Source organism: Pseudoalteromonas luteoviolacea NCIMB 1942 (genome assembly GCF_001625595.1).
In the GTDB taxonomy this organism is placed as follows: Bacteria; Pseudomonadota; Gammaproteobacteria; order Enterobacterales; family Alteromonadaceae; genus Pseudoalteromonas; species Pseudoalteromonas luteoviolacea_A.
This window is the reverse complement of sequence record NZ_AUXT01000001.1, coordinates 57672-106044: the sequence shown is the minus strand read 5'-3', so window position 1 is coordinate 106044 and position 48373 is coordinate 57672. Positions and strand designations below refer to the sequence as shown.

Annotated in this window: 36 protein-coding genes and 1 pseudogene (1 of these 37 running past the window's edge); 23 read left to right on the top strand and 14 right to left on the bottom strand. The window is 42.6% G+C overall.

The window, feature by feature from the left end; translation table 11 throughout:
• Positions 1-182: 182 nt before the first annotated feature.
• A complete protein-coding gene (locus N482_RS00410; RefSeq protein ID WP_063375216.1) occupies positions 183-3023 on the bottom strand; it encodes a TonB-dependent receptor domain-containing protein in 2841 nt (946 codons plus the stop codon).
• Between the two features lie 796 nt (positions 3024-3819).
• On the bottom strand, positions 3820-6627 hold the full coding sequence (locus N482_RS00405) for a TonB-dependent receptor (protein ID WP_063375215.1): 2808 nt from the start codon (positions 6625-6627) through the stop codon (positions 3820-3822).
• Positions 6628-7303: 676 nt separating this feature from the next.
• Here N482_RS00405 and N482_RS24635 point away from each other — a divergent pair.
• Positions 7304-7607 (top strand): annotated as a pseudogene (locus N482_RS24635) (IS4 family transposase); the annotation flags it as partial.
• A 47-nt stretch (positions 7608-7654) separates the two neighbouring features.
• Here N482_RS24635 and N482_RS00395 read toward each other — a convergent pair.
• Both N482_RS00395 and N482_RS00390 read right to left on the bottom strand, forming a co-directional pair.
• The gene (locus N482_RS00395; RefSeq protein ID WP_063375213.1) at positions 7655-10324 is read right to left on the bottom strand and encodes a TonB-dependent receptor plug domain-containing protein; all 2670 of its coding nucleotides are present in this window, start codon (positions 10322-10324) and stop codon (positions 7655-7657) included.
• 492 nt (positions 10325-10816) lie between these two features.
• Positions 10817-13189 (bottom strand): DNA polymerase II, encoded by a 2373-nt coding sequence (locus N482_RS00390; RefSeq protein WP_231100753.1) that lies wholly within the window; start codon positions 13187-13189, stop codon positions 10817-10819.
• A gap of 23 nt (positions 13190-13212) precedes the next feature.
• Here N482_RS00390 and dinG point away from each other — a divergent pair, with 23 nt between their 5' ends.
• The 7 genes from dinG to N482_RS00360 all read left to right on the top strand — a co-directional run bounded on the left by dinG (position 13213) and on the right by N482_RS00360 (position 19043).
• Positions 13213-15282, top strand: coding sequence for an ATP-dependent DNA helicase DinG (dinG, locus tag N482_RS00385; RefSeq protein WP_063375212.1), 2070 nt, complete (start codon positions 13213-13215; stop codon positions 15280-15282).
• A gap of 3 nt (positions 15283-15285) precedes the next feature.
• On the top strand, positions 15286-16065 hold the full coding sequence (locus tag N482_RS00380; RefSeq protein ID WP_063375211.1) for a sulfite exporter TauE/SafE family protein: 780 nt from the start codon (positions 15286-15288) through the stop codon (positions 16063-16065).
• Complete coding sequence (locus N482_RS00375; RefSeq protein WP_063375210.1) at positions 16062-16661, top strand: primosomal replication protein; 600 nt, start codon at positions 16062-16064, stop codon at positions 16659-16661. The genes N482_RS00380 and N482_RS00375 overlap by 4 nt, the downstream gene beginning before the upstream one ends.
• Before the next feature lies 1 nt (position 16662).
• A complete protein-coding gene (locus N482_RS00370) occupies positions 16663-17565 on the top strand; it encodes a histone deacetylase (RefSeq protein ID WP_063375209.1) in 903 nt (300 codons plus the stop codon).
• Positions 17566-17680: 115 nt separating this feature from the next.
• Positions 17681-17956 (top strand): late competence development ComFB family protein, encoded by a 276-nt coding sequence (locus N482_RS00365; RefSeq protein WP_063375208.1) that lies wholly within the window; start codon positions 17681-17683, stop codon positions 17954-17956.
• Positions 17949-18119 carry a pleiotropic regulatory protein RsmS gene (gene rsmS, locus N482_RS23940; protein WP_081227595.1) on the top strand — a complete coding sequence of 57 codons (171 nt, stop codon included), beginning with the start codon at positions 17949-17951 and terminating at the stop codon, positions 18117-18119. The genes N482_RS00365 and rsmS overlap by 8 nt, the downstream gene beginning before the upstream one ends.
• A 129-nt stretch (positions 18120-18248) precedes the next feature.
• On the top strand, positions 18249-19043 hold the full coding sequence (locus N482_RS00360; RefSeq protein WP_063375207.1) for an NPP1 family protein: 795 nt from the start codon (positions 18249-18251) through the stop codon (positions 19041-19043).
• A 36-nt stretch (positions 19044-19079) separates the two neighbouring features.
• On the opposite strand, the gene N482_RS00355 is transcribed toward N482_RS00360, so the two are convergent.
• Positions 19080-19538, bottom strand: a complete 459-nt coding sequence (locus tag N482_RS00355) for a hypothetical protein (RefSeq protein ID WP_063375206.1) — start codon at positions 19536-19538, stop codon at positions 19080-19082.
• Positions 19539-20130: 592 nt separating this feature from the next.
• Between N482_RS00355 and N482_RS00350 the strand changes: the two genes are divergently transcribed.
• The 3 genes from N482_RS00350 to N482_RS00340 all read left to right on the top strand — a co-directional run bounded on the left by N482_RS00350 (position 20131) and on the right by N482_RS00340 (position 25472).
• Complete coding sequence (locus tag N482_RS00350) at positions 20131-23250, top strand: efflux RND transporter permease subunit (protein ID WP_063375205.1); 3120 nt, start codon at positions 20131-20133, stop codon at positions 23248-23250.
• A 10-nt stretch (positions 23251-23260) separates the two neighbouring features.
• Positions 23261-24346, top strand: coding sequence for an efflux RND transporter periplasmic adaptor subunit (locus N482_RS00345; RefSeq protein WP_063375204.1), 1086 nt, complete (start codon positions 23261-23263; stop codon positions 24344-24346).
• 190 nt (positions 24347-24536) lie between these two features.
• Positions 24537-25472, top strand: coding sequence for a glycoside hydrolase family 16 protein (locus tag N482_RS00340; RefSeq protein ID WP_196763614.1), 936 nt, complete (start codon positions 24537-24539; stop codon positions 25470-25472).
• Here the strand turns inward: N482_RS00340 and N482_RS00335 are convergent.
• A complete protein-coding gene (locus N482_RS00335) occupies positions 25469-27103 on the bottom strand; it encodes a winged helix-turn-helix domain-containing protein (RefSeq protein WP_063375203.1) in 1635 nt (544 codons plus the stop codon). The genes N482_RS00340 and N482_RS00335 overlap by 4 nt on opposite strands.
• A 380-nt stretch (positions 27104-27483) precedes the next feature.
• Between N482_RS00335 and N482_RS00330 the strand changes: the two genes are divergently transcribed.
• The 6 genes from N482_RS00330 to N482_RS00305 all read left to right on the top strand — a co-directional run bounded on the left by N482_RS00330 (position 27484) and on the right by N482_RS00305 (position 35156).
• Positions 27484-29445 carry an FAD-dependent L-amino acid oxidase gene (locus N482_RS00330; protein ID WP_063375202.1) on the top strand — a complete coding sequence of 654 codons (1962 nt, stop codon included), beginning with the start codon at positions 27484-27486 and terminating at the stop codon, positions 29443-29445.
• 73 nt (positions 29446-29518) lie between these two features.
• Entirely contained in the window at positions 29519-31309 is a 1791-nt protein-coding gene (locus N482_RS00325; protein WP_063375201.1) for an alpha-keto acid decarboxylase family protein, read from the top strand.
• 146 nt (positions 31310-31455) lie between these two features.
• Positions 31456-32157, top strand: a complete 702-nt coding sequence (locus N482_RS00320; protein WP_063375200.1) for a spondin domain-containing protein — start codon at positions 31456-31458, stop codon at positions 32155-32157.
• A gap of 9 nt (positions 32158-32166) precedes the next feature.
• Positions 32167-32865 (top strand): spondin domain-containing protein, encoded by a 699-nt coding sequence (locus N482_RS00315; protein ID WP_063375199.1) that lies wholly within the window; start codon positions 32167-32169, stop codon positions 32863-32865.
• A gap of 84 nt (positions 32866-32949) precedes the next feature.
• Positions 32950-33681 (top strand): response regulator transcription factor, encoded by a 732-nt coding sequence (locus N482_RS00310; protein WP_063375198.1) that lies wholly within the window; start codon positions 32950-32952, stop codon positions 33679-33681.
• A complete protein-coding gene (locus N482_RS00305; RefSeq protein WP_063375197.1) occupies positions 33678-35156 on the top strand; it encodes a sensor histidine kinase in 1479 nt (492 codons plus the stop codon). Before N482_RS00310 ends, N482_RS00305 begins: the two co-directional genes overlap by 4 nt.
• Positions 35157-35193: 37 nt before the next feature.
• Here the strand turns inward: N482_RS00305 and N482_RS00300 are convergent, their stop codons facing one another.
• The gene (locus N482_RS00300; protein ID WP_081227593.1) at positions 35194-36570 is read right to left on the bottom strand and encodes an MATE family efflux transporter; all 1377 of its coding nucleotides are present in this window, start codon (positions 36568-36570) and stop codon (positions 35194-35196) included.
• Positions 36571-36881: 311 nt separating this feature from the next.
• On the opposite strand from N482_RS00300, the gene adhP reads away from it, so the two are divergent.
• The 5 genes from adhP (at position 36882) to N482_RS00270 (ending at position 43476) form a co-directional block, all read left to right on the top strand.
• Positions 36882-37895 carry an alcohol dehydrogenase AdhP gene (gene adhP, locus N482_RS00290; protein WP_063375195.1) on the top strand — a complete coding sequence of 338 codons (1014 nt, stop codon included), beginning with the start codon at positions 36882-36884 and terminating at the stop codon, positions 37893-37895.
• Between the two features lie 260 nt (positions 37896-38155).
• Entirely contained in the window at positions 38156-38935 is a 780-nt protein-coding gene (locus N482_RS00285; protein WP_063375194.1) for a TetR/AcrR family transcriptional regulator, read from the top strand.
• A gap of 155 nt (positions 38936-39090) precedes the next feature.
• A complete protein-coding gene (locus tag N482_RS00280) occupies positions 39091-41442 on the top strand; it encodes an efflux RND transporter permease subunit (protein ID WP_063375193.1) in 2352 nt (783 codons plus the stop codon).
• A 70-nt stretch (positions 41443-41512) separates the two neighbouring features.
• Positions 41513-42307 carry an outer membrane lipoprotein-sorting protein gene (locus N482_RS00275; RefSeq protein WP_063375192.1) on the top strand — a complete coding sequence of 265 codons (795 nt, stop codon included), beginning with the start codon at positions 41513-41515 and terminating at the stop codon, positions 42305-42307.
• A 2-nt stretch (positions 42308-42309) separates the two neighbouring features.
• Positions 42310-43476: a hypothetical protein gene (locus N482_RS00270; RefSeq protein ID WP_063375191.1), complete on the top strand. Its 1167-nt coding sequence runs from the start codon at positions 42310-42312 to the stop codon at positions 43474-43476.
• Positions 43477-43534: 58 nt separating this feature from the next.
• Here N482_RS00270 and N482_RS00265 read toward each other — a convergent pair whose 3' ends face one another.
• Together N482_RS00265 and N482_RS25835 are read right to left on the bottom strand one after the other, a co-directional pair.
• Positions 43535-43951 carry an ACT domain-containing protein gene (locus tag N482_RS00265; RefSeq protein ID WP_063375220.1) on the bottom strand — a complete coding sequence of 139 codons (417 nt, stop codon included), beginning with the start codon at positions 43949-43951 and terminating at the stop codon, positions 43535-43537.
• A gap of 58 nt (positions 43952-44009) precedes the next feature.
• Positions 44010-44144 (bottom strand): hypothetical protein, encoded by a 135-nt coding sequence (locus N482_RS25835; RefSeq protein WP_269202093.1) that lies wholly within the window; start codon positions 44142-44144, stop codon positions 44010-44012.
• 251 nt (positions 44145-44395) lie between these two features.
• Here N482_RS25835 and N482_RS00255 point away from each other — a divergent pair, with 251 nt between their 5' ends.
• Entirely contained in the window at positions 44396-45103 is a 708-nt protein-coding gene (locus tag N482_RS00255) for a hypothetical protein (protein WP_063375189.1), read from the top strand.
• Here the strand turns inward: N482_RS00255 and N482_RS00250 are convergent.
• The 5 genes from N482_RS00250 to N482_RS00230 all read right to left on the bottom strand — a co-directional run.
• Positions 45084-45713, bottom strand: a complete 630-nt coding sequence (locus tag N482_RS00250) for a GNAT family N-acetyltransferase (protein WP_063375188.1) — start codon at positions 45711-45713, stop codon at positions 45084-45086. The two genes, N482_RS00255 and N482_RS00250, sit on opposite strands and share 20 nt — an antisense overlap.
• Positions 45703-46422, bottom strand: coding sequence for an SIR2 family NAD-dependent protein deacylase (locus tag N482_RS00245; RefSeq protein WP_063375187.1), 720 nt, complete (start codon positions 46420-46422; stop codon positions 45703-45705). The genes N482_RS00250 and N482_RS00245 overlap by 11 nt, the downstream gene beginning before the upstream one ends.
• Positions 46423-46532: 110 nt before the next feature.
• Complete coding sequence (locus N482_RS00240; RefSeq protein WP_063375186.1) at positions 46533-46988, bottom strand: hypothetical protein; 456 nt, start codon at positions 46986-46988, stop codon at positions 46533-46535.
• A gap of 270 nt (positions 46989-47258) precedes the next feature.
• A complete protein-coding gene (locus N482_RS00235; RefSeq protein WP_063375185.1) occupies positions 47259-47759 on the bottom strand; it encodes a winged helix-turn-helix domain-containing protein in 501 nt (166 codons plus the stop codon).
• A 255-nt stretch (positions 47760-48014) separates the two neighbouring features.
• Positions 48015-48373: the 3' portion of a DMT family transporter gene (locus tag N482_RS00230; RefSeq protein WP_063375184.1), read on the bottom strand. It continues 529 nt past the right edge of the window; the window shows 359 of its 888 coding nt (coding positions 530-888); the start codon falls outside the window, past its right edge; its stop codon occupies positions 48015-48017.

Here is a 48373-nt window from a genome sequence, read left to right as displayed (position 1 = left end):
TTTAATGGCTGGATTAATTGCCTATACCTTTCAGGCTAAAAAGCCGAGTATAAAAGTAACTCGGCTTTAATTCTTAGGTTAATTAACCAAAAAAACTATTTGTAAAGCCATCTATGTTGTTTTTAAAGCATAAAAAAACCGGTCATAGACCGGTTTAAAATTTTCTAAAGACTTATTTGCTATTAGAACTTAGTTTCAAAGTTCAAGAAGTATGCACGGCCTTGTACGTCATACGCACGAGTATTCGTGTTAATGCCAGTTGAACCATACTTCGAACCTTGAGATAAAATTGCTGGCTGCTTGTCAAACGCATTGTTGATACCAAAGATTAACTTCGTATCGTTGGTTAAGTTGTAACCTGCTGAAATATCGTGATAAGTTACAGAACCAATCTCATTACCCCATGGAATAGCGCTTTCTGTGTTTAAGTTATCAACCACTGAATCCCAGTGACGCAGCTTCCAACGTACATTTAAATCATCAAGTGCATACGTTAGGTTGATGTTTGCCTTAATTTTTGGCGTTTCAACTTCACCTAATGTAATGTTTTCTTGACCAGTAACTTGGCTAGTAGAAACAAACTCATCTGTGTAAGTTGCGATTAGCTGAGCACCAAATGTACCGTAGTCAGTGTCTACGCGGTAATCGATATCGATATCATAACCTGAAGTGTTGATACGGTCTTCGTTAGAAGAACCAGTGTTAACGTCTGTTAAAGCACCTCTTACACTACGGATATATGCACCGTTACAACCAACTGCCATATTTGGATCATCGTAACAACGCTCGATAACTGTACGACGTAGGATTGTAGTAATTGCATCTTCGATTTCAATATCAAAGTAATCTAATGTTATTGATAGTTCATCAGAAACCTGCCATACAGCACCCAAGCTGAATGTCTCTGCAGTTTCTTCTTTAACGTCTGGGTTACCACCTTGGAAACCACCAGTACTTTGTCTCTCAACCTGAGTAAGAGTGAACTCACCAGTCTGCTCTAGTCTTGCTACAACAGCGGCATCTTTTAAACAGTTTGCACGGACAGTAGCCGACTTGCTATCACTCTGGTCTAGTTTTAAGCCGTCACAAGGATCACCTGTTTGACGGAAAGTTTCACTACGGCCACCATATAAGTTCGCGATGTTCGGAGTACGTACCGCTGTTGCATATGAAGCACGAAGCATTAGCGTTTCAGTAGGACGGAACTCTGCACCAAGGTTATATGTGAATGAAGAACCAGTCACTGAGTGGTCACTTTGACGCGCAGCTACGTCAATACGTAAACTATCTAAAACAGGGAAGCTCGCTTCAGCAAATACGTCTGTTGTTGAGAAGCTGCCTTCTGTTGCTTCAGCTTTGTTTGTAGAAGATGCACCAGTTTGAGCCAAGTCACCTGGTTGAGCAACACCACTTTCGTAACGGTATTCTGCACCACCTGCAATTCCAACGTTACCACCAGATAGTTCTAGAGGTAATTCACCAGAAAGTACAGCAGAGAATACAGATTGTTCTACTTTACCATACACTTTTGCAGGAGAACGAACATAGTCAACCGCAGCCTGAGAGATTGGAGTTTGACCAAGGCCATCACTGAATAGGTTCAGTGGAACACAACCTTGCATACGTGCCAATTCATTCTTACAACGAAGTCCACCTTCAAACTCTTCAACATCTAGAGCAAATGCAGCACGCTCTACGTTAACTTGACCACCGTTTTGTTGAGTTTGCGTTGTTTGACCGTATGTAGCATACGTGCTAAGCATCCAGTTGCCATCGATATCCCAGTCAAAACCTACAGCAGCACGTACAGTATCGCGCTCTAAGCTTGTGTCACGTGGACCGAATTCGATCATACGACGTACAAAGTCAGTAGTTTGGTTTAAATCTGTAACACCTAAATTTTTCAGGTTCGTGCGCAGTAATTCAGGAATTAGTGGAGAATCAATGCTCATACCACCTTGGCCACCTTTATCGTTGAGCCAGATAGCATCGTTTACTTTTACTGCTGTAGGTTCAATCGTAGAACCGTTAGTAGCAGCATTATTCCACTGGAATTCTGTAAACATAGTTACGTCGTCTGACACTTCTAGGTTTAAGCTACCAGATACATATTTACGCTCAATTGGTGTGATAAGCTGACGGAACTGGGCACGGTTAAAGCGGTTGTTTGTACGGTCGTTAAGTGCACCTTCGAAAGCAGTACCGTCACCATTAAATGAATGCGCTTTACCTTCTGCATCATTGAATGTGATACGACCTTGTGGAGGGTAACTTGAACCCAAGTAGATGATACCGTCATTAGTTGCAAATGCGTCGAAGCTTGAGAAGTCACGATCTACCGATTTAATACCTTTATCAGTATCATAACCCATTGAAATCCATGCGTTACCTGTATCCCAAGTATTACCAGCAGTGATGTTCACGCTGTGCTTTTCACGGTCACCTTCTGAGCTAATACCTGTTTGGCCTGATAATTCAACGCCTTCAATATCGTCACGTAGAATGATGTTTACAACACCTGCTACAGCATCAGAACCATATACAGCTGATGATGCACTCTTAAGAATATCGATTCGCTCGATCAATTTTGCAGGGATCGCGTTTAAGTCAACACCATAACCCGCAGAAGGAATAGTACCAGATACGAAACGACGACCGTTTACAAGTACTAGGGTACGTGCTTCACCCAAGCCACGAAGCTCAGTCGTATTCAAACCTACAGTAGTAGTTGTGAATGCAGAAGTAGATTGGTCAGAACCTGTTAGTGCAACAGGAGACTTTGAAAGAATGTCTTGAATGTTCAAAGTACCAGTTTCGCCAATTTCTGCTTTACCAATTGTTGTAATTGGCACTGACGTTTCAAGGTCTGTTCTTTTGATACGTGAACCAGTTACTTCGATGCGCTCAACTTTATCTGCGCCTTCTTCGCCTGCTGCCATAACTTGACCAGCAAAAGTCGCTGACGATGCAGCACCAAATGCGATCGCAAGGCGAACCGCTTTTGAAACTCTATTGTTTAACATTATTTGTTTTCTCCCTGGAGCTTTTTGCAAAGCTTTTATTTTATTTTTTACTTCAATATAAGGTTAAGCACGTTGCTTTTATGTGTACCCTATATGAAACAACGCGGGTATAGTAACCACAAAGTAAATACCCATGCAAGCTTGTGAAATACAGTTGAAACAAACGAAAATTGCATTTTTCGCAATTAAATGCTGAACAAAATTAATACAGAAAAACAAACGCTTATGTTAATTCGCGGCATTATATAATCGAGCAACATAGTTATTATTAGACCAGTATTGGACTAGCCGAACTCTAATTCCCACTTGTAATGCATAGCGGCATAGGCCGTTCCAGAAACAAAGACAAATCCTTTACAAAACAACAATTAATAACTTTAACTTTTTATATAGCCCAAGCCTTAAAATTCGCTTACTACTCAATGAAGAAGGCTATATTTGAAAAGCAGCGTGATGAGGAATGAGTAGATAAGCTGCGTTAATTACAATAGAAAAGGCGACTTAGAAAACAAGCCAACCAATCACACAAACAAAACACTATATACAAATTGGAAACAAAAGAATCAAATAAAGAGAAATAAAACAAAGAAAAAAAAACCCCGCTATCGCGGGGTTTTTGAGCAGTCTTTAATTAATAAAGTATGCTGTGTAACAGTGACTAACGTTAACGTACAAATGTTAGGGGCTGTACTTACATACTCATAAAGAATTTCGAATTTTTATTACCTACAACTCAAAATCTGACTCATAAAACCAAGCTTTGAGTACTTTTTCAAAGCTTGGCCCTTAAGCTAGATTAGAATGTGTAATCAGCTTGTAAGTAGAATGAGCGACCGTATGCATCTGCGTAACGTGGGTCATAACCAACTTGGTGGCCTGCCGCAGCATTAAGAGTGAACGGAGGCTCTTTATCAAATAAGTTCTTGATACCGAAACCGATGTTCGCGTTATCACCCCAAGCGTATGCTAGACGATAATCAAAAGTCATGTAAACAGGAACATGCTTCTGGATTACGCTACCATCAACCGCGCTGTTCCAGTCATCAGCTTGAGCAACATAGAAGCTTGTGCTTGCTGGTGCGTCAGTATAACCACTACGTGCTTTGATATTGAAGCTGTGAGTGAAGTCGCCGTGTGTGAAAGTGTTGTTGAAGTTTACGATGTTACGGAAAGTAACTTCTTCATCAGTACCAACTTGACCTAGACTTGTATCCCAGATGTTGTCGCTACCTACACGCAGGCTTTCGCTTTCAATCATGTAAGTACCCATTAACTGAGACTTAAGCGTACCGAAAGAGAATTCAGTTGTGAAATCAAAGTGCCAATCGATACCAGAGTTTCTTGATTCACCAACGTTATCAGCAGCCTGAATGATTGCTACAACAGTATCGCCTGTACCTGGATCAACCTTTGTAGTGAACCACTCAGCATAAGTTACTGGGTCGCCGAAAATCTGGTTTTGCGTCAAGCGAGTAACCTGGTTTTCCATTTTCACGTTCCAGTAATCCATACCGAAACTAGTACCTTGGTCACCAGACCATACGAAACCGTAAGTATATTGCTTAGAAGTTTCAGGCTGAAGATCCGCGTTACCTTCACGGTATACATCATATTGAAGCTTGTCTGTATAACAGAATTGTGCGATCTCTTGTCTCAAGCCTTCAGGACACTCGTAAGCTGATGCAGTTACACCAAACTCTAAACGAGGCGCAGCGATTTGACGCATTGTTGCAGCCTTAAAACCAGTACCGTATGAAGCACGTAGTAATAGCTCATCAGTTGGACGGTATGAAACACTTAGCTTATAAGTTGTGTCGTCTACGCTTTGGTTTACTGTTTGGTTATCAGTACGCTTCGAATCAGTGATTTCACCAATTTCGTCGTAACGTAGTGAACCTGTTACTTCTAAATTCTCAAGTACTGGGACCACTACTTCAACGAATGCACCGTAGCTGTCACGCTCTAAGTCAAACTCAGTACCAGCTGATTCAAAAAGAACAACTTCGTCGTTTTGACCTTTACCGTTCGTTAGTGAGTAGCTTGATTTACGGTAATCCCAACCAGCAGCCATGTACACAGTACCAGCATCAAGCTCAGCGATTGGACCAGATACTTTACCATCCACAGCGAATAAGTCTGTATCTATTGTTTCCCAGTTACCGTTAAACATCGTCGCTCTAACAGCGTCGTTCTGCTCAGGCGTCAAACTTGCTGGATCAGCGAAGATATCAACTTCACCAGAAGTTACAAGCGCCATAAATTCTTCTTCAAGTGGGTAACCCGTGATACGGTTTTGCTCACGCTCAGCACCTGAACTTGTGATTGCGAAGTCATAGTTCCACTCGCCAAAGTCGCCACGTACACCTGCTACGATATGATTAGTTGTTGTGCTCCACTCATCAGTACGGTTACCGCCTGGAAGTACACGCCAACGAGCTGCTACTTTAGTCATATCAGCTTTAACATTGTCAGGCAAATACTTAGTAACATTGTCTTGTACTAGTGCTGAATCAGCATCAAGTGAGAAAGTACCTGTTGGGTAAGGTGCAATGCGAGTTGTCATTTCAAACTTTGAAGCAGACGCTGTTACATAAGCTTCTGTTTCGTCGTTGATCGCGAATGTACCTTGTAAGAAGCCGTTTACACGCTCACTTTCTGGTTGGATTTCAAGTGTACTAGTGTAATCGAATTGACACGCATTACCAGAAGGTGCACTTGTTGCGTGACAGTCGCCGTTTGCTTCTCTGTAAGGGTTTAGAGAATAAGTAGCAGTAACGTTTTTGCCAGCGTCGTTGAGAACAAGGTTACCATCTTCATCACGTGTGTTGTAAGTAACATAAGCGTTACCTGGAATTGCGTTTGAAGAACCCGCGATAGCAATTAGGTTTTGACCTGCGTGTTCAAACTCAACGAAACCAGTTTTTGCAAAGTCACGATCAATAGAACGAAGGTTGTCTTGTTGATCGTAGCTTACGCTTGCCATGATGTTGAAACCATCAGAGCTCAAATCACCGAAACCACCTGTGAATGAGAAGTTTGAGCTAGAAGTATCTTTTGGCTTGTCGTGACGTGCTGCGATTGTGAAATCGGTAACGTCATCTTTAAGAATAAAGTTAACAACCCCCGCGATTGCGTCAGAACCGTATAGTGCTGATGCACCATCTTTTAGGATTTCAACGCGCTTGATAGCTGCAAGCGGGATTGAGTTAATGTCGATACTTGAACCCGAGTCTGAAGAAGCCATACGGCGACCGTTGATAAGCACTAGTGTGTACTCAGCGCCCAAGTCACGAAGTGAAGCAGTTTGGATACCACCACCGCCACCACCTACAGATTCACCTGCAGCAGTGAAACCCTGCATTGATGGGATGTTTGCGATAAGATCTGGTACAGATGTTACACCTGACTTTGCAATATCAGCAGCATTAATAACATCTACCGGTAAAGCACCTTCAAGGTCTGTACGTTTGATTGCAGAACCTGTGATTTCAATACGCTCTACTTCTTGCGTATCTGCTTCTTCTGCAACAGTAACAGCTGAAGCTGATACCGCACCTAAAGCCAGTGCTAGACGCACAGCCTTGGTTACTTGATTGTTTAACATTTGAATCTCCCAGGACCACATTTGTGTGGTTATAATTATTTAATTGGTGTAAACCAAATCTTTATTGTTGCGCTTGCAACAACGTGGTGCAGGAATACTAAACAATCCAAACCCGAAGCGTCAACAATTTTATTTCATATATCATTGCAAAAATAAACATAAACTAACAACAATGATTACATTGGGTACATATATAAAACATTAACCCCCTGTTTTTAATTGAGATATTTCAGATTAGCTCAAATTCTCAGAATATCCAGAATAATTACAAAACAACCCAGCCTAAAAACCAGATCAAAAAACACAACAATACGCAAAAAAACAACACACTTTATTAACAATGAGCACGCAAGAAAGAAAAGCACTTTAAAAACAATAACTTAAACACTTAACCCAGAAAGGCAAGAAGGTTGTGGTTTTGTTAATAGAGTGATTTAGATAAAATAAAGTAAACATATACACGTATAGCACGATTAAGTTTACATAATAAATACAGCGTAAACTTTTAATTGATCTTTTACCCACTTTAGAAACAAAAGCACATTTAATCGTTAAGTTAAATTTATGCAACAGTTGCATCTGGTTTATGATGAATTAATACACTTAGCGTATGAGCAGAATTAATGTGTAAGATAAAATTATTAGAGCGAAGGTGGGAGTTAGCAAATGGCATAAAAAAGAGTTGTGCGGATTGATGTTGGGGTACAACTTAGTCAGGAGGGAGGCGAGCTTAGCAGCAATATCACACAAAAAGGCACCGAACGAGATAAGCTTCAAATATGCATGTCAATTTATTGGAAGTCAGCTTAAAGTGATGGCGAATGATTTCTTCTGGCAATACACCCAAGCGTTTAGCTGCACTTAGATGGGACTTAACAGTACTCTTTAAATAAAAACGCCCTAGGTCAAGTAGACCTAGGGTCGTTAAGATGAATAAAAGTCGTTACCCTGTTAATCGCAAAGCTGCTCCTCTAAAGTGAACAGCATTGCCGTATAAATACGGGGCTTTTTTAGTTAAACTTCTTAATTAGAAACTAATGCTGTAACCTGCGAAGATCTCTCTTCCGATATGACCTGTGTTATACATAGCGTCATCTACCCACTTACCGTTCTCATCAAACAATACATCTTTGTCAAATAAATTACGTGCACCCAAAGTGAATGTACCGTAAGACTCAGTGTAGAACTTCATGTTCAGATTGTGAGTTACATATGTTGGTAAGTTACCCGTGTACACGATGTAAGGGTTATCATTTGCATCAACCTGTACAACATCATTTTCATAAGTATTTGAAATAACGTCAGTCGTCCAGTTCAATGAGAAGTTATCTAAAGAATAATTTACCGTGAATTGTGAACGCCACTCTGGTTGTTGTGGACCACCTTTCTGGTCACTCGTAGGGCCAGAGAAGTAAACATCTTCACCAACTTCTGTCAGAAGAGTCGTCACACTCTTGAACTTAAACTCACCAAAGTGTGTGTCTAGCTTGTAAGACAAATCAACATCAAAGCCTTTGCGCGACATAAATGACCCATTCGCAGACTGTGTATAAGATTTACCAGCAATAGAACCATTTGCACCACGGCTTAAGCTCACATCAGGGAACTTAGCGTAAATTTCATTTAGACGGTTACCATTTTCCAAGTGAACTAAATCTTGGATAGTAATAAGTGAAATTACATTGTCTACTTCTAGCTCAAAGTAATCAACTTTGATAGAAACGTCTTCAAAGCCAGAGTAAACAACACCTAAGTTGATATATGTAGACTCTTCTGGGCCTAGATCTGGGTTACTCTGTCTAACTTCTTTGAATGAACTCGTTGGACATTTAGCATACGCTTGAGCCACTTCCGATTGCGTTGCATTTGCACCAAGCTGATTACGACATGCAACATAGTCCGTTGTCGTTGGGCTACCTTCAGAGTCAGCACCGTATAGCTCTTTAAGCGTCGGTGCACGGAAACCTTCAGAGTATGAACCACGTACCAGTAAGTCATCCATTGGACGGTATTCGACCTTAATACTTGGATTACCAACGCTACCAAAGTCACTGTAGTCATCGTAACGATATGCTGCGCTTACAATTAGGTTATCTAGGACTGGGAGTGCTACTTCGTAAAACAACGCAGACACATCACGCTCACCGTGGCCAGAACCACCAGCATTACCGCCGATCAAGCCTGCGTCATTTTGTGCATCATACTTTGAAGATAAGATCTCTTCAAAATACTCACCACCCACATAGTGGCTGATCATACCGCCTGGCAATTCACCAAACTCAAAACCTAGGCCTGCAAAGAAGTGATCCAGTTCACTTTGGTTCTCAGCATACGTTGTTGCACGCATGTTGTTGATACCTTCCTCTGAACCCATATCAATTTCGTTTAGCTCATTGTATGCAAGACCTGCATAACTTAGGTAATAACGACCAGCAGTGCGGTAATCTAATCTTGCTTTATGGTAAGACACTTCCCACTCAGCCGTGTCACCAGCCATACCCTTAAGACCAATTAGTAGGTCTTGTTGATAATCTGTCACTTCACCGTCACGATTACCCAGTTGGTACCAACGGAATTGACCATTTACTACGTCATTAGTTGGGTTGTGCTCGTTGTCAGCAGCCATGTTTTCCCACTCGGCTGCTGGAGGTGCGTAACGGCCAAAAGAATCGTTACGGCTAAACATACCGCGTGCATACAATTCGATGTCATCGGTTAATTCGTACGTAAGGCTCGTCATGATTGAATCACGTTTTGTAGAAGCCATGTTTGCCGATACATCAGCAAATGCATAACCACATACTTCACCTTTACCAATACCGCCTAAAGCACTACCTTGATCTAGCTTGCCAACAAACCCAGGTACATTTTTAGATAGCTCATCACACTTAGGTGAAGCTAAATAGTTACCATCTTTACCTTGAACCGTTGCACCAAAATAACTAATGCCCGTTGTTTCGTTGTAAATTGAGATTACACCGTCATTGTTTGAGTCTTCCATCGTCGCAGATGTGTATGAACGATCACGGTCGAAGATTGCACGACGCTCCTGGTGGTCATAAACAAACGTAATATTACCTTTGTCCGAGCTCACACCAAATGACATAGACATTTGTTTCGTCTCGCCACCATCAGCTTCTGGACGACCAACTTGGATATCGAATGCTGCACCTTCAAAATCTTTTTTCAGGATTACATTGATAACACCAGCAATTGCATCAGAACCATAAATTGCAGATGCACCATCTTTTAAAATCTCGATACGCTCTACTGCCGCCATTGGGATAGAGCTAAGGTTTGCACCACCTGTATTAAGTGATGGAGAACCACCCAAACGTTTACCGTCAACTAGTACAAGCGTACGGCCAGCACCGGCGCCTAGCAGGCTCACAGTGCTTTGTGACTGCCCACTACTACCTGAAGTTGGTGCAACCGAACCGAAGCTATTAGAAGTAACACTCTGTAGCGCCTCTGCTACAGATACGCGACCTTGGCTTTCAAATTCAGCTGTAGAGATAACCTCTACAGGGCTTGCGCCTTCCATATCAACACGCTTGATGCGTGAACCGGTAATTTCGATACGTTCTACTTTTTCAGCGCCTTCTTCAGCCATCGCTACATTCGCGACAGCAGCAGAAGAGACTGCACCAAATGCCAATGCAATACGCACAGCTTTAGTAACTTTAGTGTTCAACATGTGATTCTCCCTGGGCTTACTACAGTTGGTAAGCTTGAGTTTTATAAGTCTTTATATCTGGCTCTAATGGCCTGATTTGAAAATTCGCGGATGATACTAATCGGGAGGCATGTTAAGCGTCAAACCTGACATAGTTAACACTTACTAACACAAGATGAACACACAAACCCCATTATTTAATGTGTTTTATAAGTAAATAAACACTTACTTCAAAATAATGAAATAAATTAATTAATTTCACAGGCGCAAAGTTCATTATTTAGACATAAAAAACTAAAACTGAAGAAATCAACAGCTAGAAAGGTTAAAAAAAATATTTTTCCTTTTTGTCTAAGTGCCTAAAATTTATTCACTCACACTAAATTAATACATTTCCTTTGCAAAGCTGGGAGGAAGATTTACATGATGATAAACGGCATTTTGAACAATGGCTAAGTGCTGAGCAGTTAATTCGTGAATATTACAAAGCGATAAACAATCTCTTTCAGAGGTTTACAAATCCAGTGAGCGCTGTCCAGCCAAATTGATGGCATTTTCATCTATTTCGGGCAGCATTTTATATATAGGAAGTATTTGCTTCTCTATATAATGTGTGTAATCGAGATATGTCATGTTATTAAAAAACAACTTAGGACCAGTACTACTAATATAGTAAGCAACTTGGCTTCCCTTCCCCAAACCTGAAACAATGCCTTGTTGCGTTGCCTCTTTAGCAGCTCTGACATGAGGAGGAATATTCTTAACGTATGACTCCAAAGGTTTCCCCAGCCGCTTTTTATATATTAGCTTTTCATCTACCAGGCCCGAGATTATTTGATTGATAAAATCTTCCGTTACTTCCACAACATTTTTTCCATCAAACAAAGCACGTATCACCGCTTGTTGATACTCTTTGGCTATTTGAGTCCAATCGCTACGTACCGTTTCCATTCCTTTAAACACGAGCTCTTGTGAACCCGCTTTTTCTATTTGACCAACATAACGTTTCTTAGAGCCAGTTTCTTGCCCGCGAATCGTCGGCATAAAAAATGGGCTATAGTGCGTTTCAAATTCAATTTCTAAAAAACTCTCAAGTTGATATTCCTCAAAGATAAGCTTGGACCAGCGCTGATTAATATCTTGCATCAGCTTCATACCCAATTGCTTACACTCGAACTGTGAAAAATGCTCTCCAACTTGTACAAAGGTAGAATCCGTATCCCCATAAATAACCTCATAGCCCATCTCTTCTATCCAGCGTCGAGTCGTCTGCATGATTTCATGGCCGCGCATCGTAATTGAGCTTGATAACCTCGGATCATAAAATCTGCATCCTTTGGAACCCAATACTCCATATAGGCTATTCATAATGATCTTAATGGCTTGTTGCAACATCTGCTCACCCTGTTGCTTCGCTTGCTGCCTCTCATCGGCTAGTTTTGCTACCAGCTTGGGAAGATGATGTAACTCCCTAGAGAATTCCCCTTTATTAAACCCAGGGATGGCTTTGTCAGGTGCTTGTGTTCCCTCGATCAACCCCATAGGGTCAATACAAAATGAGCGGATTATAGAAGGGTAAAGGCTTTTAAAATCGAGAACGAGTACATTCTTATAGAGCCCAGGTTTTGAGTCCATTACATACCCACCTGGACTATCAAAGTTTAATCCGTGCTCACCCAAGTTTGGCGCAATGTAGCCACTGCGATGCAACAAAGGTAAATAAAGATTGGTAAATGCGGCTACAGACCCACCCATTCTCTCTAACTCAAGCCCAGTTAGTTTGGTTCGCGCGATTGCGAACTCCAATAAGGACAGCTTGCAAAATATATCCCAAACTAGCACGCAGTCTTGCAAGTTATAATTGGCCAGTGCTACTTTATCTTCGTGGAATTGGCGTACTATTTCTTCCAATCGGTCGTCTTGGCCAATCAGCTTAGCGCGACCAAGTACCTCATGAGCAATAAAACTCAATTTAAACGTTTCGAAGTGGTAGGTTGCATTTTTCATCGTGTCAATGCCATCAATGACCACGCGACCGGGGATGAGTACACGGGTAAAGTGACCACTCGAAACCAACATGGATTCACCATCTCTACCAATATTAAAGGCTACACCGAGTGCCTGCGCTCGCTCGTGAAGTACGACGCAATCGAACTCTATGACATTCCAACCAATCAGCACATCTGGGTTAAGTCGGTTTATCTCTTTGCACAAAGTATTTAATAAGGCAATTTCGTCTTCAACCCAAATGATATTCATATCACTAGATTGCGCCTCACCAATCATAATAACTAAACGTTCATCTTGTGTGACTATACCCACCGAGAATAAAATACCCTCTCCACTGCATTCTATGTCAAAAGACAACATCTTAAAGTGAGGCATAAATGTATCATTAGCTTTAAGTTTTGCATTGCGCAGTTCGATGTATCCTAACTTTTGACTTGGCTCACCGATTACCCAAACACCACCTTTTATATAGCGCTCCATCAAATAGCGATCTGCATGGCGAATATCCTCTTCATATATAGAGAGTACTTTGTCCAAAGCTTCTTTTGCACGGTAGAAACCGCTCAGGTGAGAAAAGTACACCCCAGTCATGGGCGATTGGTCAAAGTGTCTAAGCGGCAACGATGACATGTCATATTCACCTTCAAGGAGCTCTAATATTTGCTTTGCCTTTTCAACATCTGCCGTTTTAATAAAAAAGACACACCGCTCATTGTCAACAAACGCCTTGATAACCCCCCGATCTGTTTTCAACCAATAACATAAACGCAACCGTCCTCGATGGGACACTTGCTGCCTTGATAAAATAAAGCCCTGATATACTGCTTGTGCCAAATGTGAACCCCGCCTAAAATACACTCCTGTAATTATATCCATACTTTTTTGCTTAGGCGATCCACATGTTGTCAGACTCATTGAAAAAAACCGTACGTCATGCCCATCAGAACATCGCCAATCAATTGGAAGACTATCGCCCTCGTAGCAGTCAAAACTACCTGGTTGCAGAAATCGCCAAAACCCTTGCTGGTGAATATCACAAATCTCAGCGTATTTGTGTTATTGAAGCTGGCACAGGTACAGGTAAATCATTAGCATACTGCCTTGGCGCGCTTCCTTTGGCCCTCGCAAAAAAGAAAAAACTCGTTATCTCCACTGCCACGGTAGCATTGCAAGAGCAGCTTATAGAAAAAGAGCTACCTTTCTTTAAAGAACATAGCGGGATCGACTTCAAATTTGATTTAGTAAAAGGCAGACAAAGATACATCTGTGTACAAAAGCTGATGGCTGCTGTCAATGAAGATGAAACACAAATCTCTTTGGTGCCAACCACCACTTCTCCACTAACGGATATGGAGCAGAAATGCTTAAGAGAGCTTGCTCATGCCTACCAAAACAAGCAGTGGGCAGGAGATAGAGATAGCTGGGAAGACACTATCCCTGACAAAGTGTGGAACTTAATTGCCTGCGACAAACACGCATGCCAAAGGCAAATGAAATCTCACCACTTATGTCCATTTCATTTAGCACGGCAAAAGATTCAACAAATGGACGTCTTAGTCATTAACCATGCTTTGTTGCTCGCAGATTTAGAGTTAGGCGGCGGAACTATCTTGCCTGAGCCAGAAGAAACGTTTTATGTCGTAGATGAAGCGCATCACTTGCCACACATTACGCGCGATTTTTCTTCTGCTGCCGCAACAATAAAAGGTACAATTGAGTGGCTTGAGAAACTGCTTAAGTTCAGCGGCAGAATGGCTAGCGCCATTGTCTCTCAAAAAGCCATTGGACAAAACTTTAAACTCAATGATGCGGCCAATGACGTCAGCAAGCTATTAAAATCCGTGCGTGATAGTTTAGACCAATCTGACTTTAAATATAACGACGATGACACCTATCGATTCATTCACGGAGAAGTGCCTGAGTCACTGACAACACAAGCCAAAGATATTGCAGATGCGACTTTAGACGCATTGAGAGCACTGAATAAAATGCATGATGCATTAACAACTGACGTATCAGATGGAGATGTACAGGCCTTTTTAGCAGACCCATTTCTTGTTGAAAGCGGTCAATACATTAATCGCTTAGAGCAACTGAATAAATTGTGGTTTAGCTATGCGGCTAAGGGTGAAAGCACCCCCCATGCACGTTGGATAAAGCGAATGGAATACAAGCACCACCATGATCACTTGCTTTGTGACTGCCCCATTGAGGTTGGGTTTTATCTCAAAGATAAACTTTGGCGAGAATGCGCAGGCGCAGTGCTGTGTTCTGCCACACTGACAGCCCTCGGTAGCTTCGACCACTTTTCTAAGGAAAGTGGTTTAGCCAGTGAGCCAGGTGTAAAATTTATCAAAGCGGACTCCCCGTTTGATTACGACAAACAGGCAATCTTACATATTCCAAAAACAAAAGTAGAGCCAACTGACAAAACCTTTAGTGATTTTCTTGCTGACGCCTTGCCAACTTATCTTGATAAAAATAAAGCAAACTTAGTGCTATTTGCATCTTATTGGCAAATGAGCCACGTTGTCACGGCGCTAAGGAAGAAAAAGCTCAGTATTTTGGTTCAAGGAGAAATGTCCCGAGAAGCCTTACTCAATCGTCACAAAGCCGCGATAGATTTAGGGGCAGGTAGCATTTTATTTGGAACTCAAAGTCTTTCGGAAGGACTTGACCTACCGGGAAAATATCTAGAAAACTTGGTGGTCACCAAAATCCCCTTTGCCGTTCCTACCTCTCCTGTCGAGGAGGCACAAGCTGAATTTATTCAATCAAAAGGCGGAAATCCATTTTTATCTATCACGGTGCCGGATGCAGCAAAGAAATTAGTGCAAAGCTGTGGTAGACTGCTGCGTAAAGAAACTGACTCTGGTCGCATCACGATACTTGATAGGCGTCTGATAACAAAACGTTACGGTAAAGCCATGCTTGAAACGCTGCCACCCTTTGCAAGGCAAATAGACTGATAAATGCTTGAACTCGCTTTTGATCCTCTTACTTGGGCACTTTTATGTGCAGTCGCTTTGGCGGCTGGCTTTATTGATGCTGTCGCAGGTGGCGGTGGAATGTTGACCGTACCAGCCTTACTAACTGCTGGACTGCCTCCCCATCTAACTTTAGGCACCAATAAACTAGCGGCAAGCTTTGGCTCATTAACCGCGAGCTTTACCTATTATAAAAAGCAACTATTTAACCCTCGGTTTTGGGCCGCATCGACTTTAGCAACAGCCATCGGTGCGCTCTTGGGTACTTTGCTCGTAGACAAGCTGAGTATCGAATTTCTAAACAAGTTACTGCCCGTTATCATTATTATGGTGGCGCTGTATAGCTTATTTGGTAGCTTAAGTAAAACGGAACAGCACACCCTGCCTGAGAAGACCAGAATGCTCAAGGTAAAACAGTGGTTACAAGGTCTCTCATTAGGCTTTTTTGATGGATTAGCAGGCCCTGGTACCGGGACTTTTTGGACGGCCTCCAATAGCTTGCTCTACAAAATGAGTTTGCTGCTCAATTGCGGTTTAGCGCGTTCCATGAACTTTATCTCAAACTTCATTTCACTCATTACTTTTGTTGCACTTGGTCATGTGAACTTTTTGCTAGGTATCACGATGGGTGCCTTTTTAATGTTGGGGGCTTGGATCGGCGCACATTCAGCGATAAAGTTTGGTAATAAGCTAATTAAACCCATATTTAACACTGTGGTAATTCTTTTAGCAGGCAAACTCATTTTTGAGGCATATGTTGTATGAATCAAGCTTTTCTCAAGCTCAAAAGTAAGCTCGAACAGTTAGCAACGCAAGCGACACAGTTTGATAATGCTAAATGGTTTGACAAAAATCGCTATATTCAAAATCAACCTAGCTTGTTCGACAGTCACCTGTTCCATACCAAAAGTTTACTGTTAGCTGATTATGTGGAAGAAATACAAACGGCATTAAAAAATTTACCGCCTGAACAAAACCGCCATGCTTACCTATTTGCTGTTGAGCAAGTTGGGGAGCAGATGCAAGCTGTAATAAAAGTGCTTAAATCAACCCCTGTTTGGGCAAAAGAGAACAAGCTTAATATACCTAAAAAAGCCAAGGTTTATCGTAAAGCCGTACAGCGCATCATGCAATCCTCCCACGAGTTGTATCAAGAACTTTCGCAAAATCATGAGTTCGAAAGACGTTTGCAAGAAATGATCGATATTCGTAAAGGCCAATTAGATGGCGCGAATGCAGAAAAAAATGCGCAATTAAATACCGAAATACTCGCTCTGCACACTCGATTAGGTCGCTGCCGTAAGGCTATTTCAGCAACAGAGGAAAAGATCCAGCTTTTGGAAAAACAAAGCAACCGGTAGTATGTTGTATTACAACCCTATCTATAGTGATCTTGAGCTCCCAGAACGACATCGCTTTCCTATCTTGAAATACGCCGAGCTCAAAAAGCAGCTCGATGATATAGGGTTAGCTGAACATATTTTCGTCAGCCGCAAAAAAGCCACATTTGCGCAGCTTAGTTTATGTCACCACCCTGATTACGTAGCATCATTTTGCCAAGGTAAAATGCCGACATCGGACATTAAGCGTATGGGTTTTCCTTGGTCCGAAAACCTCGTTGAGCGTACCTTGATCTCAGTTGGCGCAAGTATCCACGCCGCCCACCTAGCACTTGAACAAGGCTTTGCCGCAAATTTGTCTGGCGGTTACCACCATGCATATGCGGATAAAGCAACCGGTTTTTGTATCTTTAACGATTTAGCCATAGCAGCTTGCGACTTGATTGAGACTGGAAAAGCAGAAACCGTGTTGATCCTCGATTGTGATGTGCATCAAGGTGATGGTACCGCAGCCATCTTAAGAGAACGCTCGGATATTATTACCTGTTCAATTCATTGTGAACAAAATTTTCCTAGATTAAAAGAGCTGTCTGATTATGATTTCGCTTTACCCAGAGATACCCAAGACGAACAGTACATAGATACTTTAGAGCAAGCGCTATCACTGTGTACCCGCTTGCACAATCCAGACATCATCCTTTACAACGCAGGCGCTGATATATTCGCGTTAGATGAGCTGGGGAATTTCGCAATTTCTCTAGAAGGAGTCATTCGTAGAGAGGAGCTTATTCTCAGCTATTGTCATCAGCAACGTATTCCTTTGATGTGCGCACTTGGGGGCGGATATCAAAGAAATTTGCACTGCTTAGTTAATGTCCACGAGCAGCTATTTCAAGCATTATTGCGCTCAAATTTTTTAAAATAGCTTAACCCACAAACTTGCTCTCTTTACCGTACTGTCGAGATTTTGCTTTTATTGTAAGTCGCACACCTAGACTTTATGTTGTAAACTTAAAAGACCCACTGTTAGAGATAACGCCATGAAACTACATGATGATTTGCATAACTACTATGAGAAAGTTATGCTCGAAAAAATTGTAGAGCGAAAGTTACATGAAATGTACGACGAAAATGTAATGGCTGATTTTTGCTGTACAGTCCTAAACCAACTTCCGGCTCGATATATTCGCTATGATGTGGATATGGAATTTTATTTGCCACAATCTGAACGCCAACAAATGGAAGAATGCGTCGATGTCGCCATTGAGGTCGCCATCAAGCAAGTAGCCAAAAAGAAACAATTTAGTAATGAATAAAAAGACCTCCCCTCTAGATGATGCACCGCAACATGTTAAGCTAGCGGTAGACTTGATTATGTTACTTGAACAAAATGAAGTTGCCCCTGAAGATGTGTTACAAGCATTAGAAATCGTAAAACAAGATTTTTCAAGTAAAATACAGCTAGATCAAAAAACCTAAATTTAACATTTTAAATACAAATATGTCATAGTATTTCTCTATCGTACGCCTTTTCAGCGTGCACCAATACAATACACATTGTGAAAACATGACTGAGATGTGTATACCTTTATGACAACAAGGACAATTATGAGAAATACAAAGGCGCTTCACTGCCTAGCCTTGCCCCTTACTTTTTTAAGTACGTCAGCAGCCGCGAACGATTTTGCGGCACTTGATAAAGCACTACCTCCAAGTTATGTGATAAACGGTACTGAGCCGGTATTTGATTTTGATACCGATGGGTGTTTACCGAGTGCAGGGATAAGTCGCACAGGCGTTCAAAACTCAGGCCTTAAAACCTCAGGCTCATTGGGCGGTAGTTGCCGTGACAACCAATTTTTAAACACTTCAAATACGGTCCATCGCTACGCGTGTAAAAATGTAGAAACAGGCTTGTACTGTGCGCATTTTTACGCCATGTATTTTAAAAAAGATCAAGTTTTCCCTTATTTTGGCGCAGGCCATAGACACGACTGGGAATACGCGGCTGTGTGGACAAAAGATGGTATTGTGACACATGGCAGTTACAGCGCACATGGTGATCTTTACACCAAACCAGCCAGTAAGCTTCCTTTTGAGAATGGCCACTTAAAGATCGTCTACCACAAAGACGGTATACTCACTCACGCTTTTAGGTTTGCCAAATCTAATGAAGTCGCAGAAAACAATTACAACCGCTTTGTCACACCAAACATTATTAGTTGGTACGCGATGCAGGGTAATGGAGTAAGCAATCAAACGCTTAGAGCCAAGCTCAATCAATATGATTATGGCTCAGCGACATTGCCGGTTAAAGATAGCCGCTTTTTGTACAATCTAAATAGATTTAAACCAGCTAACTTTCCGACCTTCTCTAACGCAGACGTCACCGCTTCGCAATAACCTTAATGAGGGTCTCATTGAGACCCTCATTAGTCGTTATGCGCTATGCAGCATATATTGACCGTCAATCAAAAGCTTGTACTGAGCAAAAAATCGACTATCGGACTCTGACTCTTCAGGGCAAACAAAATAAGCAACGTCATTGCGAACTGGCTGCGCTTCAATATGCTGGCCATCTTCCCAATACAAAACAGCGTGCTTTACCAGTTCTTCAAGGTACGTATGATCCCATTGATAATGCACAAAGCCGTGATGATCAGATAAGTAAGGGGAATAATCTTGCTCACAAGATACGCTCGCTACACCATTTTTGTGATCCGCAAATGCCTTTGCATCTCGTTCTGCAGTTTGGGGATTGACAAAATATGCAACATCTCTACGTGGCGGCAGCGCCTGTGGCAAGCCAAATTTATCTCTTATGGCCGAGCACTCAACTACAATCCAAGATACAAAATGGGCACCTATTTGATGATCCCATTTTAAGGCGACAAACATTTCGATACTCCTTTCTATTAAACTTCAAATTTCAGGTGCTATGTCGTTTGTCCATAAACAAGCTCATCCATAACATATTACTTATTACCTCAATAGCAGGTATGTAATGAAACGAATTATTCATAGTTTCAGGATGATATTTCCATTTTTCTGCTCGGATTTTAATCCAGCAAATAGACCATATACAGTTAAAATTTAAGAGATCCTAGCATTTTTAACCTATATCAAGTTCGCGTCAATTTAATGTCCGATTGATGTCAGCAATATGAACTTATTTATCATCCAGCTAAAACTCTAGGCTGACGAATTAGTGACCATTTTGGCTAAAGCATCGTCCAATATTAATTTCCTAATATAGATACAGGGTTAGAAAAGGCCAAAACCTCTCTCTTTCGCGATTAATTTTTCGCCGGCAAATGATACGGTAATATTTCAAAATCTGCAAAATCGTTACAAGTTATTACTGTGATGCAAATGAACCTAGAAAAGTGTCCATTTATCGCGATTCTGAGCTATCTGTTCATTTTTGGTGCTAGCAGTTTTCCGCCTAATCGTTACACTGCAACTAGTACTGTTAAACTTGGAAGTTGTCATGAATTTAACGCGCAGTTCACTAAAAAACCCAGCCAGTGTTATTGTCCTACTGGTGCTGGTTATGGTGTTTGGATTACTCAGTATTTTTAAACTCCCGATACAACTCACACCCGATATAGAACAACCGCAAATCACTATTTTTTCAGGTTGGAGACAAGCGGCTCCTGAAGAGGTTGAATCAGTGATCCTTGAGCCCCTTGAGAATGCAGTTAAGAACACCCCTGGCGCACTCCAAGTTGACACCACGATTAATCGCGGTAATGGATTTATTACACTGACCTTTGCCATTGGCACAGATATGCAACAAGCCATGCTGGATGTATTGACTAATTTGAATCAAGCTCCCCCCCTCCCTTTAGATGCCATCGACCCCGTGGTATCCGCTGGCGGAAGCTTTGGCGGCTCTGCTGGTCAAGCAGCTACTTTGCTCGTGTTACCGCTTGATGCCGGTGATGAAGGTCTCAGTTTTGATATGGCCCAATACCAAAAACATATTGAAGAGATTGTCGAACCTCGTTTGGCACAAATTCCAGGTATTTCGCGCGTTGATCTAGCCAGTGAACGGTCAAGAGAACTGCGTATTACGTTCGATCCACACAAAGCAGCAGCGTTGGGGATCAGCCTCAACCAGATCCGTCGCACCTTACAAGCTTCTCGAGACACGTCCGCAGGGCTCGCAAATGTTGGTCGTCGGCAATATACGGTCCGCTTTACTGGCCAGTACGACCTGCAAGACATGCTTCAAATGCGCATTGGCTATTCCAATGAAAGGCCGATTTACTTAGGTGATATCGCAACTGTTGAGGAAACATTTAGTGATCGGCTTGCGATGAGTGGCCGTAACGGACAGCCAGCATATTACATTCGTGTCGCAAGAATTAATGACGCAAACACCGTTGCACTGCTAGATAACATCAACATTGCTATCAAAGAACTAAATGCAGGCCCACTTAAAGAGGCTGGACTGTCTATCGAACTGAGTTTTGACGCGTCGGTTCATATCAGAAATGCGCTGTTATTAGTAAAGAGTAACTTAGGCTTAGGGGTGCTATTGTCTTGTATCATCCTTTGGCTGTTTTTTAGAGGCCTCAGAACCACACTAGTTATTGCTGCAACGATACCAGTCTCACTAATGGTGGCCTTCTTAGCACTGAATATTTTTGACCGCAGTATTAATGTCATTTCCTTAGCTGGACTTGCTTTTGCAGTCGGGTTGGTGCTAGATGCCGCGATCATCGTACAAGAAAATATTGCTCGGCTAAAAACCGAGGGGATGGACAATGCAAAAGCGGCTCTAAAAGGTGCAGCGCAAGTTGCTGGTGCCCTCTTCGCTTCAACAGCTACCAGTGTTGCTATCTTCTTGCCCATCATGTTTATGGCTGGTATTGAAGGCCAGCTGTTTTCAGATTTAGCCTTAACCTTGTCAATTGCCGTCATTGCTTCCTTGGTCAGTGCACTCACCATCATTCCAATTGCAAATCGCTACTTGCCCGATAGTAAAACGAAGCAGGATCCATATAAGCAGTACTGGCACAAGCTCACAGGCATAATCATGGCATTGACCAACACACGAACAAAGCAAGTGTCATGGATAACTGGGCTCATCGGCGGCTCTTTATTCATCACGGTAACTATGCTGCCCAAAACAGACTTTATGCCACAAGCCCCCACCGATGGCTTCTTTTTCTCTCTCGTGACACCGCCTGGTGCAAATATTACCTATATGGAAGAAGAGCTGCTCAAACGCGTCAAAGCACGTTTAATGCCCTACTACAATGGTGAGAAGCAGCCGGGCATCAAAAGCTTTAACCAGTTCGTATTTGGCTCAAATGCAGGCGGCTTTATCTATTCAGCCGATCCACAAAGAGTGGAAGAATTAATGAAAGTTGCAAAAGAAGAGATACTCGTAGATTTGCCTGATACCCAAGTATTTTTATTCCGGGGTTCCATGATCCAAGTGTCCAACGGTGGCGATGGTCGCAATATTAATATCGATCTAACTGGCCCCAACATGGATGACCTAATTGTCGGAGCTCAAACCGCGCTTGCTGCTGTGAAAGAAGCTATGCCAGAAGCGACTGCTCAACCGCAGCCGCGATTGGATATGGCAGAGCCAGAACTCAGGCTTCACCCTAATGATCGCCGTATTACTCAAGCAGGTCTCACACGACAGGATGTCTCACAAGCAATGCAAGCATTTACCGGCGGCCTATTTATTAACGAGTATTTTAACGGCAACGATCGCATGAATGTGATATTGCGTGCGACATCATGGGACTCACCAGAGGAGTTAAAAGCGCTTCCTATCGTGACACCAGACTCGGGCGTTCAAACGGTTGGTGAGCTTGCTCGAGTTGAGCGTACAGTTGGACCGAGCCAATTACGCCGCGTCAATGGACGCCGCACCGTGAGTGTGGTTGTTACACCACCAGCAAATATGACCTTAGAGCAAGCACAACAAATTTTAGTTTCACAAGTGCTACCTAAAGTAAAGGAAACATTGCCTAGTAATGCCGGTGTCATTTTGGCGGGTAATGCTCAAAAACTTAACTCAGCCATTCAAGAAATGGCGCTTAACTTTGTATTGGCATTGTTCATTTTATTCCTCCTAATGAGTGCCTTGTTTAAATCAGCCAAAGATAGTTTATTGGTGCTTATGGTAATGCCCATGGCCGCAGCAGGTGGCGTAATTGCACTGTACATACTGAATTTATTTACCTTCCAGTCTTTAGACTTACTGACCATGATTGGTTTTATCATTCTGTTAGGGTTGGTTGTAAATAATGCCATCTTGCTTGTTGATCAAACTCGAGTAGCCGAAACCAAAGGCTTAGCAAGACAAGAAGCCGTGCGCCAAGCAGTATTAATGCGTGCAAGGCCTGTTTATCTCAGTACGTTAACAAGTTTATTTGGTATGTTGCCGTTAACCCTAGTACCGGGGGTGGGATCTGAAATTTATCGTGGTTTGGCGACGGTCATCGTCGGAGGCATGGCGATCAGTGCGCTGTTTACGCTTATTCTTATGCCAAGTCTGTTGCAATTAGGCAAGGCTAAAAACCCCAACTCAAATAAACAGTCTGAACCACAACCTAAGCTTAATTTAGTGTCGAATCAATAAGGAAGTCCCAATGCATAATTCATTTTTTACCGTCAAACTTTTTTCTCTCGCATTGGCATGTAGCACGGTAATGTTTAGCATTAGCAGCCACGCAGCGCTCCCTGTCACAGTAGAGCCTGTCACTCAAGCCCCTTTGACCAGTTCGTTGGCAGTCAATGGTACGCTCTTTGGTAAAAAAGATGTAATCCTCACTGCGGGCATCTCGGGCCGGGTCTTATATGTTGCCGAGCCCGGACAACGTGCCAACAAAGGCGATGTATTAGTCAAAATGGACACCTTACCATTAGAGCTAGACCAAGCCCGACAAAAAGAAATGCTAAATCGTGCTCAAGTGAACTTGAAGTTACACAAGCAGGAGTTACACCGATTAAAACGATTGGCTAAATCTAACAGTGCAGCCGCAACTCAAGTAGACAGTGTACAAAACCAGCATGACCTCGCACTTTCAGATATTGAGTTGGCAAAAATCGAGCTAAGAGTGATCGCAGATCAGTTAGACCGAGCCACAATTCGTGCGCCATTTTCAGGTATTGTCAGTGAGCGCCATAAGCGCGCTGGCAGAGAGGTCAGTCGGGCGGATGAGTTGTTAAACTTTGTGGATATAGACAATTTAGAAGCACGTTTATACGTGCCGGTTAAATATTTACATTATTTAAAGCAAGGGATAACGCTCCCTATTCAAACTGGTAATTTAGACACGCCGTTAAGAGCACAAGCCACCGTTACTTCCGTGATCCCAGCGACCGACCCTCGCTCTCAAACAGTAGAGGTTCGTGCCGAATTGGGAAAATATAATCCGCGCACTTTCGCGGTTGGCCAACTCGTGGACGTTACTGTTCCATTGCAATCAAAACAAGCCCAAATGCTCATCAATAGAGATGCCTTGATCATTCGTAAACAAGGCGTGCACATTGTTAAAGTGGGTCCAGATAATAAAGTTATGCAAGTGCCAGTTGAGGTTGGTAAAGGTGAAGGCAGTCTAGTTGCCATCACTCCAACTGAAGCAAATGTCCTAAAGGTAGGTGACAGAATTGCTGTACGCGGTGCAGAGAGACTCACCGATGGTCAGGAAGTCGATGTACAATCTCTAAATTAACATACCAAATTACTAGCCCAATGAGCCAGCTTATGGAAGAGTAACGGCTCATTTTTTTAATTTAAATATATATATCATAAGTTTAATTTTTTTTAATACTTCCGATTATCTCATTTAAGCAAGTTTAATTAGCCAACTTCACACTCCTTGTTCAAGCTAACCACACGGCAAGATACAGGAGTAAACACCCATGCTAATCAACAAACTACTTATAAAAACACAACTTGGACTCATGACCGCAGGCATGATTGGTTTTTGTGCAACGGCCCCTTTTGCGAATGCTAAATCTCAAACTGTGATGTTTGACGATTTTAGTTATCGACAATTTTCAGATGCGCAACAAAACGGCTGGCAATTTCGTCATGAAACAGGCCACCCAGGAATTAAAAATGCCACGTGGTGGAAAGAAGGGATCAGCTTTCACCCAGATCCCATGGACACTGGTAATACGGTTATGCGTATTACGGCAAAAACAGATGGTACTGCTGAAAACACTCGACATACGCAAATATGTCACAAACGAAAGTATCGAGAAGGGACTTATGCTGCGAGGGTTTACTTTAATGACGCCCCGCAATACGGTCCAGACGGCGATGCGGTTATTCAAACTTTTTATGCCATCAGCCCATTGCAAGCTCCAATGGATAAAAACTACAGTGAGATGGATTTTGAATATTTACCAAATGGCGGCTGGGGGACTGAACGCTTAGCTTTATTTGCCACATCTTGGGAAACCTTTCAATTGACACCTTGGACCAAGGTCAATGCCTATGACTATCATATAGAGTCATTGCAAGGCTGGAATACACTAGTACTCCAGGTCGCAAACAGTACTCTAAAATACTATGTGAATGGCCGGCTCTTTGCTACACACGGAGCAGATGTGTACCCAGAAGTGCCTATGTCAATTAACTTCAATCAATGGTTCGACCCAAACAAACTCGTGCAATCGAATCTGATGCGCCAATACCATCATGACGTCGACTGGGTATACTTTATCAAAGATGAGGTAATATCGCCGCGCGACGTTACGTTATCAGTCGAACAGCTTCGTAAAAACAATATTGCACAAAAAGATACGGTTCCTGACTGGCAACCCAAGCAAGAGGATTATTGTAGCCTTTAATTAACAGTATGAATTGGCACTTGTGCGAACCATGCCTCCACCCTTGCGATAAGCAACGGACTGTCAGCTCGGTATGCTACCTCAAGTGCTTGTTGTGCATGCTCCAAAGCCAGAGTTTGTTCATTCAAACCTCTGTACATATCGGCCTGTGCTAACAACACCCAGATCTGATTTGGATGTGCCTTGCTGTCATCTGCTATTTGCTTTGCCTGTGCAAAGTATAGCTTAGCTTCTCCCAGCTCCTCTTGCGCGATAGCAATGCGGGCCAATTCTATTAGCGCTGTAGTTTGCCCATAGCGACCATGGAAGCTCTGATGGTATTCTAGCGCAGCAAGTAGCAACCTAGTTGCCTCACTATAGTGACCTTGCAGGCGTTTAATTTTTCCAAGTTCTTCATAGGAATAAGCAATAAACAGCTTATCTTGACTGGACTGCGCCAAGCTTTTTGCTCGTGCGATATACTGTTCAGCCATATCCAACTCTTTTTGTCTATCGCGGCCTTGAGGCCAATTAATTAACAAGTAACCTATCATCAGATTCGCGCGTAAATGCTCTTTTTGACTTAATGAAGTATCTGCAATTTTAAGACTGCCACGAAGTATGCTCAGAGCTTGCTCTAGCTCATAGACGTTCGCAAGGCAGCCAGCTAAGTAGCGCCTTGCCGCAAGCATATCTGGCTGCTCAATCAGTGCACTACGAAATAAATTAATCGCAGCATTATAATCTCTTTGAAGGTAGGCGTTCACCCCTTTAGCAAAAGCCTGATTGCTAAATGCGCTGTGATAATACTCCGTTGATGGCTGCACGGCTTGACCAAACTTATGCGTTAATATGCCAATCAGTTCATTAAATGCGTTGTCCACACTTGATGCCAAAACGACTCCTTGCTGAGGGCCAAATTGGGAATGTAGGGTATAATGAAGCTGTAAATCTTGAGGGTAACCCGTCAAACGTGTTTGTACGATTAACTGTGCTCCCAATCTTTGTTGCAATTGAAAAAAGTATTGTGGCCCAAAAGAAGCATTGGTTACACTTTCCTTGTTGGCTAGCTCAACGGCCAACAGCACATCATCAACGGCACTGACCTTTAATTCACTTTGCTGGCGAAGCGCTCGAGATAGCTGATCCATCCCTTTAATAGGCACCCAATCATGTATCTCATCTGGCATGGCATTTTCCACGGGTAAAAATGCGACCTTGGGTAATTGTGATGAAGTACTGTTAATTACTCCAAGATACACACTACAGACCAGTATTACACATAGGATAGTGCCAATTATGAGTTGATTAGTTTTAAGTGATATCCCTAGTGTCGAAGAAGTAACGATGACTTCTATAGTGGCTACCCAACGATACCCCAACTTAGGAAAAGTTTTTATGGTACCCGCACCCAATAAATCACGAACTTCTTTAATTGATTGCACTAACACTTGTTCTTGTACAACTAAATCACCCCAAACACGGTCCAATAGCTCTTGTTTCGTGACAATTCTATCGCGGTTGTGCACCAGCATCTCCATAACTTGGAGCGTTTTCGCCCTGATGTCATAGGTTTGACCTGATTGAGAATCCAACGAACATACCTTACCCTGAGTAAGATCAACCTCCTTATTTTCAAGTCTGAAGCGCATCAATTAACACCTTAATGATTGGCACAACGCAGTCAATACTAATTATAACCACATGTTTTAAATGTAGTTTGCCCTAACTCAAAGACACTCTCAAGCGACGATAGTGGTTCTTTCCAATATAACTCATTACAAATCATCCTCCATTGCAGAAATTTTCATTTCTCAACATTATGACGCGAATAAATTAACGTATATGCTACATTTATTAAGATGTTTACTGGCGATACATTTGCTTTAACTAAGCGCGCCAGAAACGCCATTATAATTTTCAACAAATACTGCAGATTTAATCATCTGCTTTGCAGCACAGTCGCAGTAGTGGTTTTATAGGAGTAGTCGTCTGTCAAAGTAGACTTAACCATCAAGGCTAAGGAAAAACGATGACACATTACGCATTTGGAAAAGAAATAACGGATAAGTCGCTTCCCTCTCAAATTAAGGTAGCCATTGTCGGCGCTGGTATGTCAGGTTTATACAGCGCTTGGAGATTACAACAAGAAGCAAATTGTCAGGATCTTGCCATTTTTGAGCGTTCAGATAGAACGGGGGGGCGTTTAGATTCAGACCTCATCGAATTTAAGAACCTACGTTCAGAACAGCCCAAAACTATCACTGTTAAAGAAGAGCAAGGTGGCATGCGCTTTTTGTTTGATGGTATGGATGATTTAATGGCGCTGTTTTTAAAGCTAAACTTGCAAGACAATATCGTGCCATTTCCCATGAATAGCGGTGGCAATAACCGTTTATTTTTCAGAGGTGAGAGCTTTAGCGTCGAGGATGCACAGCAAGATGAGTATGCTATATGGTCCCATTTATACAATTTAGATCAGTCTGAACAAGGTGTTAACCCCAAAGACATCGTCAATGTAGTCTTTAATCGTATTTTGGAAGCTAACCCTCAATTTCAACAAAGACCAAAAGTCCGAGGCCCACAGTTTTGGCAAGACTTTAGACTTGAGTGTCAATGGAAAGGACAAGGGCTGAATGAATGGACACTTTGGGATTTATACACGGATATGGGCTACTCTCAGGAATGCATAAACATGCTGTATCGTGTATTGGGTTTTAATGGGACATTCTTGTCACAAATGAATGCCGGTGTTGCTTACCAACTGTTAGAAGACTTTCCAGCAGGCGTTAAATTCAAAACATTTAAAGATGGCTTTAGTACACTTCCCAACAAATTGGTTGAAGAAGTTGGCACGGATAATATCCACTTACAAACAGCCATTGAAGAAATCGATTTTTCCGAAGAGTCCGGGTTATATGAGCTGCGATATGCACATACCGATGCGCATGGTAAAGTGCACAAGGGCCTGATTAAAGCAGAAAAAGTCATCTTAGGCCTGCCTAGACTTGCATTAGAAAAGCTATTTGTTCGCTCTGATGTGATTAATCGCTTAGAGCAAGAACGCTCAGAACTTCTGTGGAATACGCTACAATCCGCAAGTAACCAACCACTGCTAAAAATCAACCTCTACTATGACTCTGCTTGGTGGGGTCGCGGCACTACCGGTCGGCCAGCGGTTGAGTTTGGTCCAAACTTTGCTGACTTGCCCACAGGCTCTGTCTATCCATTTTATGCTGTTAATGAAGAGCTTGCAGCTGCACTTATGTATCAAGAGCGTACGACTCATCCATCAAGTGCTGTGGAAGAAAAACTAGAACGCATAGGTAATGACAAATATGAGCGCCCAGCAGCGCTGACCATCTACTGTGACTATCTCAACATCAATTTCTGGAGCAATTTGCAAAATATTGGAGAAACCTACCACAATCCAAAACAAGAGCATTACGTAGAGAGTATCCCCGATGACATTTATCCAGCCTCTACCGCCGTTGTTGAACAAGCCACACGGTTCTTCAAAGACATTTTCAACACCCACTATGTGCCAGCGCCAATTTTAACCAGTGCAAGAGTTTGGGAAGGCAGCGTCAAATTTGATATCCCAACTAGCCGTCAATTTGGTTACGGTGTACACCAATGGGCTGTTGGCGCCAATGATAAAGAAGCCATGGCCACTCTAGCTGAACCATTACCAAACCTATTTACCTGTGGTGAAGCATTTTCTGACTATCAAGGCTGGGTTGAGGGGGCACTGCGCTCTGCCGACCTCGCACTTGAAAAAGGTTTTGGGTTAAAACCTCTGAGCCAAGTGTATTTTGAATCTACTAACATTTCATCTTCAGACGCCATCAAAGCCGTTTACGAAGAGAATTCAAGCAAGCTTATCAATCAATACATCGAGACCAACTTTGCAGCCAGTGCTGCGCCTATTGAAAAAGCAGAGGATGGCGCAAGCGTCATCGGCGTCAACCTAACTTACTTTGATGTGAAGTAATCATACATTGCCATCCACAGCAGCGGTTAACCTCTCTTAATCGCTGCGCTTGCTGAATTCATTGAGGTTTATTATGACTACGAGCTTTAAAGAATATACCGTTGCGGATTACTTCAAAGATCGACTAGAAGAAATTGGGGTCGATCAAATGTTTGGCGTAGCCGGCAATTACACTGCGGGGCTATTGGACACCATTTTAGCTGATAGCCAATCTCCAATCTCCATCAAAGGTAACGCCAATGAAATATGTGCTGGCTTTGCAGCAGACGCCTACGCGAGACTAAAAGGGCCTACCGCGCTTTATGTGACCTATAGTGTTGGCGCGTTTAGTTTGCTCAATACCATAGCAGGTTCCTATGTTGAACAGGTGCCTGTGATCCTGATAAATGGTGCGCCCACCAATAAAGAAGATCAGATTTCTAAATGTGCAGGACTACTGTACTCACACACAACAGGCTACGAGTTTGTCGACATTCATATGTTCAGGCCCATTACCGTCGCTGCTGAACGTGTAACCAATGCCTTACAAGCTCCATTCCAAATAGACTCAGCGCTGACAGCACTTTTAAGTGAGCAGCGCCCTATTTACTTTGAAGTTACCGAAGACATTTGGCGCAGCCCATGCCAGAGACCACAAAGCCGCATTAGAGAACGCCAGAATGACACGCTTACGGTCAGCTGCGCGCAAGAAGCTGCACAAGCAACCCTAGAATTAATGCTCTCAAAACCTAAAAGTATTTTTTGGGCAGGTATTGAGTTACAGCGTTTAGGTTTACAGGACGAGTTTCTCAATTTACTTGAAGTGATAAACCGTGAACACAGCATGCCCGATGGCCATATTCATTTTGTCACCTCAGCACTCAGCAAGTCTGTCATCGCCGAGACACACCCGTGGTTTGAAGGCTGCGTAACCATGTCGCCAGACGAAGTGGAGGAACTTGTCGGCGAAGATGGCGTATTGGTTGGTATTGGTGCATGGACAACAGGTAAAGACACAGGTAATCAAGATATCCGTTCCAGCAATACCATTTTGGCGGCGCATCAAGGGGTATATGTGGGTGCTAATTTCTACCCTTCTGTGATGTTAAAAGATTACTTGAACTATCTTACCGAGGCGTTCATCCAACTCGCCAAACAAAGCCCAGCAAACCTGACAGGGATCCGAAAAGCGCAATCTCTTGCGCCATTACAAAATGCTAAAGACTACTTGGGATACGACAGTTTTTTCTCGGCAATGAGTAGCTGGATAACAGAAGATGATGTCTTGATTGTCGACGCAGGCTTCCCGCTAATTGGCGCTCAAGGTGTCAAAGTGCCTGCCCGCAATGGCTTTGTTGCGCAAGCTGCTTGGTTATCTATCGGCTATTCAGTTCCGGCCGGCACGGGAATCAAATGCGCTTACCCAGATAAGCGCGCAGTCGTTGTTGTCGGTGATGGGGCCTTCCATGAAACATGTCAAGCCGTCGCAGATCAACATGCTTATGGACAAAATACGGTTGTTTTCGTTTTGGCAAATGGCATTTATGGCATTGAACAATATCTGGTAAACCCAAATCCGTTTAGACAACCGCCTGTCGAATACCAAGATAAGCTACTCAATAACGTATATAGCTACAATGACTTACCAAACTGGCAAATCTCAAAGCTGCCCGATGCATTTGGTGGCAAGGGAGTTAAAGTCACTACCATTGAGCAGCTGCTGGGGGTTATGGAAGAAATACGCATACAGGACAACATCAATTATGTCGTAGAGGTGTGTATTCCCAAAGAAGATACTCCACTGACCATTAGCAAAGAAGCTGACAGCGCGGTTGGGGAGGATGAAATTAGTAACCCGAATTGGCCACCCGCGGGCAAGTTTTAAACCGTAACCAGCCTCTAAGACTGGTTTTTCTGTGCCGCAATTAAAAAATGATACATTCGTGATACTTTTGTGATAATTGAGCGAGTGTTTCTCAATAATTGCGTTGCATGCTTATTTACGTCAAATCCAAACAACAAGAGCAGATTATGAAAACACGCATACTATCACTCATCGCAGGATCACTTTTGGCTTCAGGTACAGCAAGCGCCGCATCATTGGAAGTCAAAGTTACTAACCTTACTCAAGGTATCTACTTTACCCCAATACTTGTCACGGCACATACAAACGATGCAATGCTGTTCAATACCGGAGAAAAAGCTTCGGATGCATTGCAAGCCATGGCTGAAGGCGGCAGCTTAGACGGTTTAAATGAAATCTTGACGGGGATCAGTGCCAACACAGTAAGTAACCCAGCTGGCGGCTTACTAGCACCCGTTGCTAGCACTATGGCAAGTTTAGAAACTAGCGATGGTAATGACAGACTGTCTATTGTTGCAATGATGCTTCCAACCAATGACGGTTTTATTGGTTTAAACAGTTGGAAAATTCCATCAGAAGCAGGAACCTATCACGTTTACCTTAACGCATACGATGCGGGCACTGAAGCCAACAATGAACTCGTAGTTGATGGCTCTGGCGCACCTGGCACATTAGGTATCCCAGCTTCACCAGGCGTAGATCCAGGTACTCAAGGTAGTGGTGTGACAAGCACCGAAAGTAATGAAAGGATACACATCCACCGCGGCAACCTTGGCGATGACGAAGCTACAGGTGGGAAAAGTGACTTACACAACACAGTACACCGCTGGCTCAACCCTGTAGCAAAAGTTACCGTTACGGTTCAATAAGGGGGCACCATGAAACTGTCTAAATTAATTATTCCATTAACCTGTTTAACCTTAGTTGCATGTGGTGATGACGATGATCCACCAATGACCGTAGATCCAACGCCAACGCCGACAGAAGCGATGATTAAAATCACAGCGACCAATTTAACCTATGCGCAACCTCTTTCGCCGATTGGTGTTGCGTTGCACAAAGAGGGCCAATTTTGGCAACTAGGCGAGTCGGCAAGTGACGCACTTGAGGTGTTAGCTGAAGGTGGCGATAACAGCGAGTTGCTGGGGTTAGATGTCGTCCAGACAAAAGCAAGCACTGATGCCCCTTTAGCACCGGGCGCAAAAGCTGAGTTGATGTTAAGCCAAGAAACACTCACTGACCAAAAATTATCAGTAATTACCATGATGGTGAATACAAATGACGGTTTTACCGGTCTTAATGCTCTAGATGTCTCTTCAATGGCTGTAGGCGAAGAAATGCGCTTTGTAACCTATGCTTATGACGCTGGTACAGAAGCGAATACAGAAGCCAGTGGCACGATCCCAGGACCTGCTGATGGCGGAGAAGGGTTTAACGCACAGCGAGAGACAATAAATAAGGTCGCAATGCACCCGGGTGTTGTAGGTCAAGATGATGGTTTGTCTAGCTCAGTATTATCGAGCGACCATAAGTTTGACAACCCATTGATGGCGATCACTATCACAAGAATGAAATAGCCTCCTACTCGCTCCAGCTCTCATTGCGAGTGGCTGGGGCGAGTACATGCCAACCAATTATATAGGTTGGCCGGAGGTTAGTATATGCATCAAAAGGTTCTCATTGTCGAAGACGACTTAGATATTGCACACCTATTGCGTGTTCACGTCAGTGAGCTTGATCTAGAAGTAGATCACCTTGCAAGTGGAGAGGGCGTTATGTCCCAGCTTACCAACCAAAATTACGCCATTGTATTGCTTGATATCATGCTGCCAAGCGTTGACGGCCTGACGTTGTGCCGGGAGATTAAAACCCTACATCCAAAAATCAGTGTTGTGATGTTGACTTCAAAAAGCAGCGAAATGGACCGTATCATTGGTCTTGAAATGGGTGCTGACGACTATATTTGTAAGCCTTTCAGCTACAGAGAGTTTCAAGCACGTATCAAAGCACAGTTAAGGCATGTGAAGCTATTACAAGCTGAGCAATCTAGTCAGGTTGCTCATGACACGCCGACTCCAATCACAGTTGGTAATTTGCAAGTGGACCCACACTGCCATGAAGTATCGCTGCACAAACAACCACTGGATTTAACCGCCACCGAATTTGAGCTGTTAATGTTTTTTGCCAAACACCCAAATCAAGTTTTTTCACGTTCTCAACTATTAGAGTCTGTTTGGGGTTATGACCATTTAGGTTATGAGCATACGGTAAATTCTCACATTAACCGCATCCGAACCAAATTAGAAAAGTTGACAGACAAACCCATCATCGAAACGGTGTGGGGGGTTGGCTATAAGTTAAATTCAAAGCCACTACAACAGGAAATGATATGACACTTTCTCTTTATCATCGCCTCGCACTTGTCATCACCAGTGTCTTTATGATCACTGTTTCGGCTTTTGTTTTTTGGTCCCAAAACCTGTCAGCTGTATCCAGAGCACAAGCGGAGCAGCAATTACACCTTGGCCTCGCTGAACACTTAGCACAGGACAACCCACTTTTAAAACAAGGCGTATATGACTACAAAGCATTGGAAAACCTGTTCCATACCCTCATGGTCCTTGGTCCATCCTTTGAATTCTATTTTGTTGATCCGAGTGGTAAACTACTGACTTACTCGGCCAAACCCGGCGAAGTCAAACGCCAAGCTGTCGACCTTAGGCCACTTATCCAACTGATCAATGAACCTAGTAAACTGCCTGTTTACGGAGATGACCCTCGCTCTACAGAGCTCAGTAAAATCTTTTCAGTTTCACCTGTCTATAATGACGAAACACTGCAAGGTTATTTATACGTTATTATAGGTTCCTCTATCTCTGACTCAATTACCGCGCAAATCAAAAGCTCTGAGCAACTGGTCAAGAACACCACTGGACTTATCGTTATGGTGGCACTGCTGTTTATCACTTTGCTACTGCTTTTTCGCACCATGACGCAACCTCTGCAAAAACTAGGCAAGTACATTCGTAAGGTTGAACAGAATAATTTTGATATCAAAGCAGTGCCAACCCTTGAGTGGCCTTCCAAAAGTAATGAAATTCATTTGGTTGGTCAAAGTGTGAATGGCATGCTCGAAACCATCAATCAGCAAATGAACCAGCTCACGACATTGGATGAACAGCGCCGTAAATTACTCGCGCATTTGTCTCATGATTTACGCACTCCCTTAGCTTCGTTACAAGGTTATCTTGAGTTGATAGAAAGGCGTCCACCAGCGGGGGGGCAAGAGCAAGAATACCTCGCAATTTCCTTAAAAAACTGTAACCAATTGAAAGGCTTGATTGATCAGATATTTGAGTTGGCACACCTTGAATCTGGACAATCTAATGTACACTTTGAAGTGTTTAACTTGGGCGAGCTAATTTATGACATCATGGCTAAGTTTGCGCTCAAGGCACAACAGGCCAACGTTTCTTTGAGTGTCTTTCCTGTTGAGTGCGATTTTACCGTTTACTCGGACATTGCCAAGTTGGAGCGTATATTAAGTAATCTAATCGAGAACGCGTTGCGTCATACACCAGCAAAAGGCAACATATGCATTTCCATCTGTGCCATTGATAACGTTTACAACATTGCAGTGCAAGATACTGGTGTGGGAATTAGCCCGAAAGAGCTCCCCTATATTTTTGAGGCCAGATATCAAGCAAGTAATAGCAAGGGGTGCAAAAAATCACACGCAGGGCTAGGTTTAGCCATTACAGCACGGCTGATAGGTTTAATTAAGTCAGAGATCAAAGTAAATAGCCGCCTGGGTCAGGGCAGCGAATTCATTTTTCAAGTAAGAGGCGCTCGCGCTTCTTCAAACTAAACAAAGTAGTCCTAATGGCGTACTTAGTCGCGCGCTTTTAGGATACTCGCGTTTGGACTATTTGTTCTTCTTTTGTAGTCTGGCTTAGCTTTTTTTTTAGTTCCCGCCTTAAAAAGTAAAAGCTCACCGATGCCTGAATACAATAGGTCGATACAGAAAGCACCCAGATTTTCTCAAGCGTAAAATTCGCTTGTTCAGAAACAATCATCAAAGATATAGAAAATAGACTTAGCCGAACTGCTGTACTTAACAGCGCTGGCCAAGCATTGCCAAGCGCTTGGAACATACCTGACGCGGCCAACACATATCCCGCAGGCACAAAATTAAAACACACATAGCTAAGAAAGACACTTGCTACACTAATTACGTCAGGCTCATTAGAAAAAGGTGCCAATAAAACTTCAGCATTCAATGCACAAACCACTGTGATTATCAGCATAAGACCGCAGGTTATCGCTGTGCTTTGATAGTAGGTTTGATATACACGCTCTGTGTTACCTGCTGCAAAGTTTTGACCAGCAATCGCTGGAGCTGCAAAAGCCACCGCAAGGACAGGCAGAAAAAGCGCTTGCATGATGCGTGCACCTAGCCCAAAGCCTGCTTGTGCTGATGCTGCAAAGTCGCTTAAAACCCAATAAATAATAGACATATAAATAAAAGTTAATAGAGACTCTCCACCAGAAGGCAAGCCCAAGCCAATTATTTTCTTGATGGTATTAAAATGTGGCTTGCACTCGCTAATAGAAAAGCGAAGATAAGACTCCCTCAACTTAAAATACACGCAGATCAATATGAACCCAAGACTTGCAGAGATAGAGCTGGCTAAACCGGCCCCAGCGACCCCCATCTCAACCCCAAACCCCCAACCTGTTATTAAAACGGGGGAAAGTATGGCATTGACTAACAATGCAAACATATTAATCAGCATTGGTTGTTTTACTACCCCAGCACCACGTAAGGAAGCCATCATCACCGTAACAGGGAATTGAATAAAGAGTGCAGGCATAAACCAATAAAAATAACTTAAACTAGCAGCAAATACATCTTCACTCGGCGCGATATTTTCGAAATACTTATCTCCACCTACCAGAGCCACACTCAGTAAAACCCCAATGCACATAGCGCAGATCAATAAACCTTGATTTAGTAAGAGGTTTGCCTCGAGCTTGTCTTTTCTCCCTATGGCGTGAGCCACCAATGTGCCAACACCAACATTAAGTACTTGCGTGATAGCCATGACGAAGAAGAATAGTACACCAGCACTACTCACGCCCGCTAACGCCGCATCACCCAGTTGACCAACAAAGTATAAATCAATGAGAAAATAAAGCGTCTGAACAAACATGCCAAATAGTATGGGGACGCTCATTGAGATGAGATGCCTGTATATTGGCCCTTGAGTAAGGTCTTTCATTTAATTTCCTTTTACTAACTGCGACTAAGTGATGCTCTTTTGCTATTTCCCCGATGGTAATTAAAGCGCTAAAGGTAAAGGGATAAACGGAAGATCATAAATTAATGATGGTACTCTTTCAGCTACTGTTAGACAATTGTGACTCCCTAAATAATTAAGCTGAGGAACTTCATACGTTTTACTTAAATTCTCAGCACCATAAAAAATAGCTTCAACATCTTCTTTATTGCGCCCGATCAATAGCACATTGTGTCAAACCTATACACTCTATTTTACACAATCACTCCTCTTTCTTAGGTTAAGGACAAAACATGAAAGCAGCCGTTGCACATGAATTCAAGGCGCCGCTGCGCATCGAGACGTTAGCGCAGCCTGAAGTAACACAGGGTACTGTTTTGGTAAAAATAGCCGCCTGTGGAGTATGTCATACCGATCTCCACGCCTGCCACGGAGATTGGCCAGTTAAGCCCAAACTACCATTGATACCGGGCCATGAAGGTGTAGGAACTATTGTCGCTAAGGCTGAAGATGTAAAACACTTATCAATCGGTGATAATGTAGGCATATCTTGGCTACACTCTGCATGTGGCCATTGTGAGCACTGCTTACAAGGCAATGAAAACTTATGCCCTTCTCAGCAAAATAGTGGCTATTCTGTGGATGGCGGGTATGCGGAATACTGTCTTGCAAACGCAGATTATGTCGTTAAAATCCCGGACAATTTAAACTTCGTTGAAGCTGCTCCCTTATTTTGTGCAGGTGTCACCACATATAAAGCGCTTAAAGTCAGTGAAGCAAAACCAGGCCAATGGGTTGCCATCGTCGGTGTCGGTGGGCTTGGTCATTTAGCAATTCAATACGCAAAAGCTATGGGGCTTAACGTTGTCGCGGTTGATAGCACAGAACAAAAGCTAGCCTTAGCAAAAGCGCTTGGGGCTGATCAGTGTATCGACTATCAAGTCCAAGACCCAGCCGAGCAAATTCAAGAAAAGTTAGGTGGCGTTCAAGCTGTGATCTGTACCGCAGCCTCAAAACCTGCGTTCTCAGGGGCTTATCATAGTGTAAAGCGTGGTGGTAAATGTGTTCTCGTTGGATTACCAAATGACGACCTGCCAATTCCTATTTTCGATACCGTGCTTAAAGGGATTAGTGTCATCGGTAGTATTGTCGGCACACGCCAAGATCTTATCGAATGCTTGGACTTTGCCGCAGCAGGAAAAGTAAAAGCCATTGTGCAAACTGAATCTCTCGACAATATCAATCATGTTTTTGAACAAATGCAAAACAACCAGATTCAAGGTCGAATTGTTTTGACCATAACGTAAATATCCCAACTTGTCAGGCTGTGAGAGCAGCCTTTTTATTTTTCCAACTCACTGCGCCTAAACCGCCACCTCTTTAACTTTCAATCGAAATCGGTTAAAAATTCTGCTTGACCAATTCTTAACTTTGCCTATAATGACGAAAAGTCAAAAAATGACTTAAGGTCAAAAAATAGAATTTTTCAAAGCACTGGCAAGTTTATGAGTGTTTAGCGCAATTGTGATATGCTAGCTATAGATTGTTACAGCGACTTAGTGAAGAAATGTTTAAATTTGGCAGTGAAATCAACAATGATGATGAAGTGATCCCTAAAAGAAGCAAAAAACAGATGGCCATTGTAGAGCGTCATCGTGAGTTGCTACTTATTGCAAAAGACATCATTTCAGTTGAAGGGTTTCATGGCTTTACGATGGACAAACTGGCGTCGACAAGCGGTTACTCAAAAGGCACCATCTATAATCACTTTGCCAGTAAAGAAGATGTGATAGTGACCATTAGCTGTGAAGCTTTAAAAACATTGGCTCAAATGTACAAAAAGGCCTACGGCTTTGAAGGCGGCAGCCGTGATAAAGTCGTTGCGCTGCATGTTGCTTATCGGATTTTTTCGCGATTGGAACCCGTTTTGTTTATGTGCGTACTCACTTCTAAAACACCTTGGGTGGTAGAGAAGAGCACATCTGAAAACATTGAGAAGCAAAATTTAGCAGAAGAAAAGCTAGTTGAAATAGCCGACAAATTTATACTAGACGCCATAGATGTTGAAGATTTAACACTGGCTGCCACAGCCAGTACTGATGCATTAATATTTGCTAACTGGGCGGTGGCATTTGGCTCAAATGCCCTACTAAACAACGCGACTAATAGTCAGTGCATACAGCGTATTGAAGACCCATATTCGGTGCTTTATAACGTGAATATTGTGCTTGATGGTATGAATTGGCAGCCATTATCTAGCCGCAGAGACTATAAAAAAGTCTGGCGGGAAGTCGAGCAAACGATTTTTGCAGATGAGTCGGCTTATTTGGCTCAAATAGGCCGCTAGAAATGAGTTAATTTGCCCGTTTTTTACGGGTTTTATTTGAAGCTTAAGTGACGAATCGTCACATTTTGTTTCTCAAACAGGTTTCACCGATTTTTCAGCAGTTACTGCTGATTTTTTTAACTACTATTGACGTTTCGTCATTTTATGGAGCTGTTATGGACGATCTCTGGCACAGGCGTATTCTCAATTACCCCAAAATTTGGATAGCAATATGTTTGGCCTTAATTGCTGGCGCAACATTAGGGGCTGGTAACCTCTACTTTCGAGGTGATTACCAAATATTTTTTGACGACACAAACACCCAACTTTATGAATTTCAAAAAATTGAGTCCATTTTTAATAAAAGCGATCTCATCTCAATTGTCATGGCGCCTAAGCAAAACGATATTTTTACCCCACAGACTTTAAATCTGGTCAGAGAGCTTACTGAGCGCGCTTGGCAGGTACCTTATTCAAGCCGAGTCGACTCTATTGCCAATTACCAACACACTTTTGCGGAGCAGGATGATTTAGTCGTACTAGATTTGATACCTCCTGAAATGACTTTTACCGAAAGCGATATCACGGCTATTAAACAAGTGGCACTCAGTGAACCTGCTCTGCGCCAATCATTACTCTCGCAATCAGGCAAAGTCGCTATCATCAATATTACTGTACAGCTGCCCGAAGCAGACAACACTGAAAGAATGGTCGAAGTAAAAGAGTATGTAAACCAGCTAATTTCAGAGTATCAATCCAAGTACCCTGATATGGAATTTCACCAAGCTGGCATCGTGGCAATGAACTACGCCTTTATGCTTTCCTCACAAGAAGACTTTGCCACTTTGGTACCTGCTATGTTGCTACTGGTAATGGTGTTTTTGGGTATTGCGCTACGCAGTATCGCCGCTGTTGCCTATACCCTAGTGGTCATTGTTGGTGCCGTATTAGCGACTTTAGGGCTTGCTGGGTGGCTCGGGTTTTTCTTAAGCACACCGACAGTAAACGTACCTACAATGATATTGACGATTGCTGTTGCAGACTGCGTACATATCTTGGCAAGCGTGCGCCATCACATGCGTCAGGGCCTTACAAAACAACAAGCGATTGCTAAAAGCCTTGAGCAAAACTGGATGCCAATCACCATTACTTCAGTGACTACTGCCTTGGGTTTTATTTTAATGAACAGCTTAGATGTCCCTGTGATCCGCGATCTAGGTAACTTATCTGCTCTGGGCGTTATTTTAGCCGGCTTACTCTCCCTCACTTTACTCCCAGCTATGCTCAGTGCACTCCCCTTCAGAGTTACTCAAATGCCAGCTTCTCAAAGCAATGACCGCTATGACAGCTTCGCGTTGTGGGTTATTCGTAATAATAAAATACTTGGCTTCAGTGCATTAATTGTGGTGGTAGGCAGTGCTTTTAGTATCACCAAAAACCAAGTGAATGATGAAGCAGTCAAATACTTTTCTACACAAAATGAATTCCGCCAAGCGGCTGACTTTATGGCTGAAAATATAAGTGGTATGAGCTCCCTCAGCATTGCCATTAATAGTGGTAGCGATCAAGGGATCAGTAGTCCAGAATTTGTAACCATGCTTGGCAAAGCCACTGACTGGTTGCGTGTTCAACCGGAGATACACCATGTACAGAGCCTCGCGGATACACTGAAACGACTCAATAAAAACATGCACAGTGATGACAATCAGTATTACACCTTGCCTCAAGATCAAGCACTTACCGCGCAGTATTTATTGCTCTACGAGATGTCATTGCCTTATGGTCTAGACCTTAATAATCAACTTAATTTAGATAAATCTTCACTGAAGCTGCAACTTACCATCGACAATTTAGGAAGCAAGGAGATGGTCGAACTTGAGAACAGATTAAGAACTTGGTTTGCGCAAAATGCACCAGAGTACAGCGTCATGATCTCAAGTCCAACGTTAATGTTCGCCCATATTGGCGAACGTAATATGCAAAGTATGCTGCAATCCCTCCCGATGGCACTGCTGCTGATCTCGGTGTTATTGGTATTTTCACTGCGCTCCCTAAGGCTTGGTCTTATCAGCCTGATCCCGAATATGATCCCAGCAGTAATTGGATTCGGTATTTGGGGCTTATATAGTGGCGAAATTAATTTAGGTCTCTCAGTCGTGGTCACTTTGACACTCGGAATTGTTGTTGATGATACAGTGCACTTTTTGTCCAAATACCAAGCAGCAAGAAGGCTAGGCCAAAGTGCTGAGCAAGCTATTCGCTATGCTTTTGTCACAGTTGGCCGTGCACTTGTTGTCACCTCAGCAGTATTGGTCGCAGGGTTTTCTTTATTAGGAACATCTGACTTTAGACTTAACTCAGATATGGGACAGCTCAGTGCTCTGGTCATTTTTATTGCCTTAATTGTCGACTTTATCCTGCTCCCCTGCATTTTGCTGTGGCTCGATAAGTATAAATATGCACAAGTCCAAAGTAATGATGAAACGCATACAGGCCTCGCAATTAATAACCCACAAACAAATAGTTAATCAAATAATTGAACGAGCAAGGCGATATGTGCGCCAGCAACAGCGCCTTGCGTATATACAGGAGTTGATCATGAAAATAATATTTAAAACCGCATTAGCTGCGGGTCTTGTTGCAGTTAGTCTACTTAACTCAACAATTGTGCTAGCGGACCAAGACAAAGGCCTAGAGCTGGCAAAGTTACGCAAACAAGCAGATAGCGGCTGGCAAGACTCCCAAGCCTCGCTCACTATGGAGTTAAAAAATGCTGCGGGTGATACCAGCCTAAGAAAGTTGCGTATTAAGTCACTAGAAATTGATAATGACGGTGACAAAGGGCTCACTATTTTCGATACCCCACGGGATGTAAAAGGCACGGCATTTTTAAACCATTCACATGCAGTGGAACCAGATGACCAATGGCTTTATCTACCTGCATTAAAGCGGGTTAAGCGTATTGCATCACGTAATAAGTCAGGACCGTTTATGGGCAGTGAATTTGCCTATGAAGACCTCAGCTCGTTTGAGTTAGAAAAGTACACATTTCACTTTATAGAAGAAACCATGTTGGATAACCAACCGGTCTATTTACTAGAGCAAGTACCGGTAGATCGCTATTCAGGTTATACCAAACAGCGTGTTTGGTTAGCAAAGACACATTATCAACCCCTCAAAGTCGAGTACTACGACAGAAAGAACACTTTGCTGAAAACGCTAGAGTTACAAGATTACCAGCAGTATCTCGACAAGATTTGGCGTGCCAATAAATTGGTAATGAACAATGTCCAAACCCAAAAAGCAACGACTTTGACAACAACAGAGCTTGTTTTTAAAACAGGGCTAAGAGGCAATGACTTTAATAAAGCCAGCCTAAAACGCGCGAGGTAAAAATGAAACATACTGCGCTGTGTAGTGCTGCTGTTTTACTTGCTTTCAGCCATTGGGCCGACGCCGAACCTTGGCAGCAAAGCGGTGAAATACAAGTTCAACAAAGGGTATTTGGCCATAGTGTCGACCGTGCCAATGATGCTCCAGCACATTGGCAGGGCTCTGCCATGGTCGAACCTCACTGGCATCAAGTAAACGATACCAGTCTAACCTCAATAAAATTGTTTGCGCGCATAGACAGTCATGACAAAGAACGCACGCATTGGGACATACGAGAGTTATCTTATCTTACTTATTGGGATGATTATGAGTTTAAAATTGGTATTGATAAGGTATTTTGGGGTGTTACTGAATCACAACACTTGGTCGATGTAATAAACCAAACCGACTCGGTTGAAGGGTTTGATGGCGAAGATAAACTAGGGCAACCTATGGCCCAGTTTAAAGCTGTTAAGGACATAGGTACCTTTGATCTCTGGTTGCTGCCCTATTTTAGGGAGCGCACATTGCCAAGTAGCGAGGGACGCCTTGCTTTGCCCGCTCCCGTGTTGGATGCGAAATACGAGTCCAGTAGTGAACAACGGACACTAGATTTCGCCATGCGTTACAGCCATACCATAGAAGATTGGGACATTGGTTTAAGTTACTTTGACGGCACCAACCGTGATCCATATTTGCTATACAGCTCAGAGAGTATTACCCCCTTTTACGCACAAATGTGGCAGTTAGGCGCAGATATTCAGGGTGTACTTGGCGATTGGTTGATAAAGTTTGAGGCTATTCACAGAGATAGCCTTGAAACACATTTTGCGATGACGACTGGATTCGAGTATACCCAAGTGGGGATATTCGATACCGTTATGGATCTCGGGTGGATTGCCGAATACAGTTTTGACGAACGAGATAACGCACCTAATCAAAATGACCTTTTTGTTGGATGGCGGATAGCATTGAATGACATGGATGGCTATGAGGTACTTTTTGGTGTCAATCAAGATTTAGACTCCCACCGCGCTTTTTCGGCAAAACTTGAAGCATCAGGGCGGCTTAGCGATAGCTGGAAGTGGCAACTTGATGCCTGGGCTTTTGCCAGTGACCAACCAAGTTCTCCTCTTTATATTTTAAAAGATGAGGATTTTATTGAAGTCAGTTTGACTTACTACTTTTAAATTATTGTACCAACCCATAATACGATTCAGGGGGATACCCCCTGAATTTAGACCCAATTTACCCTTGGTTTTGATACCGCTTAGCAAGCGTTTGTAAACATGTGAGTGCTTTTTCACCGTCACGGCTCGGCACGAATATATGGTCGTGATAATAGCCCGCAACCACATTGGCGCTGATGTTTTCATCACCCAATGCATTAGAAAAAGCAGCTGTTAGACCTACTGCTTCTAAGCTTGAGTGCACATTTAGGGTCAAACAGCGGTATTCCCCTTCATATATTAGCCCCAAGTCTTTAGCATGACTCAGTTGCGCAATGATTGTTACTCCCTCTCGCTCGCGAAAAAAACCTTTGATGACGCTCATGGGCAAACTGCTAAATTGTGACTCATCAACGACCGTAAAAACATAGGTTTCTGTGAGTAACTCTGGTTCCATACTTGCTATTAATACTGAAAGATTCGTTTCGCCCGTCATATTTGCTCCTCTTACATTACTTCTGCCACTTTGAAGCCAGATATTTTTAACATACACATTACTTTTCATCTTGCTTTTGTTTTTTACGCTGGGTTTGCTTCGCCTTTTCTAAATTTTTAAACTGAGGAGGCGGGATCGGAAATAATGCAATAAGCGGCATAAAAGCCATGAAGAAAAAAGCACTTTTCGGCATTTTTTTCGCCCATAAAACTGTCTTATACAATAGAAAAGCCAATATCACGATTATCAATACTGTTATTGCGACCACTTGCCAACTCATATTGAGCCTCTGTTCAATAAGCTGCTTATACCTTTCATAATTGGGGGGTTATTAGTCGACTTTCAAGGCAGTGGCCACAAATACACCTGTATTTACATTTTTTATCGCTAACTCAAATGATTGATATACAATGAAGCTGATTAAAAGAAAAAGAGGGCTGTACGATGGCATCAACACAACAAACTAGTGACTCACTGGACCAGGCAGTTGCGGATTTGATTTTAGCTATCAAGAGCAAAGATATAGCAAAAATATGCAACGCTTATCAAAAGCATGATGATTCAGCCCGAGCCGCACAGCTTAAATTTTGCTTTGAAACTGCAAACTCACAGCCTAATAATTACGAACACTATCAGAATATTGCTGCGCAGTGCATCGTGGCACACGGGTTGCCCTCAGGTGTCATTGCTGGTTTAAACAACAGTGATAGAGTAACCTTTTTTATGCCCGCTTTGCAGGCCTGTGAGGCATTTTCTCAGACAAACCATCAAGGCAATACTTTTTTACACGCCCTATTTGCTAATGCAGAGCATGCGCTTCCACCTTTTAATTATATTCGCTCCCTATTATTGTTCGAAAGCAATGAAGCGTTAGTCCAAGCGCTGAGAAGTCGCAATCAACACAACTTAACACCTATTGAGTGTTATTTTATCTACAACCTGCGTACAACTGCTATGCCCGAGCACGAGCTCACAGCTTTATTTGCGCTGATAGAAGCAGAAAGGGCAGATGATTCCCAACCAGATATCCGAAACATCAAGCACGTTAAGTCGGTTTTGCAAAAGCTTTCATTTGATAAAAACAATCAGCAGCTCTTGGTTATTGCAAGTTATTATCAAACGCCTGTCGAGTCTATTTATCATCTCCATTAGATTGCACGAGCAAGCTAAGCTCATCTAGAGTCACTTGGTATAAACAGTGTGCCTGCAACGGGTGGCCTGTTGGCAAATTGGGATGTAAAAAATCTCTTTCACAGTTTTTCATGCCTAAACGAGTCATCAATTTTTGAGAAGGTGTATTAGGCAATGCAGTAAAGGCATAAACTTCTGATAGATTTAAAACTTCAAATGCAAATTGTAGAGAAGCTAACGCGGCCTCATATGCATAACCTTGACCCCAATATTCTCGCGCTAACCTCCACCCAACTTCCATAAAAGGCTGTTCAGGGTTAACCTGTGTTTGCCAATGTAGACCTACAAAACCAATAAACTCCTCGGATGCCGTGCCACCTGACTCGGTCATGCCCTCACCGTCTAGCATCAGCGCCCAAAAGCCATAACCATTCTCGACAATCAACTCTGCAATTTTATCAACCAGCGCATCGCTTTGTTGCCTAGATAACAGGGATGGAAAGTAACGCATAACCTCGGCATTAGCATTCATAGTCGCAAACGCAGCTTTGTCAGACTCTTGCCACTGGCGCAATCTAAGGCGCTTTGTTTTTAACTCAATAAGTTCTTTAAGTACCGGTTTAGCCAACATTCGTAATGTACTCCTTTGCGGTCATCGGAAAATATTGAACATTGTCGTGCATAATGTGCGCCGGAGATGGGTCAACCACTTCTACAGGTATACCTTTATGCCTCGCGACATCCAACGCCATTTGTGTAATATTGACGCTAAATGAAGTGCCCATGAATACCATTTTAGATGCATCCCACATCCGCTTCTGAGCTCTATCGATGCCGTATAACTCAGTGTAAAACTCATCAAATAACAATACATAAGGTTTGAGAGAAATATTTAATTGCGGGCCCCTGCTAGAAATCTTGAACAGATCAAGTAATGAAGCAGTTAAATTATTCTCATCAACTAGCTCCCAAGGGGCATCAATGATTGAAACCAAATCACCTTGTTCATGAAAAATAGTCATCTTATCTATTCGGCCATGAATCGAAATATATTCTTTGTTACCCGCCTTGCCGTCTAAGCCATCTATATTCTGTGTAATTAAGTTTTTATCTGCTAACCAATGATGCACAGAGTTAGGCCCATGGTGCCGATAAGTTACAAACCGTTGGTAATACCACGCGAGGAATTGGGCAGGATTCTCCATATACATGGCTCGAGTAGCCATTTGCTGCGGTGTATAGTTTCTGCTGCCAACCGTCCAAAAACCATCTTCACCACGAAAGGTCGGGATACCGCTTTCAGCGCTCACCCCTGCGCCAGTGATATATAAAGTTGTCATGCGACTTTCCTACGAGTTGAAAGCGCTATTAAACCATAAGGTGAAGCATTAAGAGTAGTGGCTGGTAGTTTTTGAGCGGTAATTCATCAGTGTATTGTAAAAACTCACTATTAAGCTGGAGCTTCCTTCGTCCACTTAGCTTTATTTCTTATACAAAAGCTCTGAATACGTCCACCTGTCGATTTGTCTCTGCGACATGCGTACTGCACGGCTTCAAATGCGCTTTTTCCAAAGTCCATTGCTGCGATTGCCCAGTTAGCGCCCGAACCAATAGCCCAATTAACCTCCAATGGTTCAATAAAACGCCTTCCATGCCTTATCTCTCCATAAAAGATTTGGTCCGCTTTATCGATAAAGAAAAAGGTACAATCAATAGCTTCGAAACAATTCTTTCGCCAATTACTAAGCAGGTGATAAATCTCGGCACAGTTACCAGACGCAAACACATATCCATTGTAAACGGGTTGGCATTTTTGCGCATGATGGGTAACGATGGTTCTTGCTGTGGTAGTCAAACTATCAACACAAATAGTCTGTGTCGGGTGGTGATATGCTATCGTAGTCAAATAATACTCCTTATTTGTCAAATTGCACTTAAGCTAACCTAACAATATCGCTAACAACAGGACAAAAATGCCCTAATTTAGGAAATTATTACCTACTTTTGGATAGCGAAACCGAACTAAAGTCCCTTCTTTAGTAGTACTTAAAGCCATGAAAAAATAATATCACAAAGTACAGCTGTGTCACGGCTAAAATTTTGACAAATAATTCAATAATTGATTTACGCTTATGGCATGCTTTAACGTAAACTTTTATTACACTTTGTAAGAGCATTAACTAAGTGCTAAATAACCTGCTATAGCAGCAGCTGCGATTAAAATTGGCGCAACAATTGGCCAAGGTAAACTTGATGATTTGTTCGCGAGTACTGAATCAGCTTGATGCTCAGTATCACGGGCAACTTCGACTTGCTCATTAACTGGAGTGGATTCAGTTTTTTCTATTGATTCAGATGAATTAGATGTGAGGCTTTGATCACTCACAGCCGCTAGCGGCAACTGCCATTGATACCCTTTTTTTGAAAATGTCTTAATTGCATCATCACCAAAGAGTGCCCGCAAATGGCCAATATTTTGAAATACAACCTGTTCAGTTACAGTTCTGCCCGGCCAAACTTCTTCTAATATTTCACTTTTACTGTGTATCTTTTCTGGTTGAGTTACTAGTAACGCAAGTATTTGAGCGGGCTTCTCTTTCAAAGAAATCTTGCGGCCATCTTTTGAGAGTGTCAATTCTTTACAGTCAAATTGAAAATCTTGGAATGCTAATCTCATTGTCCCTAAGCTTATAATTATAATTTTCACCAATGTAACTATTTTTACCACAAACTATGATGTTAATTAAACCTGTTATTTCTTTATATAGTGAATAAATTTGATTTGTGCTTGTGAAATAGCCACCTGAGCGCCGCTACGATTTTGTAACAAATTGCTTTTTTCTTCATTTTGTCATTAAGCCGTATACGACGCTTACAACTAAGTTAACGCTCAAAAAGTGAGCATGTAACATAAGAAGCAAATAAATGAACATTACTCACTTTTATCTTGCTTACGAAAGAGTCCGGCAAATTGATACATAGCTAGGCTGAAAATAATGGTAATAGAACCAATAAACAGTAAAGTAGTGATCAGCTCTCCATTGACCAATGCGCCCAATGTCATTGCAAAACCCGGTGTGATCAAGGTTGTCAGCGCAACGGTACTCGCTTTCATATGCTGTAGTATGTGAAAGTAGGCTAAAAAGCCCAGTAATGAGCCAAACACGCCCAAATATAACGTTGACCAAATCGACTTCATACTCCATACCTCCACCGCCAAAGGCGCGCCAGCTAACAGCCACATAATTACAAATCCAGGGGTGGCAATTAACAAAGAACCAAATGTTGTTG

What these genes read in the sequence shown, in the direction of transcription:
- N482_RS00280 (WP_063375193.1), top strand. Translation starts at nt 39,091, where the DNA reads ATGGACGATCTCTGGCACAGGCGTATTCTCAATTACCCCAAAATTTGG.
- N482_RS00265 (WP_063375220.1), bottom strand. Translation starts at nt 43,951, where the DNA reads ATGACGGGCGAAACGAATCTTTCAGTATTAATAGCAAGTATGGAACCA.
- N482_RS00355 (WP_063375206.1), bottom strand. Translation starts at nt 19,538, where the DNA reads ATGTTTGTCGCCTTAAAATGGGATCATCAAATAGGTGCCCATTTTGTA.
- N482_RS00330 (WP_063375202.1), top strand. Translation starts at nt 27,484, where the DNA reads ATGACACATTACGCATTTGGAAAAGAAATAACGGATAAGTCGCTTCCC.
- N482_RS00405 (WP_063375215.1), bottom strand. Translation starts at nt 6,627, where the DNA reads ATGTTAAACAATCAAGTAACCAAGGCTGTGCGTCTAGCACTGGCTTTA.
- N482_RS00235 (WP_063375185.1), bottom strand. Translation starts at nt 47,759, where the DNA reads ATGAGATTAGCATTCCAAGATTTTCAATTTGACTGTAAAGAATTGACA.
- N482_RS00305 (WP_063375197.1), top strand. Translation starts at nt 33,678, where the DNA reads ATGACACTTTCTCTTTATCATCGCCTCGCACTTGTCATCACCAGTGTC.
- rsmS (WP_081227595.1), top strand. Translation starts at nt 17,949, where the DNA reads ATGAATAAAAAGACCTCCCCTCTAGATGATGCACCGCAACATGTTAAG.
- N482_RS00410 (WP_063375216.1), bottom strand. Translation starts at nt 3,023, where the DNA reads ATGTTAAACAATAGAGTTTCAAAAGCGGTTCGCCTTGCGATCGCATTT.
- N482_RS00335 (WP_063375203.1), bottom strand. Translation starts at nt 27,103, where the DNA reads ATGCGCTTCAGACTTGAAAATAAGGAGGTTGATCTTACTCAGGGTAAG.
- N482_RS00275 (WP_063375192.1), top strand. Translation starts at nt 41,513, where the DNA reads ATGAAAATAATATTTAAAACCGCATTAGCTGCGGGTCTTGTTGCAGTT.
- N482_RS00380 (WP_063375211.1), top strand. Translation starts at nt 15,286, where the DNA reads ATGCTTGAACTCGCTTTTGATCCTCTTACTTGGGCACTTTTATGTGCA.
- N482_RS00270 (WP_063375191.1), top strand. Translation starts at nt 42,310, where the DNA reads ATGAAACATACTGCGCTGTGTAGTGCTGCTGTTTTACTTGCTTTCAGC.
- N482_RS00375 (WP_063375210.1), top strand. Translation starts at nt 16,062, where the DNA reads ATGAATCAAGCTTTTCTCAAGCTCAAAAGTAAGCTCGAACAGTTAGCA.
- N482_RS00345 (WP_063375204.1), top strand. Translation starts at nt 23,261, where the DNA reads ATGCATAATTCATTTTTTACCGTCAAACTTTTTTCTCTCGCATTGGCA.
- N482_RS00365 (WP_063375208.1), top strand. Translation starts at nt 17,681, where the DNA reads ATGAAACTACATGATGATTTGCATAACTACTATGAGAAAGTTATGCTC.
- N482_RS00285 (WP_063375194.1), top strand. Translation starts at nt 38,156, where the DNA reads ATGTTTAAATTTGGCAGTGAAATCAACAATGATGATGAAGTGATCCCT.
- N482_RS00340 (WP_196763614.1), top strand. Translation starts at nt 24,537, where the DNA reads ATGCTAATCAACAAACTACTTATAAAAACACAACTTGGACTCATGACC.
- dinG (WP_063375212.1), top strand. Translation starts at nt 13,213, where the DNA reads ATGTTGTCAGACTCATTGAAAAAAACCGTACGTCATGCCCATCAGAAC.
- N482_RS00360 (WP_063375207.1), top strand. Translation starts at nt 18,249, where the DNA reads ATGAGAAATACAAAGGCGCTTCACTGCCTAGCCTTGCCCCTTACTTTT.
- N482_RS00250 (WP_063375188.1), bottom strand. Translation starts at nt 45,713, where the DNA reads ATGTTGGCTAAACCGGTACTTAAAGAACTTATTGAGTTAAAAACAAAG.
- N482_RS25835 (WP_269202093.1), bottom strand. Translation starts at nt 44,144, where the DNA reads ATGCCGAAAAGTGCTTTTTTCTTCATGGCTTTTATGCCGCTTATTGCA.
- N482_RS00390 (WP_231100753.1), bottom strand. Translation starts at nt 13,189, where the DNA reads ATGGATATAATTACAGGAGTGTATTTTAGGCGGGGTTCACATTTGGCA.
- N482_RS00370 (WP_063375209.1), top strand. Translation starts at nt 16,663, where the DNA reads ATGTTGTATTACAACCCTATCTATAGTGATCTTGAGCTCCCAGAACGA.
- N482_RS00245 (WP_063375187.1), bottom strand. Translation starts at nt 46,422, where the DNA reads ATGACAACTTTATATATCACTGGCGCAGGGGTGAGCGCTGAAAGCGGT.
- N482_RS00255 (WP_063375189.1), top strand. Translation starts at nt 44,396, where the DNA reads ATGGCATCAACACAACAAACTAGTGACTCACTGGACCAGGCAGTTGCG.
- N482_RS00315 (WP_063375199.1), top strand. Translation starts at nt 32,167, where the DNA reads ATGAAACTGTCTAAATTAATTATTCCATTAACCTGTTTAACCTTAGTT.
- N482_RS00300 (WP_081227593.1), bottom strand. Translation starts at nt 36,570, where the DNA reads ATGAAAGACCTTACTCAAGGGCCAATATACAGGCATCTCATCTCAATG.
- adhP (WP_063375195.1), top strand. Translation starts at nt 36,882, where the DNA reads ATGAAAGCAGCCGTTGCACATGAATTCAAGGCGCCGCTGCGCATCGAG.
- N482_RS00325 (WP_063375201.1), top strand. Translation starts at nt 29,519, where the DNA reads ATGACTACGAGCTTTAAAGAATATACCGTTGCGGATTACTTCAAAGAT.
- N482_RS00350 (WP_063375205.1), top strand. Translation starts at nt 20,131, where the DNA reads ATGAATTTAACGCGCAGTTCACTAAAAAACCCAGCCAGTGTTATTGTC.
- N482_RS00320 (WP_063375200.1), top strand. Translation starts at nt 31,456, where the DNA reads ATGAAAACACGCATACTATCACTCATCGCAGGATCACTTTTGGCTTCA.
- N482_RS00310 (WP_063375198.1), top strand. Translation starts at nt 32,950, where the DNA reads ATGCATCAAAAGGTTCTCATTGTCGAAGACGACTTAGATATTGCACAC.
- N482_RS00395 (WP_063375213.1), bottom strand. Translation starts at nt 10,324, where the DNA reads ATGTTGAACACTAAAGTTACTAAAGCTGTGCGTATTGCATTGGCATTT.